The following is a 56295-nucleotide window of genomic DNA, read 5'->3' as shown; positions in this document are numbered from 1 at the left end:
ATCCCCCGGACCACGACCGCCGCCGCCATCATGTCGCGCCAATTTGTAATCGATCCGCCAGGCCCGTAGCTCACCATGTCGGGGCAGGCCTGCAGGATTAGCCCGAGCGGGAAGGACTTCATGCCCGCGCCATCACTGCCCGGTCGCCTTTGCGCCTCGGCCGTATTTCGATCGTCATGCTTTTTCTTCTCAGCCGGCGCCGCGGCATAAGGCTCAAGCGTCTCCGCCGAGTTTGCCCCCTGCTTTGTTTCTAAAGCTGGTTCAGATTCAAATTTAGAGTCGGGATTTGAATTATGTATGTGACGCTCACTTTGAGCGGGATTGCCGCTCGTCTTTTCAGCTTTAAGCAAGGTTTCCAGTCTGTTAGTGATGTCCTCACGCAGGGTTTGCATCTCTTCGAGCGTCGTTTTAATCCGCTCTGCGCTCGGCGTACGCGGTACACCGTCGACCAACGCCCTGAAATAGCTGAACGCAGCCTCCCAATCGCCCGCCAGGTCTTCTTCGATTGCGGTCTCAATCAGCTTCGCAACGTCGCGGCGGCAAAGGCTGAGCTGCTCGCGCAATCGCTGCACATGCAGCCGATCGGCCACCACCTCGGCGGCCAGGCGCTCGATCTCTTCGGCGCGCACGATTAGCGGTGCCAACGAAAAGCCGAATGCCTCTCCGACCTCGCCTTCCTTGACCCTGCGGGCGTAGCGTTTGCCGTTTGGACTGTCTTTGCGGACGATCAATCCGGCTTCGACCAGCACAGCCAGATGTCGGCGGATCGTCTGCTCGGCCATACCGTGCGAGCGCAGCGAAAGCTGATCGTTCGACGGAAAGACGACGAGGCCGTTTTCTTCCGACAGGACATTCTTCGGATAGAAACTCAGCAATGCATTCAGCACCGCAAGTGCGCGGTCCGTCACGCCAAGCAGGGGCTTGGCAGCGCATAGTGCCCTATAGATTTTCCACTTATCGACCGATTGATCAGCCTGAAGCTCGCTCACCGCCTTCTGGCTGGCAAGCATGCCAAGCGTCATCGGACGCTGCCCAAAGGGCGTCGTCACACTTCCTGTTTCCATCACCTTCACCTTGCTGAAGGCAAAAGAAATCCACCCACCAAACTGGTGCCGACTCTTGACAGCGATTCCCGGAAATGCGATTCTCTAGCTGCTAACCTATGAGAAGGGCTTCCGTGACGGCAACGTTCGGGAGCTTTTTTCTTTTGCGGCGTTATCCTTTGCTACTGTGTCGTGTCGACTGCACGAATTCGCTGTGAAGCGCCTCCATGCGATCATTCAAGAAATCCACGAAACTGGCCGGAACGGCCTTTGTGAAGCTGAGCTTGGGGCCTGTCTTCGCGTAGCTGACTGTCGCTAGAAGAAAGCCATTTGCTCGTATTTCCGTCACGGCAGACTGCGCAGCCGCAGGCGCCGCTTCGGCCTTGAGCGCGCCAAGAGCGATCGCAAAACGATCTTTCTCGGCAGCGGCTTTATCGTGACCCAGCGATTGCTTGACGCGCGCTGCACCGTCCTGGCGCCTGGCGAAGGCGTCGGCAAAGTCGATCCACCGGCGACGGCCGATCTCCGGCGAGGAGCCGATCGCAAAGAGAACATCCCGAGGGATCGCGGTTGCAATCCGTAGCATCTCCGACACATGCGACTTCCCCGTCGCAAGCGATGCGCAGATGACGTCGCGTCGATATCCGGCCTGCTCCTGCGATAGCGCGAATGCACACTTCTCGATGAACGACAGGTCATTGCGGTTTGCGTTCTCTTCGCCCTGGAAGACGATTGCCTCTTCATCGCTGAGTTCCCGCACGATGGCGCGGAACTTCAGGCCAAGCGCCTTGGCCGCCGCCAATCGCCGCCGCCCGAACACGATCTGGTATGGTAGCCCATCACCTTTGTGCGGCCTGATCAGGCCAGGAACGATCTGTCCGCGCTCCTTGATGGATGCCGCAATCTCGTCGATGGCCGCATCGTCATAAGCACCGTCGAAGCGATCCGGGATCGTGGAGGGTGCCACCTCATCGGGATCGACCTCGACGATATGGTCGCCGTCCTTGAGAAGCCTGTCGAGGACCTCGCCTTTTTCCTGGATCTGCCTGACGCCCGCCGCGACCTTGAGAAGGTGCGGAGACGTCGTCGGCTTGGCGACTGGCGCTGCAGTCGGCTGCTCAAGTTGACCGAGCACATTGGCAAACATGCCACGAGAATCTTTCCGGCTCATTCGCGCCCCCATGCTGCCCAAAGCAACTTCTCGATCTCGGCATTGGCCGCGTTGATCGATTCCATCGCGCGGTCATAGGTTTTCGGCGCCGAGAAGCGTGAGCGCTGCACCTCATAGAGGCTCTGCTTCCAGGTCAGGGCGTCGGCGACGGCGGTTGACTTCGCGACCATGTTCAACAGCAGGTCTTCGCCGAAGACCTGTCGCATCAGGGCCGTCATATTGGCCTGCGGATGATCGTTGGCCTCGAACTTCGTGACGAGAAACTTCGCGAAATCCCACTGCGCCGAGGTCCCCATCTCGCTCAAAATCTGCATGTAGGACGAGGCTAGCTCGAGAAATTTGCCTGTCGAATCGACATCGAGCATATGGGCTGGAACCGGTATGACAACACCGGTGGCAGCCGTCAGTGACGAGAGGGTAAGGAAGTTCAGCGACGGCGCCGAATCCATCAAGATGACGTCATAGTCACCGGCAACCTGCTCGAGCGCCTGCGAGACCCGCAGCAGGAAGCTGGTGCCGCCGTTCTTTCGCATCTCAAGGGCGACCGCCGTTTCAAACTCCGTCAGGTCGAGACCCGCACAGATGACATCGAAACCGGCAATATGCGTGTTGTGGACCAGCGATTTCGTCGGCTTCGGGTCCGAAAAGCGAATGGCGGCATAAAGTGTTTCATCTTCACGGGGATCGAAATCAGGAAGCGCGCCATGCAGGCTGGTAAGCGACGCCTGCGGATCGAGATCGACCGCCAACACCCGGTAGCCCTTGAGCGCCAGGTAGTGGCCAAGGTGGATGGTCGTGGATGTCTTGCTGGAACCGCCCTTGAAGTTTGTAACCGCAATGATCTGGCATTCTTCAGCCTCGACACGACGTGGGTTCATCCACTTCTTGCGCCCCTTTTCGGCCAGCATCAGGCGCAGCTCGAGGATCTGCTCCAACGTGTACATGCGACGGCCATTTGACGTGGTCTCGGGCGACGGACCCTTGTCCTTCAGAACGATCTGCCTGATATAGGCTTCCGACACATCCAGGAGCGCTGCGACCTCCGACGAGGAGAATTTGCGCATCTCGCGGCGCGCATCGGGTGGATATTGCGCCATCGAAAGGTTTTGCAGTGCGAGCTCCAATTTGGTGGAAAAGCTCTGCATGAAGTCGAGGCTGCTTAAGTGCCGATTCACGATTCTTTCCTCAGTTCGTTTCAATAGCCTAAGCGCCGATACGATTGATGAATGGTTAATGCAGTCGTTGTTTCGCCCCGCGGCGATAATTCGCTCTTTTTGCGTAGTTACAGAACTAGCTCGATTCGCGAGATTCGGCAAACCCCTCGAGGAGCCTTGTGCGGTCCATGTGCTGTGACGCGCGCGCCATGCTATCATGCGCGAGGCGCGTGCCGGTCGAATGCCAGCAGAGTTCAGATGGAACGAGACGTGGCGGTTAGGGAGAAGAGTTGTCCAAGGACACTTCCCTTGCGGTGACACGGGGTATTGCCGGATCAAGAAATGCAAAGGCTCGGGCGTTCTGCCGCTGCCTCGGGTTGCGGCAGCTCGTCGCCGACACACCGATACGGTGATCGTCCAAATGCTGGTAGAAGTCGGACTGCGATGGTGGCTAAATCAGGAACGGAAATCGCGACGCCGACTGGCCAGTGGGCCAAGGCGTCGCGATCACTATTGATATTTCGGCTGGCGATTCCATCGCCTATGCCATGCGCCGACAACCAGTGCCGCCGCGGGGCTCCTCATCCGAATGCTGCCGCACCGTGGCCTCGCTCTTAGCAACCTCAGGGCTGCTCTACGATCACGGTCACTGGCGGCGCGTCGCTTTCCACCGGCGCGCTTGCGTCGGGATCCGTCACTGACTCCTCTGTTGGAAGAGTATCGCGAATCTGATCGATCTTTCCGACGGCCGGGCCGACACCCAAGATGTCTTTTGCCTCTTCGAGAGCATCGTCCGTCACTTCGCCACCCTTGGTAAAGCTCGAAAGCGCGTCGCGCAGCGCTTCGTCGCTAAGAGCCGGGTCAGTCGGAATAGCGTCAGGCCCGTTTTCGGCTTCAAACTCGGCGTAGGCCATCACATAGGCCGAAACCGCCGCCATTCGAGGATCGTTGGAGTGCATGTAGGCGTGGTAGTTCCTGTTCAGCGAACTCATGCTGGCAAAAGAGGCTTCAGGGGCTTTTGCTTTGGTCGTCGTCGCGACCTTGCTTTTCGTTGTCGGTGCGGACTTCTTCTCGTGCGTGAACAACGACTTCAACGTTGGACGATCGCTACTGCTGTTGCTGTTCTTGCTTTTTCCGTGCGAACCGGCGGTGTCAGACTTCCCGTGGCTGGAACTGCCACCAGCGTGGTTTCCGCCGTTGCCGTTGCCGTTGCCGTTGCCGCCCCCATTGCCATTTCCGTTGCCACCTCCGGAATTGCCGTTACCGTTCCCACCCTTCGCATAGGCGACGCCCGACAAGCCCAATGCTGCGCCCCCGACAGGCGCAACCGCAATTGTCAGCGCAATAATGCTGCGTCCAAGAATCGTGGAAATGCTCATATCAACCTCCGGATTTAATACTGCTTTGCAGTACATTGTTCGTATGGCCGGAAAGCATGGTTGCAAGCGGCGGGCTTGAAGCCAGCTTTCCGGCCTGGCGCGGACACACCGCGTTCCAATTCACATCGACGATAGCCTGCGTCGGGCGCCAGTTCCACGCAGGTCAGACCATTGCTCCTCCAGTTAGGACCTAGGTCTGACCTGTCACAGACCAAAGGTCCAAATTCCCGTCCCTGTGACGCGATATTGTTTGACCCATTATCGGAACGAGGTAATTCTGCGGTTCGATGAACTGACGTGCCGCCGCAACTCTGGGCGGCCGATCCCGAGACATCTTGTGCGGCCCCATGAACTCATAAAACGATGGAATTCACAATCGCTGGCCAGGCAGTTCCTACTTACGGGAGGCGCTGTGTCGCTGGTCGCGATGGTGTTGGTCGGCGCATTCGTAAGCAGCCTGATCGAAGAGGCGGTGACCCGAAATTCAGCGGCGTCGACTGCCCTTTACGTCGACAGCGTGATCGCACCGTTGCTGCCTGACATGCTCACGGCAGAGGAGCTCGATGATACGGTCTCTCGCGCGCTCGACGAGACCCTCGAGCAGGGCGCGCTTGGAAACCGCCTGAAGTCGTTCAGGCTGTGGCGCGCAGATGGCACCGTTCTTTATTCGAACGACAAGCGCATGCAAGGCAAGCGCTTCAAATTGAGCGACGACCTCAAGACGGCTTTCTCCGGCAAGATGGTCGCGCAGTTCAATCGCCTGGACGACGGGGAGGACGAAGGCGAGCGGGAAAGTGGCAAGCCTTTGCTTGAGATCTACAATCCCGTTCTGCAACCATGGTCAGGGCAGGTCGTCGCCGTCTCCGAATTCTATGAAATAGCCAACGATTTCCAGCGGAGCCTCAATCAGGCGCGCTTGCACAGCTGGATGGCGGTCGCGGCCTTCACGCTTGCGTTTTTTATCGTGTTGTCGGCCCTCATTTTGAGAGGAAGCAGGACCATCGAAGATCAGCGGCAGGCACTGAGGCGCCGCATTGACGAGCTTTCGGCGCTCCTGTCGCAGAACCAGACGTTGCGAGCGCGGGTCCACCGCGCGTCTCAGCGCGCCACGGCGCTTAACGAGAGCCATTTGCGACGCATTGGCGCCGATCTTCACGACGGGCCGGCACAACTCGTCGCATTCGCCTCGTTGCGACTGGACAGCAATGCGCTGGTCGATCCGGCCACACCTGCATCACTGCGCGAGCGTGAAATCGCAGCCATCAAGGCAAGCCTCGACGAGGCCATGAATGAGATCAGGACGATCTGCAGCGGGCTTGTGTTGCCGCAGATCGAGGCCGCGAGCCTGCCAGAGATATTGGAGCGCAGCGTTCGTGCGCATGAGCAACGAACCGGATCACGCGTTCACTTGAAGATGGCTAACGTGCCCGAGCACCTTTCGCCCTCGGCAAAGATCTGTATATACCGTTTCGTGCAGGAAGGGCTGAATAACAGCTATCGTCACGGCGGCGGTGTAGAACAACGCGTGGTGCAACGCTTGGAGGGTGACCGCATCAGTATCGAGGTTTCAGACGGTGGATCCGGGTTCGATCCCAATGCCGTAGGCCCCACCAGCCTTGGCCTTGCCGGTCTCAGAGAGCGGATTGAAAGCCTTGGCGGCACCTTCCAGCTGCAATCGTCCGCCCAAGGTACCCTTGTCAGCATGTCGCTCAGTAGCGAGGAGATCCCACAAACATGACAGCGCGAATTCGCGTCGCAGTGATCGATGACCACCCGTTGTTCAGGGAGGGGGTAACCCGAAGCCTGTCGGAGATCGACGGATTTGAAATCGTCGCGGAGGGAAGCACGAAGGATGATGCGATAAAGGTGGCGCAGAATCTGCAGCCGGACGTGCTGCTTATGGACATTTCCATGCCTGGCGGCGGCTTGAACGCGATCGCTCCGATCCTCCAAACCGAACCGTCACAGAAGATTGTCATGCTCACCGTTTCTGAGTCCAGCGACGATGTCACGGCCGCATTGAACAGCGGAGCAAAGGGGTATGTGTTGAAAGGCGTCGGCTCCAGGGCACTTGCCGAAATCATCCGGAGCGTGGCTGCAGGCGAGAGCTATGTCGCCCCGACGCTGTCAGCACGGCTGCTTTCCAGTCGTTCTTCGCCTGCTCCGAAGAAATTTTCCGCCATTGCCGCACTGACCACGCGTGAACAACAGGTCCTGCAGCTCGTCGCATCCGGCATGAGCAACAAGCATGTCGCCAGGAAGCTCGATCTTCACGAAAAGACGATCAAGCATCACATGACGCAGATCATGGCGAAGCTCGGTGTCGCCAACCGAACGGAAGCGGCAATTGCGCTTCGCGATGCCATCGATGGGCGCGACAATCAATGAATGAAGGATTCGAGGCGGACTTCATCTGCAGAGGTCGCGCGCCGATTGACGATCGTGCGCCCCCTCGCGTCTCTCATGATGTAGCGGCCTTTCCTGATGGCTTCGCTCATGCCGTCGCCGTGGCGAACCTCTATTGCCGAGCTGTCCGTATCACCGACATAAGCCCTCGAGCCATTTCCCGTGGTGGTGCCGCGGTTGGAACTGCCGCCGCTGTTTCCATTGCCGTTACCACCGCTATTGCCGTTTCCCCCGCTATTGCCATTGCCGCTGCCGCCGCTATTTCCACTGCCGCCGCTATTGCCATTGCCACCGCTATTTCCATTGCCGTTGCCGCCACCATTGCCGTTGCCGCCACCATTGCCGTTGCCGCCACCATTGCCGTTGCCGCCCTTGTCGGCCTCAGCGGTCTGGAGCTTGAGCGTCAGCGAAGTGCCAGAGACCACGACCTTGTAGGGCATCGCTGCCAGCAACAGACCAAGTGACATACGGCACAGGGTCGCAACGAACCTTCGACGTGCGGGCATCATCATTCCTCTGAATTCCACGGTCCTTCCCGATCGTGATCTGGGCAATCATCGCTACCCGATTTGTCCGACGCTGGAATGCACATAGAAAAACCACCCGGCGTAGCATATGGAACTGCCGCGCCACCTTCTCGAATTTGCTCACGTGTCCACCGGACCGTCAATTCGCAATCGCTGCTTTCAGACCTTTCCTTGATAGCCGCAGGACGTTCGTCCAGCCAGCCTTGGGACCAAGGTCCGAGGATTTCACCAAAGTGCTTGAGAAGCGACGTGCTCAGACGGGCACCGAAGTCGAGTATTTCACGCGCTTCAAGGCGAAATGCGACGACGATGTCGCCACGGCGTGGTGTGTCAGTATCCCTTGCATGAGTAGCCGCTCGTAGTCCTCGACATCGGTGACGGCCACACGCAGTAGATAGTCCCAATCACCAGACATCGAATAGCATTCGAGTACCTCCTCGTGACTTTCCACGAAACGTTCGAAATCACCTCTGGCGACCGGGTCGTGCGTCTTCATTCGCACCTGGCAAAATACGGTCAGACCGCGACCTACCGCCTCAGGGCGCACGAGGCGGACCGTCGGCCCAAGCATGCCGGCCGCCTCCAGCGCCTTGATGCGGCGCCAGCAAGACGCGCTCGACGCCCCGACCCGCTCGGCAAGCGCGGCATGGCTGAGATCCCCCTCGCTTTGGAGCAATCGGAGAATCTTTCGGTCTACATTGTCGATTTCGGGCACTTTCATCGGAATCTCTCGTTTCGCGATACGTGCGTTTCTCATGATCTGACGCTTCCGTCGAAACCGTGCAGCCAGCACTGGCTTTGCGCACCATTCCATTCAGACAGTAGCGCGGTTTATCTCATATGAAATGGCGGAATGGGAAAGCGAAGCCAGAGCACTCGTCGCTTGTCAGTCAGGGAGCTCTCGTGCCCTACTGCCCTCAGTCGCAAACCGGTGCACCGAAGGAACCGATATCAGATCGGCGTCCTGAACAGGGTAAAATAACCCCATGCCGCGACGAACAGTGCAAGAATGGCTGCCGCAATCGCGAGCTTGCGAAGACCTGGTCGAGGCGGCCGCGGGGGCTTCGGACGCCGGAATTGAATGACATTATCGTTCATCTGCTGTTTCTCCCTCGTGCCGCATCATACGCTGTTTCGGGCGAGCCATAGCAGATGTCAAAAAGAAAAAGACGCTCAACCCTTTCGGGGAGCGTCTTTTCTTTCCCGGACAGCGAACGCGACATGTCCCGGAGGGCACGCCAGCAGGCTATCGATACAGGTGATGTGCGTTAGATGGCACCGTTCTTGCCAACGATCAAGTCGGTAAGGACGACTTTTTGCATCGCCGCTCGGTCGGCCTGCTTGGCAGTGGGTAGATCTGATCGCTCGTCAGGTCGCGGCCGCAAACAGACGGGATCGGGTCAGGAAGCGCTTCTCTCGGCCGTTGTCGAGCGAGAACATGCCGCCACGACCGCGCACGACGTCGATGATCAGTTGCGTGTGCTTCCAGGCCTCGAACTGTGTGGCGCTGATATAGACAGGGACGCCTGCGATCTCCCCGAGCTTGACGTCGTGATCTGCGACAACGAAGTCCCCCGCCGGATAGCACATCGGCGACGAACCGTCGCAACAGCCCCCCGATTGATGAAAGAGGATATCGGGATGATCTCGCCTGATCTCCTCAATCAACGCGATCGCACTGTCTGTCGCTGTGACGCGTGGCTGGTCATTGATCGTCGCTTTCATCATCTCTCTCCTGAAAGCGGCTCGCCCTGTCATGAGAGCGAGCCGGCAAACAGACCTCTCAGAAGAAACCGAGGGCCTTCGGGCTGTAGCTCACGAGCATGTTTTTCGTCTGCTGATAATGGTCGAGCATCATCTTGTGGGTTTCGCGACCGATGCCCGACTGCTTATAGCCGCCAAAAGCGGCATGCGCCGGATAAGCGTGGTAGCAATTCGTCCATACCCGACCGGCCTGAATCTCACGGCCGAAGCGGTAGCAACGGTTGGCGTCGCGGCTCCAGACGCCGGCGCCGAGGCCGTACAGCGTGTCGTTGGCGATTTCGAGGGCTTCCTTTTCATCCTTGAAGGTGGTTACGGCCACGACGGGTCCGAAGATTTCCTCCTGGAAGACGCGCATCTTGTTGTGTCCTTTGAAGATCGTCGGCTTGACGTAATAGCCGCTGGCGAGGTCGCCGCCGAGATCGCTGCGCGAGCCGCCGGTCAGCACGGCAGCACCTTCCTGCTTGCCAATGTCGAGATAAGCGAGGATCTTTTCCAACTGTTCGCTGGAAGCCTGGGCACCGATCATCGTCGCCGTGTCGAGGGGGTTTCCCTGCTTGATGGCTTCGACGCGCCTGACGGCCTTTTCCATAAAGCGATCGTAGATCGATTCCTGGATGAGCGCGCGGCTGGGGCACGTGCACACCTCGCCCTGGTTCAGCGCGAACATTGCAAAACCTTCCAGCGACTTGTCGAGGAAGTCGTCGTCTTGCGCCATGACGTCGGCAAAGAAGATGTTTGGCGATTTGCCACCGAGCTCGAGGGTCACCGGAATGAGGTTCTGGCTGGCGTATTGCATGATCAGGCGGCCGGTCGTCGTCTCACCGGTAAAGGCGATCTTGGCGATGCGCGGGCTGGAGGCGAGCGGTTTGCCTGCTTCAAGGCCAAAGCCGTTGACAATATTGAGGACGCCAGGCGGCAGCAGATCACCGACGAGTTCTGCCCAGACGAGAAGCGAGGCCGGCGTTTGCTCGGCGGGCTTGATGACGACGCAGTTGCCTGCGGCGAGCGCCGGAGCGAGCTTCCAGGCAGCCATCAGGATCGGGAAGTTCCAGGGAATGATCTGGCCGACGACACCGAGCGGCTCATGGAAATGATAGGCGACCGTGTCGTGGTCGATCTCTCCGATCGAACCTTCCTGGGCACGAATGCAGGAGGCGAAGTATCGGAAGTGGTCGATCGCCAACGGGATGTCGGCGGCCATCGTCTCGCGTATCGGCTTGCCATTGTCCCATGTTTCGGCTTGCGCCAGGAGTTCAAGCTTATCCTCCATGCGCTGAGCAATCCTCATAAGAATGTTGGCCCGTCCGGCAACCGAAGTCCTGCCCCATTTCTCCCTGGCAGCGTGTGCAGCGTCGAGTGCGGCATTGATATCCAGTTCACTGGAGCGTGCCACCTCGCACAGCTTGCCGCCGGTAACGGGCGTGATGTTGTCGAAGTAACGCCCCTCGATCGGCTCGCGCCATTCTCCGCCGATGAAGTTGCCGTATTTCGTCTTGAATGGCGTCTTGATGATTTTCTGATGCAGCATGTGATCCTCCCTTGAAAAGGTCCGGGTTCGGGAGCGAACCGGTGAGAGGAAATCTGCGCGCGTTTTGCAGCGGCAGAAAGCTGCCCTTAAGAGTACCGCAGCGCACACTGTCGCAACTCTGCGACAAAGAGGCGTCAAGGCAGTCAGTGTAGATTGAGTCGCTTCATCTTCCTATGCAGCGTTGCCCGGCTGATACCGAGCGCAACGGCAGCTTGTGAGACGTTTCCACTAGAGCGGGAAAGGGCACGCAGCAAGGCTGCCCGTTCTGCATCGACGAGATCCTCGTTTGCCGAAATGCTCTGCTCCTGAAGCGCATCGGCGGCAGGCAGGCCCGCCGCAATGCGGCTATCGTCCAGCTTTAGGGCCAGACGCGCGGCGCGGGTAGCGCCGAGAACGAGGTCATGTCGATCGACAGCAAGGAGCGCTGCGGTCGGATTGCTCGCGGCAGGCACCATGAGGAAGCGGGCCCCGGCAAAGGCGCTTCTGAACAGATTGATTTCAATGCGCAGGGCGGCGTCACGGGCCATCTGGCCAAGGATCCCGAGTGTGACCTCGTTCACGTCGTCGCGACACGTCGATATGTCGAGTGCGGCGGCCAGCTGGCCGCGGTGGTCGCGGATTGGCGCCGTTGTGCAGCTCAAGGTGATGTTCGAGCAGAAGAAATGTTGATCCCGCAGGATCGTGACAGAACGCCCGTCAGCGATGGCGGTGCCGATGCCATTCGTACCAATGCTGGCTTCGGTCCAGACGGAACCTGTCCAGAGACCCAATTCATGAAAATGCTTGTCATCGCCTGCCACACCGCGGCGTTCGAGCGCAACGCCATTGCTGTCGGTCAAGATTAAGCAACAGCCGCTCTTGCCCACCGTCGCACATAGACGATCAAGTTCGGACAAAGCGTCAGCGATGAGGTTTTCGGAGGCTTGCCGAGCGCTCTTTAACTCCTCGCCGGAAAGGCGAAGTGGCACCCGTATCTGCTCCGGGGCAAGCCTATGCATGGCAATGCATCGCCGCCAGGACGCAACGATGGATGAGTTTGCGACAGCGGAATCCCGTTGAGTGCACGTATAGACGTGCTCTGCATGCGCAGTGAGTTCACCCATTGGCTCCTCCAACCAATTGTAGGGCCACCTTGGCGCAAAGCCATGGCTTTGGCAATTCTCGCGCTGCCGGTAGAGCCATCCGCGACGAGCATTGTGATGAGCCAAGTGTCGCAATATTGCGACACTTGGCTCATCACCCACTCGCTGAGACCCGCGGAGCGCCGTCGAACTCAATTTGGTGCCCGAGCAGATGCCATCGGTTCTTGCTGCGATGGGGAAATTGGGGATAGATTTACCTGTTGCGCGTGATTGATCGCGACTGCAGCAGTTGTTTGGGAAGTTGCTTGCTTGAAAACACCACGGCGCCATTCGATCTCAGGCGTAGCCAGGCAGCGGCTCCGATACGATGATCGACCCGGAATCAGTCCGGTTGATATCGCCGAGCATAATTCCCGCACGACCCTTAGGCTCCTTCGGCGCCGCGGCCCACTGACGCGTCGGGAGCTTTCCAAGGAACTGGGCCTGACCGAACCTGCCATCACCGGAATCGTCCGTCGCCTTGCGGTTGCCGGCCTTGTCAGCGAACGCAAGCGCTCCACCACAGGGCATTACACAGCCGCGGAATTTGGCTTGCGTGGCGAAGCCGCCTGTTCTCTCGGCGTGCGGATCGGCAAGCGTGATGGCGAAATCATCCTGATGGACTTTGCTGGCGAGATCGTTCGCCGGCAATCTTTCGAGACGCATGATGATCTCATCGCCACGGCCGCCGATTTCCGCCGAACGGCCGGTCTCGGCACGCTGGTGGGCTGCGGTGTCGCAACCTCGCCTGGCCCCTTCATGGATCGCCATCAGATAAAAAGCGCCCTCACGAGACAGAGCCAAGAGCCTGTCTTCTTGGATGACACGGAGGCCGCGATCGAAGCCGAGCGCGCGCTGGGGACTGGCGACCGGGAAGGTGGGCTGGTCATGATCCTCATCGATTGCTCGGTGCGTGCCGGTCTGCTGATTGGGGGCAGGGTCTTCCGAGGCATCCATGGCCGCGCCGGACAGATCGGCGAAATGCGCTCAGGCGTCGACGGGGCAAGTCTCGACGAGGTGGCGACGCTCAAATCCCTGGAACGCTGTCTCGCTTCAGGCCCGGCCGACAGGGATCGTTGGGTCGCGACCGCGGCCCGTCATCTGCATGAGGCGGTGCTTGCTGTTTCGGGCTTTATAGCCCCCGGTGCCATCCTCATCGGCGGCTCCTTGCCCGAGGACGTCCTGGATGCCGTGGTCGAGCGCATGTCGCGGGAGCGTGACGACAAGATCCGCGACCTTGTCATTGCACCCTGGATTCAACAGGTCAGACGCGCGACGCTTCCCTGGGGGGGTGTCACAGTCGGCGCCGCCTTGCGACCGCTGGACGCAATCACATTGCCGGACACGCGAGAATAGCACCGGACAACTGACGCAGTCGCTACGCAGGCACCAAGTCCGGCGCCTGCAAAGGATGTCCCCCAAGCGGGTTGCGAACCCGCTGCTCCGGTTCCGCGGACGGAAGCCCGAGCCGGTGGGCAAGGGGAATTGCGGCGGCGCCAAGCGCTGCGGCGTCCTCTGATCCTGCCGCCCGGTGTAGCGACGGGGCCTGGGCACCGAGACGGGCAATTTCCTCATGCACATAAAGGAGAAGTTCGTCGATCAGGCGAACAGGAAAGCGGCCACCGATAAGCACCCCTTCGGGATCGACGATCATGCCTATGTTGACCACCGCCTGCGCAATCTTAATGCTGACCTTGCGCAACCATGCACTGACAAGCTTGCGGCCCGTCTCGTCGAGCTCCAGAAGGTCGGATGGCGCCGTCGCCGTGACCCCGTTTTGCTGCAGATGGTCGAGCAGGATGAAGAGCGAGAACATCTCGCCGAGCGGTTGGGTGCTGCCGGCATAGGGACCCTCATCAAAAACAACAGGCAGCCAGCCGATCTCGCCGCCGATACCACTTGCCCCCTTGTGCCGGACGCCGTCGATCACCAGACTGCCGCCGAGGCAAGCATTTGCGAGAATGTAGAAGAAGCTGTCGATCTCGGTGCCAAGACCATATTCGATCTCGCCGAGCGCGGCGGCATTGGCATCGTTGTCGATAAAGACCGGATGATCGGACAGAGCCTCCAAAGCACCGCGAACGTCATAGCCATTCCAACGACGGTACTCTGGCGGGAAGCCGATCACCGGCACTTCGCCCAGCCAATCGGGAATGGCGAGGCCGATACCTGCGAGCCGGGTTTCCTGAATGATCTTGCGACGACGAAACGACGAGAGCGCGTCGCCCATGAGCGCGACAAAATCGTCCGGCAACAGAAAGCGCCGCTCATGGTGGATGCGCCCACGGACAGTGCCGACGCCGTCCACGGCAACGATCGTCAGGTGATCGCGATCGACGTTCGCACCGATTGAGAAGACGCCTTCTGGATCGATCTCCAGTTCGATGGCAGGCTGCCCCCTCAAACCGCGTCGACGCCGTGCCTCCATGACGAGGCCCTCGTCGAGCAGGCGCTCGACAATGCGCGTCACCGCCTGTTTGGTGAGCCTCGATTGCGCGGCAAGTTCCGTGCGCGAGATCGGGCCGCCGCGCTGGATCGAAGAAAGGATCATGGCGCGGTTCGCGGCCGCAGCCTGCTCCGTGTTCGAGCCCGACACCAACACCAACACCTTCCGCCTCCCTCCAGCACACCCAAGCTTGCGCAAGACTATGTGATTGGATCGAATAGGAAAAGGGACCAACGCCAGCCCGTTCCGCCATTGCGCTGTTCAAGCTCTTGCAATCCGCCAGCTCTTGACCTCGAAGGGCATCAATCCTGTCGCCGGCGTGTCGGCCATCGGTTCTTCCAGGATACTGACCGATCCTTGGTTGCGCCAATTGGATGGGAGCTTCAGATCGAATGATCCGCGGCGACCGGCCGGTTCGTAGACGCGCACGATCAGTCCGTCGCCGTCTTCCACAGGTTTTATAGCCGAGAGTGCCGCATCGATCCCCGTCACCCCAAGTGGTTGCCAGTTGCCGATCGCGCGTCCTGCCACGGGTAGTGCCAAGAGGGGCTGGTTCAGGTCTTCGGCTTCCTCCCGGACCCCGCCGTCGTACCACGTGCCGTCGTGCGGCATCAGCGCATAGGTGAACGCTTGCACCCCCTCATCAGCAAGCGGATCGGGATAGATTGGCGAACGAAGGAGCGAAAGACCAAGGACATTGCCTCGAATGCTGTGTCCATACTTGGCGTCGTTGAGTATGGCCACGCCGAAGCCCGGTTCCGAAAGGTCGGCAAACCGGTGGGCCGGCGCCTCGAACATCGCCGCGTCCCACGGGGTATTGGAGTGCGTCGGCCGCTCGACCACGCCATAGGCGCATTCGCAGGTTGCGCGCGCATTGCGAACGGCCACCCCCGTCTGCGACCGCAGGAAGGCACGACGGTCATGCCAATCGAGCTCGGTTTCGATATCCAGCCGCCGTGCGTTGGCGCCAAGCGACAGCACTTGCGTGATGCGCGAATGCCGCCATGTTCTGACAATCTTGATCGCCACGCGGTTCGGTCCGTTGTCAATCACCTCGAGGCGGTCGAGTGCGGTGATCTCTTCGCCGCGCGCGGCGTAGTCCTCCTCGACATCCCACGCATCCCAATTGCGAGGTTTGTCTGCCGGATAGACGAACAGACGGTTGCCACCGTCCTGCAAGGCTTCGCGGGCAGTCGGCTTGTGGACAATGCTCGCGATCGAGCCATTCTTGGCCAATGTTACCTTAAGGACGGCATTTTCGAGATGCTCGCGGCTGACGGAAAGGCCAGGCGCAGGCTCGAGCGCTTCCGCACCGATGACGGCAATGGCGAGCGGCGCGATCACTGTTTCGGATGAGATGATGGTCCCGTCGTGAAGCATGAGCCGCACCGGCCGTGCCGACAGGGATGGATTGACAACGAGCAGGTTGTTTCCGGTGCCCGCCGGCAACTGCTTGGCGATTGCCTCCATCGCCTTGGCCTGGGCTGCCTTGCCCTTGGCGACAACCGCTTCGAGTTCGTCGGCGGCATCGACGTAGACCTCCGCGATCGACGAACCCGGCAGAATATCGTGGAACTCGTTCTTCAGGACGACGCGCCACTCCGGCTCCATCGATTTGGACTGGGCCGCACCCAACAGGTGGGCCAGCCCAAACAAGGTCTCGGCGGTAATGAGACTGCGCTCCGCCTTGCGGTGCAGTCGCTTTACCACGCTCTGGCTGGTCAAGGTCGCGCGATGCAGCTCGAGATAGATCTCTCCGCGCCAAGTTGCCAAGTCCTTCTTGGTTGCACTTTCATGCGCGCCCTTGAAGAAGTCGTCGACCGTCGTCCACCGCGCCTTCGGCAGGGTGGGAAATGCCCGCAGCTGCTCCTCGCGTACGATCATCTCGGGTGTGACGCCGCCACCGCCGTCGCCGTAACCGACCGCAAGCAGGGTGGTGTCGTGCTTGTCCTTGTCCTTGAAATTCCGCCAGGTCGGAACAAAGCAATCCGGTCGCACGAAGCCATTATAGCCATGCATCGGATTGTCGAACGTATGGGCAAGAACCCGACTCCCATCAAGGCCCTCCCACCAGAAGAGATCGGAAGGGAACTTGTTCGTTTCCGACCAGTTGACCTTGATCGTGAAGAAGCTGTTCATGCCACCCTGGCGCAACAGCTGCGGAAGGGCGCCGGAAAAGCCGAAGCAGTCAGGCAACCAGCAAACGCTGTGACGAACACCGAATGTCTTCTCGAAATAGCGCTGTCCATAGAGAATCTGCCGGCTGAGGCTTTCGCCGGTCGGCATGTTCGTATCGGGCTCTACCCACATGCCGCCCACTGTCTCCCACTGGCCTTCTTTGGCGCGCTCGATAATCCGCTCCAAAAGTGCCGGATCGTCCTCCGCGATCTGCGCGTAAAAATGCGCGGTCGATTGGTTGAAACGAAAATCGGATGACTGCTCCATCAGGGACAGCGCTGTATGGAATGTTCGGCGCATCTTTCGCCGCGTTTCGCCATAGGGCCAGAGCCAGGCAAGATCGATATGCGCATGACCCGTCAACGCGATCTCGCCCTGCGGCGGGAACCGTTCACGCAGTTGCATCAGTTGCGCAAGCAGCGTCTCATAGGCGGATACCACGCTGGCGCGCTCGGCCTGATTGAGCCCTTCCGGCGCCGCCGCCAATGGCGGCAGCTGCCAGATCTTCTGCTGCATTGGCGAAGGCGCCGTGCGTGCCACATAGGCAGCGGTCGCCGAGGGCCATTCCAGGCCGCGCATCGCATCCTCGGCGATATCAAGCAGATGCGCAACAACGTCGTGCTGGTCGAGAATATCGACAGCCTCGCAGATCTGGCGCAGAAGCAGCCAGAGATTGTCGACCGCCGTGTCCAGCCAGATCAGCGCCGCGCGCTCCAGCTTCGGAGCGCGTACCGGCTCGCCGAACGGCAGGCGTGCCACCGTCTCCGACAATATTTTGATATCGCGGGAGGGGAGGAGAAATTCGCGGTGATAGGGATCGAGACCGAGCCTCTTTTCATTGCCCGCCTCATCGGTGATCGTGATCAGGCTTTCTCCGCCAAGATCGAGCAAAAGGCGGGCATCTTGCAGCGGCCAATGGTCGGGAAGTCTGGCGGTCGCGGCAAAATGAACGGTACCGTCGCTGTGCGGCCAGGGCGCCCCGATGGCAATTGGCTCTGCGCCAAAGGTCCAGCCATCGACCTGGGCCGTTTCGCGCGAGCGCCAATGTTCGAGTTCCGCAGCACGGATACGGATGCGTTCAAGACGTTGCAGCAGCGTAAGCGTCATAATGATAATCCTGCGATTTGAAACAAGGATCAGCCCTTGACGGCACCTGCCGTCATTGCGCCGAGGATGAGGCGTTGGAGAGAAAGAAAGGCAACGATTGCGGGAACGACCGATACGAGGCAGGCGGCCGCCAGAAGCTGAATGGAGGAATCATTCTGCGTCCCGGCATATTGAAAGATTCCGACACCAATCGGCATCAGCGATTCCTTGCTGATCAGAAGGAACGGCACGAGGAACTGCGACCAACCCGCGATCACTGTGATGATGAAGGCCGATGCGATACCGGGTGTCGATAGCGGCAGTATGATGCGCCAGAAGACCGCGAAATGGCTGCATCCGTCGATCAGCGCCGCCTCGTCGAGGCTGCGGGGGATGCCGTCGATGAAACCCTTCAGGATCCAGGTCACCATCGACACAGCAAGCGCGATGTAGACCATGGTTGCCCCGAAGTGGCTGTCCGTCAGACCGATTGCGGCCATGTAGCGATAGAGCGGGACCATGATCACGAGTGGCGAGATCATCTGGAAGGCGAGCAGGACCATCATCCATGGGCCTTTCCCACGGATCGGGAAGCGCGAAAATGCATAGGCAGCCGGCAACGCCACGACAAGGCAACCAATGGCGCTTGATGTCGACAGGATCAAAGCGTTCCAGAGATATCCGACAAACTTGTCGGACGACAGAATGGTCGTGAAGTTATCCAGCGTCGGGGCTTTCGGAATGAACCGGCTGACGCCCAGAAACACCTCCTTTCGCGTCCTGAGCGCGAGCGAAAGCAGCCATAGCAGCGGCCAGGCGAAAAACAGGAAGGTGACGGCCAGAAACACGTAGCTGAAGAGATCGCCCAGCCGATCCTGACGTGAGGTTCTCATACCGGCTCTCCCCGTGGCAGGAAGCGCGCATAGACAAGCGCAAGACCAAGACTGATTAAAAGCATCAGAATCGACAACACAGCGCCGGCCGCGAGATCATAATTGCGGAACACGACATTGAATGTGTAGAGCGAAAGCACCTCGGTTGCCCGTCCAGGTCCGCCGCCGGTCAGCGAGATGATGGCATCGAACGTATTCAGCGTTTGGATGGTGATCAGGATCATGTTGACCAGGATCGCAGTGCGTAGCTGCGGCAAGGTGATGTAGATCATGCGTTGCCAGGCATTGGCGCCGTCGATCTCGGCCGCCTCGTAAAGTTCGGGATCGATCGCTTTAACAGCGGCATACATGACGACCATCGAAAAGGCTGTGCCGCGCCAGACGTTGGAAATGACGACGGACCACATGACCATATCGGGATCGGAAAGCCACTGTACCGGCGCAGCCCCCACCATTCGCAGCAGACTATTCAGCCCGCCAAACGGCGCTTCGTTGAACAGCATCTTCCAGATGATGCCGCCGGCAATGCCAGGAACGACCCATGCGACAAGCGCCGTTGTTCGCACGATGGTGGATCCAAAACAGATCACGATCCTCGCTGCGCACAACCACCTGAGCGATGAAGAAGCCGAGCACCTGTTGTGCAACGACGCTGGACGCCGTGAATACGAAGGTCACCCAAAGGATCTGGACGAGCTCGGGCCTCGACAGTGTGTGGATGATGGTCTGCAGCGTGTATTGCTCATCGGCGCCGACGAGCGAGACATTGGTGAATGCAAAGCGGAACACGTCGATCAGAGGATAGAGGTAGAAGATGCCGAGCACCAGAATGAGCGGAACGAGCCAGGGCAGGGGCGATGGATTGCGCCGGCGCGCGTTACCCACGCCGAGCCGTTGGGGACGCTCGCCCGCAATGGAAGCATTCATCATCGGTCAGTCCGGTCCATTGTCCTAGAAGGATGGCGTCCAGTCATGACCGGTGGCGCAGATGAGGGGCTCTGCGCCACCGATCGCTCGCTCAGCTTCGCTTGAAGGCGCTGAGCGAAGCGCTGAAAGCCTCGTCCACGGCGGCTTCGGTCGCCTGTGTGCCTGTCAACACCTTGCCCATCATGATCTGGATCTGGTTCGAGATCTCGGGATAGACCGGCGCCCCGGGCCTTGCCTGACCAACCTTGAGGGCGGCAGCAAATGTCTTGTTTGCCTCGCTCGAAAACACCTCGTACTTGTCATAGAGGTCAGCGCGTGTGGGCAGTTGCTCCTGCAGCGCATTGGCCGGCCCCATATAGATCTCGCGGGCAAGGTCAGCGCAGACCTTGATCTTGGCCGGGTCTTTGCTGAACGCGGCGACGGTCCAGCCACCCGTACCGGTCGAGCGCTGATCCGCCGTCGGTCCGGGAAGCGGAGAGAAACTCCACTTCGCGAACTCTTCCGGATCGAGAGCCGTCTTCAACTGGGCATATTGCCAGTTGCCGCCGACGAAAAGTGCCGTCGTGCCCGCCGCCGCGGCAGCATTGAAGTCGTCGTAGCTGCCAAGCGTCGCGACCCGCTTCGGCGCCGCTCCCGATTCAACCAGATCGCGATAGTAGTTGACAGCCTTGATGAACTTCTCGCGGTTTTCGCCTTCGCCGAAGATTGGCTTACCCTGGTCGTCGACCAGCCTGCCGCCCTGTGCCCAGAAATTCGCCAGCCAGTCAAAGGTCGTTCCTTCGTAGCGGCTACCATTGAACAGAATGCCTTCCATGCCCTGTTTGACCGATGATAATCCCGCCTTCTTCAGGTCATCCCATGTCTGGGGAGCATCCGGAACGATTTCCTTATTGCGATAGAGGACACGCAGATCCGTCGACCACCACCACGCGTAGATGTTGCCATCGGCGCCAGTTATGCCGTCACGGATAAACGGAAACAGTTGAGCGATCTCATCCTTGCTGAAATAGGGCGAGAAGGATTGAAGCACGCCGGCCTTCTTAAACAGCGGCAGAACGAAGGAGTCGACCGCTGCACAGTCCGGAGCCTGACCCGACTTGGCCTGTTCGAGCATGCGCGCCTGTTCCTGCCCGATGTCGCCGGACATCATCTGCAGCTCGATTTGCCAATCGGGACGCTTGGCAATGAAGTCGTTGAACAGTTTGCCATAGCCTTGCGCATAAGCCGGTTCGTTGTTGCGCGGGCCATCCGTGGTCATGCGGAAAACCATCTTGTTTGGCGCATCGGGTTTGCCGACGATGTCACCTGTGATGGTGTCTTGAGCCATACTGAGCTGCGGCAGCGTGAAAATCGTGCTGGCAGCAAGCGCAAGCGTGATTGCCTTGTTCCTCACCCTATGTCCTCCCTGGTCAGGATCCGGTCCGAGCCCTTTGCCTCCACACATCGAGCATCCAGATCCGACGATTAGATTAAGTCACTTTCTTTTGGTGTCAAGGAGAGCCCGTTGGTATCATTCCCGCTCCCGACGCTCATCGCCTTCAACGTCGGCGTGCAGATGCGACTACACAAAGCAAAAAACCCCGTCGTTTCAGCGAAGACATTCGCGCAAAGCGCGTGTCACGATGAAGTCACAACACGGCCCGTCAGGCCTGTGCTTTAACGTCGTGGGGTAGAATGAACAGGAAGGCGTCCACAAAGCGCGTCATACGCGACTGTGGCGACAGTGAATAAATGCCGATCATTTATAGACGCATGACCCGGGACGAGGCGCTACAGAGCGCCGATATCATCGTACAGGCCTACGCCAAGCAGCCCTGGCACGAAGAATGGTCCACCCAGAACGCAATCTTTCGCATAGACGAATTGACGACGACGCCGATGTGCCTGGCTGTCGCAGCGTTCGACAAAGAGCGGCCGATTGGCTTCGCCTTCGGCCTCCCACACACGTCTGTGATGGGTCGCGGGATTCACGTTGCGGAAATAGCGATAAGGCCGCAGCATCAGCGCTCCGGAATCGGTTCGCGCCTATTGAATCGATTGGAGGAGGAAGCGCGCATCATGGGCTACGTGCACGTGTGGCTCGTCTCTCGCAGCACCGGCGGCGTTGCGGAATACTACAAGAGCAATGACTATCAGCAGTCCGAGAAGCTCTGTGTCTACTCGAAAAAACTGACATAGGCCGGCGCACGCGCCGCCGGCCCCCGCCTGTGCGGGTCATGTCAGTTCAAGCATGGCGCCCTGTTGGAAAACAACACATCCGCCAGTCCCTCATGCGGACCGTCACCAATTGCACGCAGAACCTCGTTAAGCGCCAGGCCGAGACAGTGCATTGCGCCCACCAGATCAACATCTTCGGCCGCATATTTTGCGTAACTAATCATGCGCGCCAATGCGACGAGTTCATCCAAGTCGTCGGAAGATCGCTCACTGCTACCCAGGTCGATCAGTCTGTCTGTCGATGCTCCACTCATCTCTGTTCTCCCTCGAACAGGCGAGAGAATATTCAGCACACGCGCAAAAGGCCCGTGAAAAACACGTGACACACGTTATTGTTGCATTCCGTGCCGCAATCTCCAAATTATTGCTTTTGCGACAAGACAAAGGTCTCGTTGAATTGCCACGCTCGTTCGCTCGGGGATGGGGGGTGATCGTCTGCCAAAAGAACCGCATCAAGAACGGCGAGAGCGTCGGCCCGCTTCTGATCGACCTCGTTCGATCGCAGCAGCGACAACAACGACTGCTTATCTGCCGAAACATCCGCACTTGCCACGATCGCGCTCCAGGTCCGCATCTTGAAGAACAAATTTCCCGCAGCTATTTCGAGCTCCACGCGATGCTCATGCCTGAGCATCTGGCGGTTCTCCAACGCATCGAGTGTCGCCCTGACATTGACCAATGGAACGGTCAACGCCTTATATGCTAACTCGATCGGTCCATGCAGCAGCGCTACATCTGCGTCGTCGACAGTCGCCCCCGTCGCATACTCGCCGTAGATGCGGCCAACGCCGACCATACCGAAAATCCCACATTCGGCAGCACGTAGCGCGCCCATGCTCGCACCCCCGAACACGCGGACCTGTCGCGAAAGTGCATAGAGAATTTCCTTGTGCCAGACGGGCGCTGTATATTCGAAGCCGCCATCGATGATACCGATCACCCGCGCACCCTTTTGTACGGCCGCCAGCACGTCGCCTTGAACGGCAGGCGGGCATATGGTGACCTCATCACCGACGAGAACGGCTGCATCAGAAAGGCTCGGCCCGACAAACACGACTTTCATGAAAACACCGCCTTTGCGATCGCGCGGGCGCCAAAGCGACGCGCCCGAGCGCCCTCGGGATTTTCGAGCCCGGGAATGAAGACTTTGACGACATGGAACGGAAGAGCACCATCGGTGAGCGGCAGCGCGATGACTGGCGCGATTTCTCGCTCGCGCAAAGCATTGAAGACCTCATCGAGGTGCGGTCCGACGCCGTGCCGCTGTGAGGCCGCAATAGTGCTGCAAACGACCGGCATGGCATCAAGGGCGCGCACGGTCTCGGCGGGCGCAGGCCTTTGAAACACGTCCTGCGATAAGTCGTCGCGTGCGCCACTGATGTAGGTGATCCTCGATTGAACCGCCTCGGTCATTGCCCGAACCGCCGCCCGAACAGGCGACTGGTGCGCGCCGCTGCCGCCTGTCACTTCAACAAAGCGGATGTTGCCGTCGCGTCGCTTCGAGGGCCCGACTACGGCGGTGACACAGGGAACGGCAATGTCACTCGTCATATCAAACAGGCGCATGGCCAGCCCCGCCGTCTCAATCTTTGACACGAGTTTATCGACCAGTGGATCATCGAAGCTCACTGGATCGATACAACGCGCGAACCGATCCGCTTCGCTTGCGATCTGCCAAAGGCAATATGCATCGCGCTCGATACGCTCGAGTACCCCGTGCAAAATGGCCTCCTGTGGGGTATTGCCGGAGGCGAGGCCATCGGACGACATCCAGAAGCGGTTGCGGCGCGTTCGATCCAGAAGCGCCGCGTCGAGGGGAACATAAATCTCCCGATCAGTCAGGAGATCCTTGCCGAGCGCCCAGTCAACCGGTTCGTCCAGCCGAATATCGCTCTCGTGACGGCCGATCAGGCAGGCAAGCGTATCAAAAGCAAAACCCGCCGCCCGCAGATCATGAGCCGAGGTGCGGAACGTTGGAATGGCTGGCCTGTTGGCAACGACGCGCTCCAACGCTTCCATGACGGCCGAAGCCTTAGCGTCGTCATCCGTCAAACCCTTACCCTGGGCGATCGCAACCGAACGCCCGTTTGGGACATAAGCACACCACACCGGGATGCCGATGTTGTCCAGACCGGTGTGGCGGGCGATACGGGTTATGCCGAAATCCGCAAGAAATGGTGCGGTTCGAACGAGGGTTTCGGATGGTGAAACCGTGCGGTCAGAATAGGCGGCACGTCTACGCGCGGTCAGCGTGCGCTCTCAGCTTTCGACGTGACCGGAGAACGCCGCTTTCGCGGTCGAGACCGCCACCGCGAAGTCCACCTTCTTGACGACGGTGGCGCCCGCCTTTCGCAGCTCGGCAACCTTCGCCAGTTCACCGGCTGCGGCATCGAGTTGCTTGACGGTGCCTGCATCGAGGTCCGCAATCCAAAGCGTCGCGTCCCCTGCAATACCAAACACAACTGCCCTTGACATGATGTTCCCTTTCGTTGGTGTTAAAATCCAGCTTTCAAAAGCCCCTCTCTGTAGAGATCTTTCTGCCATTGCTCCTTGAAGGGCACGACCGAGAGCCATTTTTCCACATCGAAGACGGGGTTCAGAGTTTCCGCACGCTGCCGATAGAACTGCGCACGCCTGCGGTCGCCAATCATTGCACAACTCGCAGCAGCAATGCGGTGGGCCGGCGCCTTGTCCTTCATGGCTTCCACATAGGCGATGGCGTCGTCGTACTGCTCGAGAAAGTAGCTTGCGCCGGCAGCACACCAAAGATAGCTGTCCGGCGATAAGGGATTGAGCGAGATCGCCTTCAGGATCTTTGTCAGCGCCTCCTTCGGACGGGAGGCATGCACCAGCGTGTCGGCGTGGCTATAGATCACGTCGGCAAAATGCGGGCTCAGTTCCTCCGCGTGGCAAAGCGCTGCCACGCTCTCGTCAACGTCGCCGAGATAGAGCTTTGTCACGCCGAGTTCCCGGTAGCCGCTGGCGAAACCATCGTCGCGCTCTATTGCCTTCAACGCATTCTGCTCAGCAAGGCCCAACAGTTCCTCATTGCCCTGGGCAGTCACCAGCCACTCGCTGGTATAGGTCCGTGCCAGGCCTGTAAAAGCCGGCGAAAAGTCGTGATTGTATTTCAACGCCTCCTTGAACGCTGCTCTGGCCCTGCGAATGTGGGGCAGCGTCAGCTTGCCCATCAGGCTCGCACCAACGAGATAGGCATGATAGCACTGCGGGTTGGCCTCCAGGCTCAGCCGAGCTTGCTCGTTCCTGGCAAGTTCATCCGCGACAGACGATGACAGGTGCTGGGCAATGAGCCGCCGCTGGGTCGGCAGCGTTGCAGCGGTCATGGGAAAGCGGGTCGCCCAGATGATTTCATCGGTCGGAAAATAGACAAGCTGAGCATACAGACCTTCGCCTGAAAGTCTCGTATCAAGGAGATAGGAGATAGAGTGACGAGCGATAACGGCGGCTTTGTCGGAGTCGCGGCGAATTTGCTCGGCGGTATGGGGTGCAACAATGGAAATGTTCCTGAGCGCGCATAGCTCGATCGTCACATCCTCGATCAGCGCACTGGCAAGCGAGAGCCCGACCACGCTGCCCTGTGATGTCGGAGGAAGCAAAACCAGTCGCGGCAGGCTCGACGCGGGCCGGGGTTCGGGCTCCGGGCGGTTTGCATTCCGCACCTCCGCCGGCACCGCATAATTCCGCGTTTGCCTGTCGCTTGGCGCCAGCACGTCCGGGCCAGCAACGCCAGGCAGCCCGCGAAGGATCGCCCGGAGCGGCTCGTCGCTCGGCTCCTGCTCCAGCAACTGCAAGGCAGCGCCGGAGACGGTTCGGTAGTCGTCGGTGCCCTGTGCAGACGGCGCCGCCTCCAAGAGCATCTGCCGCAACTTGACCCTGTGGCCGCGCTGCTCGCGCGCGATCCAGCTGTCGATCGCCTTGCTTGCTGAGCGAACATTGCCGGCGAAATCACGCTGAAGTAGGTCGCTGCTGGCTCTCAGCCTGTCCATCGGCGGCATTGCCTCGTCGAATATCTCAACATCGATGGAAAGGAGGCGCGCCTGCAACTCGATCGACACCGCAGTAATCTTAAGTGGCGCGGCCTCACTGTCATCGATCTGGCGAATACGGGAGATGAGCTTACGCAGATTAAGGCCGGCCTGATCGGGCTCGGCATCCGACCATAGGAACGCAGCGACCTCTTGGCGGGTGAGGGCGTGCCCCTTGCATGTGAAGAGATAGGCCATCGTCAACAGCGCCTTGGCAGGATAGCCGACCGCATTGCCCGCCTCATCCGTCAGACGCAGTTCGCCAAATGTTTGGAGACGCAGCACCGGCTATCCTCTTGTTTCGTCCGCCCGTTCCCAGCTCTCATGCTCATCCGTGACCGATTGCGTGGAGCCAAGGCTCCTTGCAAGTGCAATCAGCTTTCGACGAATATTCGGATCTTCGATCGCGATGAAGGCACGCGTCAGCGCCAGACCCTCCTTCGAAGCGATGAAATGCGCGACTTCATCGGTATCGGCGCTCAAACGCAGGCCCGCCGTGTGCGCCTTCTCTTCATCGAAAAAGAAGCCAACGGGCACGCCAAGGACTTCTGCAATGCGCTGCAGCCGGCTTGCTCCGATGCGGTTGACACCCTTTTCGTATTTTTGCAGCTGTTGGAACGTAATCCCTAAGGATTCCGAAAGGCTAACCTGGCTCAGGCCAAGTAGCTTTCGCCTTAACCTGACACGCTCACCCACATAGGCATCAATAGCGTTTGGAGTTTTGGCCTGCATGGCGTCCCCCGTTTCCTCGTGTCAGACTGGCATTATGCTGAGATCTATAAAAAATACAACCAAGAGTAAATTTATTCAAGGAGCTAATTGCTGGCGGCGGCGACATTTTGCTGTGGCGTTGCGATTTTACCCCATGCGGAGGAAATTTAGCCAAGTCCGATGCATTGAGGCAGCAAATATTGCCGACCTTGAGCGGTATATATTTCGACTGCTCTATTCATGGTAGTGTTACGTCGATTTCACAGGCTGTTCCAGATTTTTGCGACTATAGTCCAGGCACGGTTAAGTTGAAGCTTTGGTGCCGTCTTTACGGAGGCTACAGGCGGCTTTTTAGCTGGAATCGCGATAGTGGGGCATCGTTCAATAACATCACGAATGTCGCGACCTTCACTTGCTTAACCAATATCAACATTCAACGCACATCAAGAACGTGTGCCGCATCGACCGGGGGTAAGGGCCATGGAATTACGTCCTATAGTCATCAACCACGCCGACAGGCTTTCTGCCTGCCGTGAGAAGATAGAGGAAGCCGTATACCAGATCATTCAAGGCGAAAAACTGGTCGGCTTCTCGTCGACCGAAATCGCAATGGCGATCGCGGATATCGCCGACGACTACATTCTCGCGGCCTCCAAGAAGCGCGCGGCGACGCACTAATCCACGCTGTGTGTGCGGCCGACTGCCCAAGAGGCGATCAACTGCGCCCCACCCGCGACAGGGCGAGACGCAGAGGCTCATCCGAAACATAGATCAGGCCTCCGTAAGGGTGGGCCATATCGTTGATGATGAAGACCGCACCTCCGACGGACAGAGCGCAGACGACAATGACCGATATCACCGTGCCGTTATAGGGCGACAAAAGGCCGAACGTGCGAAAGATCACGATCAGCCAGAATGTCAGCACCACCAGGAAGGCGGTTGGTCGTCCTTCGCTTCCCGTATCGAGAACCAGCCAATGTGCCTCGGCGATGGGCGCTGCTGACCTCCAGCGCGCGCGTCTTGAGCAGGCGTTGTCCATCATCCTTTTCGGGCGCCAGCACCCTCAAGAGCTTCTGGACGGCTTCGACGCTGAGATCGTCCGGCGTTCCCATCCCGAGAGCCTCGCCGGCTGCGCCTCCTCCAAGCCTGGGCGACATGAGCCTCAACATGTTCGCCACGCGGTTTGAGCCGCGACCTTCCGTTAGCGATGCATCTGTCCGTGGAGACAAGAAGGGGTCCGAGGTGGCTTCGAAAAAGATACCGGAGCCTCTCCTCCACGAGGTGAGGCTCCGCTTCGCAGTATGCTTACTGCTGTGTCGTGCCGCCGGTCGAAGGGTTGGCCGGGGCAGGTGTTGCCGGCTCACTGGACGGCGCCACAGGGGCTACCGGCGGCTTCATCGGCTGAGATTCAGTCGTTGAAGCGGTCGGGTTGGGATCGGTGCCCGGCCGGTCAAACCATTCTGTGATAGCAAACGCTGCGACAAGGATCACGGCGATCGCGGCAATCCATCCGATCCAACTGCTTGAGCTGCGGCGCAGCGGTGGCGTGCGCAGGTCGTGATCGGTCGTGGGATTGCGGTTCGGATCATTCGGGTCGTAGGTCATGTCGTTTCTCCTCTCTGCAGGAAGAGAAATGAATTGTGCCCAAGTTTGTTCCAAATGCGTGGGCAATTGCCCTTCCAGAGGTCAACCGCGCCACCTGTAGCCCGCGATATTGAGACGACTTACGGGCTGCGGCCGCGATCCACTGTTACGTCGGCTTCGCACCCAGGGCAACGAGAATGCCGCGAAGCTCGGCCAGACCGCGCAGTCGACCGATTGCCGGATAGCCCGGCGTCACGGTCTTGTCGAGGTCATCGAGCATGCGATGGCCGTGGTCAGAGCGGAACACGATTGTTTCGTTTGCCCGACGCCCGCGGTCTTCTGCGACGAGCTCCTTCAGGACTGCAACCATGTCGACGTCGCCCTCCAGGTGGGCACTCTCGTGGAAGCTGCGTCCGTCGGCCTCGCGTTTTGTTGCGCGCAGATGGGCGAAATGGATTCTCGATGCGAAGCGGCGGGCCATCGCCGGCAGGTCGTTGTCGGCACGCACTCCGAGGCTGCCGGTGCAGTAGCACATGCCATTCGCCTTTGAGGGAACGGCATTGAACAGCGCGGCATAGTCTTCGGCGGTCGAAGCGATCCGCGGCAGACCAAAGAGCGAGCGCGGCGGATCATCCGGGTGCAGCGTCAGCTTGACGCCGCGCGCTTCGGCTACAAGCGTCACTGCTTGAAGAAATTCGATAAGATGCTGGCGCAGCTTGGCGGCATCGATACCGGTATAGGCTGCGAGCTTTTCACGGAACTGCGGGATCGTCAGCGGTTCGGTCGTGGAGCCGGGCAGGGCGGATGTGATGATCCGAGTGATCTCTGCAATCTCGGCTTCGCTCATCGCCTCGAACATGTCGCGCGCACGCGCCTTGTCCTCAGGGGAGTATTGCTGCTCGGCACCGGCGCGTTGGAGCACGAAGAGATCGAAGACGGCGAATTTCTCATGATCGAAACGCATGGCCGTCGCGCCGGTATCGATGACATAATCGAGTTCGGTGCGCGTCCAGTCGACGACGGGCATGAAGTTGTAGCAGACAATTGGAATCCCGCAGGCTGCAACAGCTTCAAGGCTGGCGATCCAGGCCTCGATATCTGCCTTGGCTCGTCCACCGTTGCGCTTGACGGCATCTGGAATCGGGATGCTCTCGACAACCGACCATGTCAGGCGCGAGCGTCCGGGCGGCGTCGTTTCGATCATCGCCTGGCGCTCGCGCACTTCCCCTTCAGTCCAGGCACGGCCGATTGGTACCTGGTGCAGGGACGAGACGACATTGGTCGCACCGGTCTGGCGTACTTCATCGAGCGTTACCGGTGCCTCCGGCCCAAACCATCTCCAACCCTGGCGCATGTATTTCCTCCTTGGGATCTTGTCGTTGCCTGCTGACAGGCTCAGCAGAAATAATCGGGATACCGGACGCGAAGCTCGTCGACGTCGGGAATGACGGCGCTCAAGTGGTGCATCATGGCCGCACGCGCCGCTTCCACGTCGTGGGCAGCGACTGCGTCACGAATGAGCCCGTGTTCGTGCACGACATTGTCCATGCGGCCAAGAACCGGCAGCGTCAGTCGTCGGGCGCGGTCGATTTGCACCTTGACCGTCTTGAGGATCGTCCAGATGCCGGGATAGCCGGCAATCTCGGCGACGGCCTCGTGGAAGGCCTCGTCCTCGTCGTGAAAAGCGGACGTATCGCCGAGCGCGGCAAGCGATCTCTGTCGTGAAATGATGGAATTCAGGCGATCGATATCGCCTGCCGTGGCAACTTCGGCGGCGCGTTCGACGGTCGTGCCTTCAAGCGACTTGCGCACGACCACCGCCTCCGGGATCGCAGAGACCGGCACCCGCGACACGACCGTGCCGGACTGCGGGTAGATATCGACAAGCCCGCCCTCTGACAATCGAAGCAGCGCCTCACGCACTGGAGTGCGCGAGACATTGAACTCTTCGGCAATCCGCTTTTCCTGCAACAGCATGCCGGGTGGCATTCGCAGAGCAAGTATATCCGCGTAGAGCCGATCGAAGATGGCGCCGGCATTCGTCACACGGCGAAGCTTCGTCGGCCTCTCGGCCCCGAAAGGCAAGGCCGTTTGAACGGAAACAACTGCTGCCTGCATAAGGAGCCCTGACATTGACTTGATCGTGCATACTAGTATATCAATTTATTGCGACTGCCAAGGCGCACCGAGGAGGACGGTGTTTTTGGCAACTCTTTCAATAGGTTTCACACATTTGACGACAAGGTTCCGGTCCCTGCAACGACCGGCACGAGGACGCATTGGAGCGCATTTGCGGCGTCCGACAACAGGAGGAGAAACAGGATGAAAGTCACCCGCAGAACATTCGTCGGCACCGCAGCGGGCGCTGCTGTTGCAACCATGCTGCCGCTGAGGGCGTTTGCGCAGGCCAAGAAACCGGCAAGCCCCGTCACCATCACGATTGCAGATGTCGCCGGCAACCTGGCGCTGACGCAGGGCATGTTCGAGGCCTACGCCTCGGAAAAGGCGGACTGGGTTTCCAGCTTCGCCTTCACAAAGGCACCGGCACCAGAACTGCCTGGCAAGATCAAGGCGCAGCAGGCGGCCGGCAAAGTCGATATCGATCTCGTCCTGACGGGAACGGACGCGCTTTCGGCGGGCCTTGATCAGGGACTTTGGATCGATCTGAAGGCACACAAGTCGGAGCTGCCCAACCTCGAGCAGATCCTGCAGCCGCAGGCCTTCAAGATGCAGTCCCTTGCCAAGGATCAGGGCGTCGTCATCACCTATTATCCCTCAGGCCCACTCATCGAATATATGCCTGACAAGGTACCCACGCCGCCGAAATCGGCGCAAGAACTGCTTGAATGGGCGAAGGCAAACAAGAACCGCTTCATCTATGCTCGGCCGGCCAATTCGGGCCCTGGCCGCACCTTCCTCATGGGCTTGCCATACCTGCTTGGCGACAGTGATCCTCGCGATCCCGCCAAGGGCTGGGCAAAAACGTGGGACTATCTCGCCGCACTTGGCGAGCACATTGAGTATTATCCGACGGGCACTGGCCAGGTGATGAAGGAGCTTGGCGAGGGGACGCGCGACATCGTCGTATCGACGACCGGCTGGGACATCAATCCGCGGGCACTCGGCATTGTTCCAGCCGAGGCGAAGGTGCAAAAGCTCGACGGCTTCCATTGGGTCACGGACGCCCACTACGCGGTCGTCCCGAAAGGCGTCTCGGACGAGAAGATCGGCGTGCTGATCGACGTGCTTAACTACATCCTGCAGCCCAAACAGCAGGCGATCGCCTACGATGCCGGCTATTTCTATCCGGGTCCGGCCGTGAAGGACGTCACCCTCGAGATGGCGCCGCAGGAAAGCCAGGACACGATCAAGGAGTTCGGCCGTCCCGAATATGCCGACTGGATTGCCAACAATCCGCTGGAGGTTCCGCTGGAGCCGAAACAACTGGTCGAAGCCTTCCGCATCTGGGACGAGAAGATCGGCGCCAAGAAGGGCTGATCAAAAGAAGCAGCCGGCCCGGAGCCGCGTCTCGGGTCGGCCACCTCATTTTGCAGATGGAGATTGATTTGACTTCGGTTTCGAATGCCGCCGCATCGACGCGTAAGAACGCGCGCCTGGAACTCGATGGGATTCGTCGCGTCTTCGGAGCGTTCAACGCTTTGACCGGCATTGATCTTGCGATCGAACCCGGAGAGTTCGTGGCGTTGCTTGGTCCGTCCGGCTGCGGAAAGTCGACTGCATTGAACTGCATCGCCGGTTTGCTCGCACTGACCAGTGGCGAAATCCGGCTTGGCGGCACGCGTATCGACCAGCTCGAACCCGAGCGCCGCGGCTTTGGCATGGTCTTCCAAAGCTACGCCCTGTTTCCACATATGAGCGTGCGCAAGAACGTCGGATTCGGCCTTGCCATGCAGGGCATAAAGGGACCAGAGGCCGATAAGCGCATCCGTGATGCCCTGGCGCTCGTGCGCCTCGACAGCCAGGCCGACAAGTTGCCTGGTCAGCTGTCCGGTGGCCAGCAGCAGCGCGTGGCGATCGCTCGTGCCATCGTCATTCGTCCGCCAATCGTGCTGATGGACGAGCCGCTCTCAAATCTCGATGCGAAACTGCGGCTCGAGATGCGCGCCGAAATTCGCGGCATCCACGATCAGATCGGTTCCACCACCATCTATGTGACGCATGATCAGGACGAGGCGCTGTCGCTTGCAGACCGCATCGTCGTCATGAGCCAGGGCCATATAGAACAGATCGGATCGCCTCAGGATCTCTACCAGCGCCCTGTGAACGTCGAAGTTGCCGACTTCATGGGCTTCAGGACGCGTGTTGAAGGCCGCATTACGCGTGTGACGAGCGCAGAGGCCGAAATCGAGGTCGCCGGCGCCCGCCTCGTTGGCACGATGCGTTCGCCGCTCAGCGTCGGCGATGCAGCCATCCTGTCGGTCCGCCCGGAAGATCTGGTCGCGTCGAACGGCGAGGGGATCGCTGCCACCGTCAGCAGCATGGAATATCGCGGGCGAGCATTTTTTGGCATGGCGCGGGCAGGGAACGGCTCTGAACTCTATTTCCGCGCAGATGAGCCGTTGGCGCGGGGAGCATCGACCAGGCTGCACCCGATTGCCGGACGGGCACTGGTCTTCAAAGGACCCGGCCGATGAGCGGCCCTTCGCTGCGAACCCGGCTCGCTGGGCGCGGTCTCGATGGCACGACGCTTTTGTTACTGCCGGGGCTGATCTTCATGATCGCGATGTTCGTCTACCCATTCCTTTACGGTGTGGCCGATTCACTCACGCCGAAAGAGGGCACATGGTATGCCAATTACGCGAAGTTCTTCAGCGATCCCTTCCAATATCAGACGATCGCCGCAACGATGTGGCTGGCACTGCCTGTAACGGTGATCAACCTCGCCTTTGCCGTACCCGTTGCCTTGCGCGTGCGCCTGATGCGCAGGCAGCGGCTGCTAACCACCATTCTCGTGCTACCCATTACCCTCGGCACGGTCTTCGTGGCAGACGGCCTTTTGACCTTTCTCGGGCCGCGCGGCTGGTTCAATCATGCCCTCTTGATGCTCGGCGTCCTCGACGCACCGGTGAAGCTGACGAATAACTACTGGGGTGTCTTCGCCTCGTTGCTGATCACCGGTTTTCCCTTCGCCTTCCTGTTGACGCTGTCTTACGTTACCGGCATCGATCCCGCGATCGAGCAGGCGGCGGCGACACTGGGTGCGGGACCACGACAGCGCTTCTTCAGGGTCTTCCTGCCGCTGTTGGTTCCGGGGCTCGCTGTCACCTTCTGCCTGGCATTCGTGCAGGCCTTTGCGGTGTTTCCCTCCGCCGTTCTTCTAGGGGCGCCGGCCGGCCCGACGCGCGTCATCTCGATTGCAGCCTATCAGGCAGCCTTCGAGCAATATGATCATTCGCTCGGTTCGACCATCGCGCTCATCATGGGCGGCGTGGAACTGGTTGTCGTACTTGCCGTTCTGGCCACCCGCTCACTCTTCTACCGCGGCCCCGCCGGCGGCACGAAAGGCTAGTCATGATCCGAGATCAGGGCCTCGCTTCAAAGATCTGGCGCTTCGCCATTTGGGGGCTGGCCATCCTCTTTGTCCTCAATCTGCTCGCCGTTATCGCCGCTGTCATGGTCAACTCCTTTGCGACGCGCTGGCTTGGGACATGGCTGCCGGCAGGTTGGACGACACGCTGGTATTTCAGCGCCTGGAAGGAATTCCAGCTCTCCAGCGTTGTCCTTGTCACCTTCGAGATCGTCTTTACTGTCGTCATCATCTCTGGGATCTTGGGCATCACGACCGCATATGCGCTGGCGCGGCGCGACTTTCCCGGCAAGCGTCTGGTCATCTTGCTGTTCTTGCTGCCGCTGTTGATCCCTCCCTTGACCTACGGCATTCCGCTGGCAACCGTCCTCTATCAGCTTGGACTCGGCGGCACGTTTTGGGGCGTCGTGCTGATCAACGTCGTCCCGTCGCTGCCCTTCGTTGTTTTGGTGATGATCCCGTTCATCGAGCAGATCGACCCTCGCATCGAAGCGGCCGCACGCGTATTCGGCGCGGGAACAACGAGCCTGTTCCTGCGAATTCTGCTGCCCCTGCTTTTGCCGGGAATGCTGGCTGCGTTGCTGCTGGTGCTGGTGCGAACCATCGCGATGTTCGAGCTGACCTTCCTGATTGCCGGGCCGACGACGCAAACACTGGTGGTGTCGCTCTATTACGCCGTCTTTGCATCAGGAGTGCGTGCAGGCCAGTCGATCGATGCCATGGCGGTGGTCTACATGGTCACGACATTGTTCTGGCTGGTTCTCGCCTTGCAGTTCGTCAACCCGACGCAGATCGTCGCAAGGGCAAAACAGCAAAGCACCCACTAGTACCGCGCCACAGAGATTATGACGGGTTGGGTTATCGTAGAATGGGCAAGTCTTCTGGTGGGATGAGAAGTTGGATGCTGCGTGCTGCGCCTGGCACGCGGGATATAAATCCTGCCTTCTCGAGGGTCAGCACCATCTGGTGAACAGACGGAGCCGTAACGGCGAAGTGGCGACGCATGTCGGCTTCGGCCGGAGGCTGTTTGAAGATGCGGCTGTAGGCGTAGATGAAGGCCAGGTACTGGCCTTGGACTTGCGTAAGGCCATGTCTTGCCGTTGCGGCTTGCGGGTCAAGTGAGGGACTCATTTTCGGATTCATCTGCGTCTCCGCGCTGAAGGAGGTGTCGATGACTATAAAGTTTCACGTAGAGCTTAGCCAATCGGAACGTGATCAACTGGCCGTTTTGTTGAGCGGGGGACGCCATGCGTCGCGCAAGATCAAGCGCGCCCAGATCCTGGTGGCGGCGGACGAAGGCTTCAGCGACGAGGTGATCGCGGCAACCTTGAACGTCAGCGGATCGACGATTTACCGGACCAAGCGCCGGTTTGTGGAAGCCAATCTGGAAGGCGCGCTCAGTGAAGAACCGCGCCCGGGTGTTGAGCGCAAGCTATCGAGCAAGGAGGAGGCGCTGTTGGTGGCGACCGCCTGCTCAAAGCCGCCGCCCGGGCGAGCCCGCTGGACCCTGGAGCTTCTGGCCGATGAGATGGTCCGACTCACCGATCATGACGAGTTGTCCTCGGAGACCGTACGTCGCCGGCTGGCTGAGAATCATCTCAAACCTTGGCGCAAAGACATGTGGTGCATCCCAAAGCTCGATGGGGAATACGTCGCGCGCATGGAGGATGTTCTCGACCTCTACGCAGAGACGCCTGATCCACAAAGGCCCGTGGTCTGCTTCGACGAGAGCCCGACCCAACTCATCGGCGAAGTGCGCGAGCCCATTGCGGCCAAGCCTGGCCAGCTTGAACGCTACGACTGCGAGTATCGCCGAAACGGCACGGTCAATCTGTTTGTCTTCATGGACGCCCACCAGCCCTGGCGCAGGGTGAAGGTCACCGATCGGCGAACCAACCAAGACTTCGCCCAGTGCATGCGCGAACTGGTCGACGTCGATTATCCCGACGCCCCGATCATCCGCGTGGTGATGGACAACCTCTCCACCCATTCCGCCGGGGCGCTTTACGACGCATTTCCAGCCCCGGAGGCTCGAAGGGTGCTGAAGCGACTGGAGTTCCACCACACGCCCAAGCACGCCAGTTGGCTCAACATGGTCGAGATCGAGATCGGTGTCCTGCGCAGCCAATGCCTCGACCGTCGTATCGACAATAAAGACACCATAATCGCCGAAGTCGCAGCCTGGGAGCAGCAACGCAACGCTAATGGCGCAAAGATCCAATGGATGTTCACAACCGAAAAAGCCCGCCAAAAGCTCCGCAAAGCTTACCCCGTCAAAGAGTCATAATCTCTGTGGCGCGGCACTAGTGTAAGTCTCGAGGGAATAGACCGCCTCTCATAACGAGGCGGTCAGTTAGCGGCTGCCCCTATCAGCAGCGCGCCTCATAGGTGCGTCCATATCGATCACGATAGACACAGTAGCCGCGCCGTTCGGTCGAGCGTCCAATCAGCGCCCCGGCGACACCACCTGCCACGGCACCGACCGCTGCGCCTCCCCAGCTATTGCTGACGGCACCGCCAATGATAGCGCCCGTGCCCGCACCGATTGCGGTTCCTTTCTCGGTGGCTGTGCACGATGCCAATGCCCCCATAAATGCAGCCACAAGGACAATTTTTCTCATCCGCCACTCCTATGATTATATTTTTGCATTGCGGTCTAGGAACTAAATTCAATGCTATAAGGTTCCAACGGCGGACTTAAGTCTGACGTTGCCATTCTCCCACCACAGCACAACCGCAGTCGTCACGGGTACGGGTGCGGCGGCGAGTTCACCATCTCTCGGCAGCGGTCGGGTCGGCCATAGGGGATCGAGTACCCCTATTCACGCCCCATCTTCGAAGGCTATATCGGTGGGACGCAAAACACAGATTGGATCCGCCATGACCGATACCGTCCTCGATCGCTTTCTTCGCTATGTCGTCATTGACACCCAATCGGATGCGGCATCGTCGACGCAGCCGTCGACCGTGAAACAGAAGGACTTGGGCCGCTTGCTGGTCGACGAGTTGTTGACGATCGGCCTGTCCGACGCTCACTTGGACGAGCATGGCTATGTCTACGCGACCATTCCCTCGAATTCAGACAAGACCGTTCCGGTCATTTGCTTCTGCTCGCATATGGATACGGCACCCGATTTCACGGGGACGAACGTCAAACCACGAATCGTGCGCGACTACCGCGGCGGCGACATTCAGCTTGCCGGTGACAAGAAGCAGGTCATTCGCGTCAGCGAGAATCCGGCGCTCAACGACCAGATCGGCCACGACATCGTCACGACCGACGGGACGACACTGCTCGGCGCCGACGACAAGGCGGGCATCGCCGAGATCATGACGGCGGCTGAGATCCTCATGGACAACCCCGACATCAAGCATGGAACGATTAAGCTGCTCTTCACGCCCGACGAGGAGATCGGTCGCGGCGTCGACAAGGTCGATCTGACAAAGCTCGGCGCGCAGTTTGCCTACACGATGGACGGTGAAAGCGCCGGACACATCGAAGACGAGACGTTCTCGGCAGACGGCGTCGAGATTGCCATCGAAGGCGTTGCGATCCATCCGGGCTTTGCCAAGGGAAAGATGGAGAATGCCATCAAGATCGCCGGCGCAATTATTGATCGGTTACCCAAGAATGTCGCACCGGAAACGACCGAAGGTCGAGAAGGTTTCATCCATCCGACCGGTTTGGCCGGCTCCATGGAAAAGGCCGCTATCAGCCTCATTGTCCGAGACTTCGAGGACGCTGGGCTGACTGACAAGGAAAGTAGGCTCGAAGCGCTGGTGCAGGAGGTGATGGCCGACTATCCCGGATCTTCCTACACCTTCACCGTCAAGCCGCAGTATCGCAACATGAAGATTGTCCTTGATCGGCATCCGCAGGTCGCGGAAAACGCCATTGAAGCCATTCGCCGCGCCGGCATGTCGCCTGTGCGCGGCAGTATCCGAGGCGGAACGGACGGCTCGCGCCTTTCCTTCATGGGCCTGCCATGCCCGAACATCTTCGCCGGCGGCCACGCCTTCCACTCGCCGCGTGAATGGATCAGCAGGCAGGACATGGACAAGGCCGTCGCCACGCTCGTCAAACTCGCAAAGGTGTGGGAAGAGCGTGCTTAGCGCAGCGGACCGCTAGTGCCGCACCCAATGCTCTTCGCCAATGGCACGCGCTCTTTCGGTGCGTGCTCATTGAGCTCCTGCAACAGAGCGTCGACAATACGCAGAGTTCCCCCACCCGGCGAAATGAGGCGCATCGCTCCGAAGGTTTCCAGGCTGAATTTCATCTGATCGGCGAAGCCCAGCATGTCAGTTTAGGCGAAGGTTTCGCCAGGTTTCGTTTGCTCGCCGGCAACGTCACGCCCTTCCTGCGCATGCGCCATGGCTTTGACCAAAGCGACAATCTTTTCACGAAGCTGCGTGTCGGTGATTTTCAGGAAGGCGCGATTGAGCGCGAGACCTTCCTTCGAATGCAGGAATTCGGCAACCGGGTCGGCCGCGACCGAAGTCTCAAGCCCGGCCAAGCTCAAGGGCTCGGACGCATCCTGCTGAAAGAAGAAACTCGGAGACGTGCTCAGCACATCGGCGATCCGTTGCAGTCGGCTGGCACCGATCCGGTTAAGACCTTTCTCGTATTTCTGCACCTGCTGGAATGTCACGCCTATCTGATCGGCCAGTTTTTCCTGACTAAGTCCTAGGAGTTGCCTTCGCATCCTCACACGAGAACCGACAAACGTATCGATGGCATTTGGCGTCTTTGCATTCATCATAAATGTTCCATGTACCGGACTAGCGTCATGTTCATCCGCTCGACCACATACCCGGTATCGCACCCCTTTGGCGAGTGTGTATTAGCCGCGGGCCAAATTCAATCGGCTAATTGCATAACATTGTATGATAAACGAATGTGACTAGCCATCTGAGAGCTTGGCGATCGCAACAAGTCGATGTTGCAGGGTGAATCGTCGATCGGCAGGCGAGCTTCGTCCGTTTCACCGGCCGCGCTGTTCAGCGGTTGAAGCGAATCGGCCGGATTTCCCTGTGAACGATCTTCAGCGACTTGTCCGGTTGTATCATGTAGGTCTCATCGACCTGTCGGCCCCACTCGTCGATGAAATTGTGCGGGAAGGTCGATCCCGGCGGCGACTTCGTCAGTCTTGTACGCGGCTGGCCGCTATAGGTGATGCTGCCGGCGATCGGATCGAGACCCGGCGAGGAAAAGTCCTTCGTGGTGCACCCGACAAGAGCGAGCACGCAAATCAAGGCAAGGGCTTTGTTCATGGCACCCTCAACGATTCCGCTTCATTCCTGAAGCATATATCCGATCGATTGCGCCGGAACAGGCAGACAACCCGCCCGGCGCAAGATTTCAGCACCCGCGCCGGTCGCCCGAAAGCCTAAAGGAGATCCCGCTTTGCAAGGTTTGCCATCAGGGCGGTGATACCAAATGTCCAGGAAGAGCACTCGGTTGAAAGCCGCACGGTATTGACGAGCGAGCCGAGGCCCATCGACGAAATTTCGACGACGTCACCGATTTTGTGGGTGAAGCCCTGGTTCGGCGCATCACGATCCTGCGTCGGCGCAAACAGCGTTCCCAAGAACAGCATGAAGCCATCCGGGTACTGATGGTGGGCGCCGCAGGTCTGCTTGACGAGGTCGGAAGGATCGCGGCTGATCTTCGACATCGAACTCTTTCCGTGAAGGACAAATCCGTCGGCTCCGGTGACCTTGAGGTCGAGCTCTGCTCTGCGCACCTCATCGAGGCCGTAGCTCTCGTCGAATAGCCGAATGAACGGGCCGATTGAGCAGGAGGCGTTGTTATCCTTGGCCTTGCCTAGCAGGAGCGCCGAGCGGCCCTCCACGTCGCGCAGATTGACGTCGTTGCCAAGTGTTGCCCCCTTGATCTCCCCGCCGCTGTTGACGGCAAGTACGATCTCGGGTTCCGGATTGTTCCAGGTCGAGATTGGATGCAGCCCGACATCGGCGCCCCAGCCGACAGAGGCAAGGACCGGTGACTTCGTGAAAACCTCGGCGTCAGGTCCGATGCCGACCTCGAGATATTGAGACCACATGCCTTCGTCGATCAGCGCCTGCTTGACCTTGGCGGCTTCAGCCGAACCTGCCTTCAGATTGTTGAGGCTACCACCGATCAGCGTACTGACGCGCTCGCGGATCGCGGCGGCGCGATCGGGATTTCCAGCCGCCTTCTCCTCGATGACGCGCTCGATCATCGACTGCGCGAACGTTACGCCGCAAGCCTTGATGGCCTGAAGGTCGGCAGGAGCAAGCAGATGAACCAGCGACGGGTCAGGTGTTCCGATGCCAACGGCAGCGATCTCGTCCAATGTGGTGAGCACAGGACCACCCGCGGCGCGGACGAAGGCGGCGGGATCGGCCTGTTCCAGGAGCGCACTCAGCGTCGGCGCAGCTTTGGAGGTGATGTCGACCAACTGGCCATCCCGAACGACCACGATGCTCGGGCCTTGAACACCGGGGTTCCAGGCACGACCGACTAACAAGCCGCCGGCGGCGGCAGAATCCAGAAGAGCATAAGACATCGACATGTTCCGTCACACGAGCGATGGACGCGCTCAAGATCAAAACGAACCGGCCGCCCTCCAACCCAGCGGCGCGCCGAAATCGACCACAATTGATGCCGGTGGGCAAGGTCAAAACCAACGAATCTCGACCTCGTCTCCAAATTGAGAATGGGCGCGATGCCGAGATGGTATCGCGCCCATTGTACTCAATCGGACTGTGTTCGGCGACGCGATCTGCTGGCCGCGCCCGGAGGATTTAGTGGTTGTCGCGCGGAATGCCCTTGGTCTGGGCGATACGCTGGTACTTGACGGCAGGCTCAAGCACGGCGCCGGTTTCCATCTGGCCGACATAGGTACGCTGGATTTCCTGCCAGGGTGTCTGGCTCTCCGGATAGACATAACCGCCGGCTGCCTCGAGCGCCTTGCGCCGTTCGGCAAGCTCCTCGTCGCTGATGAGGATATCGGCGGACCCCTTCTTGAGGTCGATGCGTACCTGGTCGCCGGTCTTCAGCAGAGCAAGCCCACCGCCAGCGGCCGCTTCGGGCGACGCGTTGAGGATGGAGGGCGAGCCAGACGTGCCGGACTGACGCCCGTCACCGATGCAGGGCAGCGAGCTGATGCCCTGCTTCAAGAGATAATCCGGCGCACGCATGTTGACCACCTCGGCGGCACCCGGATAGCCGATCGGCCCGGCACCGCGCATGAAAAGGACCGTCGACGCATCGATCGCCAGCGACGGATCGTCGATGCGGTGATGGTAATCTTCCGGTCCGTCGAAGACGACCGCGCGGCCAACGAAGGCTTCCGGATCGTTCGGATTGGACAGGTAACGTTGCCGGAACTCAGGCGAGATCACGCTCGTCTTCATGATCGCCGACGAGAAGAGATTGCCGCGCAGGACCAGGAAGCCGGCGCGCTCCTTCAGCGGGCGCTCGAACGGACGAATGACCTTGTCGTCCTCGATCGTCGCCGTGGTGTAGTTCTCGCCGACCGTCTTGCCGTTCACGGTCATCGCGCTCGTGTTGATCAGATTGTGCTTGATCAACTCGCCCATGACGGCCGGAACGCCGCCGGCGTGGTAGTAGTCCTCGCCGAGATACTCACCGGCCGGCTGCAGGTTGACGAGAAGCGGGATTTCCTCGCCGTAGGTCTGCCAGTCATCGACCGTCAGTTCGACGCCGACATGGCGGGCAAGTGCGTTGAGATGGATCGGGGCATTGGTTGAGCCACCGATCGCGGAGTTGAGCCTGATGGCGTTGATGAAGGCGTCCCTGGTCAGAATGTCGGAAGGCTTGAGGTCCTCGCGAACCATTTCGACGATCCGCAAGCCGGTCTCATAGGAGATTTCCTGACGGTCACGGTAGGGAGCCGGAATTGCCGCGCCGCCCGGCAGCTGCATCCCGAGCCCTTCGGCAAGTGAATTCATCGTGGTCGCCGTGCCCATGGTGTTGCAGTAGCCGGTCGAGGGCGCGGAGGAGGCAACGAGCTTGACGAAGCCCTGATAGTCGATTTCGCCACGCGCCATCATTTCGCGAGCTTTCCAGACGATCGTACCGGAGCCTGTGCGCTCGCCGCGGAACCAGCCGTTCAGCATCGGGCCAACCGACAGTGCGATCGCTGGAATGTTCACGGTCGCGGCGGCCATGAGACAGGCCGGCGTCGTCTTGTCGCAACCAATCGTCAGGACCACGCCATCCAGCGGATAGCCGTAGAGGATCTCGACGAGGCCGAGATAAGAGAGGTTGCGGTCGAGACCTGCGGTCGGACGCTTTCCAGTTTCCTGGATCGGATGCACCGGGAATTCGATGGCGATACCGCCTGCATCACGAATACCTTCGCGAACGCGCTTTGCGAGCTCGATGTGGTGACGATTGCACGGCGACAGGTCGGAGCCAGTCTGAGCGATGCCGATGATCGGCCTTCCCGACTGCAGCTCTTCCTGGCTCAGACCGAAGTTCATGTAACGCTCCAGGTAGAGCGCGGTCATGTCAGGGTTTGCGAGATTGTCGAACCAGGCCTTGGAGCGAAGCTGGCGCGATCCGTCCTGCTCTTGAACTGCGTTCTGATGCGGGGAGGGAGTTTTCTCAACCACGATGAATTTCCTTGCTTTGACGCCGCTGTTGTCATGCACTTAGCTGATCGATACAGGAATGTATAATCAGTCTTTCGCATTTTGATATGCAAATATCTTATATCGAGTGAGGCAATCGTGGGATTGGACGGTTTCAGACTGCGGCACTTGAAGATGCTCGTGGCGCTCAGCGAGCACGGAAAACTCGGCGTGGTTGCCGAAATGTTTGGAATCTCGCAACCGGCCCTGTCGAGAACCCTCAATGAGCTGGAGCAAATGTCTGGGCACCAGCTTTTCGACCGTCACAACCGTGGCCTTGTCCCGACACCTCAGGGCGAAGTGATCGTTCGCCACGCCAAGATGCTGATCTCCGAAGCACAACGCGCCGAATACGAAATGGTGGTCGCCGCTGCCGGGCAGGGCGGCAGCGTGGCATTCGGCACGATCATGACGCCCGCGGCCGATTATGTCGCCCCCGCCCTGAAGCGCATCTTCGAGACCCACCCGACGATCGACATCAGCATCGCCGTTGGCAGCAGCGATGTGCTGCTCGAGGATGTGCTGAACAGAAGGCTCGACTTTGCTGTCTGCCGCATTCCAAGTGGCATGAACCCACTCTGGTTCGACTATCTACCGGTCGGTCAGGAGACGCTGCGTGTCATCGTAGCAGTCGATCACCCGCTCTCGGGCAAGCCTGTCGTCACCGAGGATGACCTCAGGCACCAGAGCTGGGTGCTCCAGCCGCATGGCTCGTTCCTTCGCCAGGTCATCGATGACTTCATCCGCCGCCATGGCATCGTGCCGGCAAGCGTCGTTTCGACTTCCGATGCGCTTTTGACCATGTTGCTGATGATGCAGAGCCAGCGGCTCGGCATCTTTGCCGAGCCCGTGGCAGCCCTTCTCGAGCGGCATGGTCTCGTCAAGGCGCTGCAGATAGAGGGAGACATCTCCGTCCCAGGTTTCGGCCTCGTCAAACTCAAGGAACGCGAACTATCTGCCTCCGCCGAGCTTGTCTATACTGTGTTTGCCACGACGCGAAACCCTTGAGGCAGCGCGGCTGCCAATAGCCTAAGGCGCATATTGCGTGACCATGCGGGCATCGCGGCGGAAATCGGAAGGCGACATGCCCGCGATATGGCGGAACGACTTGTTGAAGGCGCTGATCGAGCCGAAGCCGCTATCCATCGCGACCTGCAAAACGTTCGCCTCGTCGTTCATCAACATCGCTTGCGCGCGCGACAGGCGCAGGAGATTGACATATTTGCTGAGCGTCATGCCGGTCGTCTTCTTGAACAGGTTCATCGCATATTTCGGATGAAGGTCGGCGGCGCGAGCTATATCGACCGAATCGATTTCCTGCAGGAAGTTGACGGCGATGAAGTCACACATGCGGGCGACGCTGCGCGATGACTGCGGATAGAATTGCTCTATGTCATCGGCATCCGTCGGCCCGAGCGTCGGCAGCAGCGAATAGGGTTCAAGTGCGATTCGCTCCACGCGCAAAAGCATCTCGTCGAGAGCGTGTTGAGCCTTGGCCGGATCACCGGATTTGGCGTAGCGCACCCAGCGCGGAAAATTCTCCTTGTCGGCCGCATCGGTTGCCGAGGTGAACAGGATCTCGCCCTTCATCAGCCGGCTGGAAATGTTGATCGGCAGGCGCATACGGAAGAAGTAGACCAGTGGAAGGTGCCCGCCGGCATAGATCGCATCCTCGGAGCAATCATCCATCTGGTGCGGCTGGCCGCCCCAGAACAGGCACATGTCGCCCGCCTTCATCGAGATCTGATGGCCGTTCATGCGGTAGTGCACGCTGCCCTGCATGATATAGTTGACCTCGACCTGCACGTGCCAGTGCGGCATCAGCATCACCGGTGGATGGTTGTGAAACATCTGCAGGGCAGTCGGCAACCCTTCGATACTGCTCGCTCCCGGCTGGTAGACAGCCCGCCTTCCGATCTTACTTTCCGCCAAGTCCATGTTCCCTTTTTAGGAGACAGCGGCTCCCTTCCAGATAGTCTAGCCGCGTTCGCTAAGGGACGGCAATTGAAAAGGGAGGATTTTCAATGCGCTTCAAACTTATCGGTGCGACCGCAATGGTTGCGCTGCTTGCTTCGGGTTCTGCATTCGCGCAGCAGTCGGGCAATCTCACCATCTGGAGCTGGAACATCGCCGCATCGGCGCTGAAGTCCACGCTCGAAGGGTTCAACAAGCAGTACCCGGATATCAAGGTCACAGTCGAAGACCTCGGCAACCAGCAGGTCTTCGACAAGATGCTGGCGGCCTGCGCTGCCGGCGGCGAAGGACTGCCTGACATCGTCAGCGTCGAGAACTTCGAGGCGGAAATCTTCTGGAGCCGCTTTCCCGACTGCTTCGCCAACCTGAAGGATCTGGGCTATACGGCAGAAATCCAGGCAAAATTCCCGGACTTCAAGCGCACCGAGCTTGAGGTGGGCGATGTCGCTTACGCCATGCCTTGGGATTCCGGCCCGGTCGCCGTTTTCTACCGCCGCGACTTTTATGAAAAGGCAGGCGTCGATCCGTCGAGCATCAAGACCTGGGACGACTTCATTGCGGCCGGCAAGAAGATCTCCGCGGCCAATCCCGGTGTCGTCATGGCGCAAGCCGACTTTAACGGCGACAGCGAATGGTTCCGCATGATTTCCAACGAGCAGGGCTGCGGCTACTTCTCGACGGACGGCCAGACGATCACCATCAATCAGCCGGCCTGCGTTGCGACGCTCGAAAAGGTCAAGCAGATGAAGGACGCCGGCACGCTGACGGCAGCCATCTGGGACGAGAAGATCCAGGCCAATACGGCAGGCAAGGCGGCAAGCCAGATGTATGGCGGCTGGTATGAAGGCACGATTCGGTCCGGCTCGCCCGATCTTGCCGGCAAGTGGGGCGTCTACATGATGCCAAGCCTGACTGCAGATGGGCCGCATGCGGCAAACCTCGGCGGTTCGTCGCTTGCAATCGCCGCCAATTCCGAGAACAAGGAAGCAGCCTGGACCTACATCAACTATGCACTCGGCACCAACGAGGGCCAGGTGACGATGCTGAAGTCCTTCGGCCTCGTTCCGTCGCTGCTGACGGCAGTCCAGGACCCGTTTGTCAACGAGCCACTGCCCTATTGGCACGACCAGAAGGTCTGGGCCGACATCCTTTCGACCCTGCCGAAGATTGTTCCAAGCCGCGGCACGGCGTTCCAGACGGACGCTGATTCGATCTACAGGGCGGCGCAGACGAAGTACTTTGCCGGCGGCTACCCCGACGCCAAGGCCGCGCTCGACGATGCCGCAAACCAGATCGCCACGGCGACAGGCCTTCCCATTGCGAAATGAGTAACGATGCCGGGCGCCGCTTGGCGCCCGGCCTCCATCCAAAGGGATGGCTCGTCTCGTCTGTGAGGAGAATAGAATGCCGATCCGGAACCGGAACGCCTACGCTTTTCTTGCGCCCTATCTCTTGGTCTTTGCCACGTTTTGGATATGGCCGATCATCAGTTCGTTTCTGATCTCGTTTCAGAACACACGTGTTAATCCATGGAAATTCAGCTTCTCAGTAAACTGGGGCCGCCTGGTTGGCGATCCAGCCTTCTACAACGCGCTCTACAACGCGCTCTACAACACGCTGATCATCCTGGTCATTCAGGTTCCGGTCATGATCACGATCGCCACCGTGATGGCTGTACTTCTGAATTCGCCGCTTCTCAAAGCGCGGCCTCTCTTTCGCTTTGCTTTTTTCGCGCCCGTCGTCGTCGGCGAAGTCGCCTATGCGGCCGTCTTCCGCCTGATGTTCAGCTTCGACTTCGGGATCGTCAACAAGCTGGTCAGCCTCGTTGGTCTTCCAGCCGTCTCGTGGTTCGACAATGCCAATGCTGCTATGGCCCTTGTGATCATAGCGGTGACCTGGCGCTGGGCGGGATATAACGCGATCATCATTCTCGCCGGCCTGCAATCGATTCCTGACGACGTCTACGAGGCGGCAACGCTCGATCGCGTCAGCAAGTCACAGCAGTTCTTCCACATCACCCTGCCACTTCTAAAACCGATCATCCTGTTTTGCGTCATCCTGTCGGTCATTGGCACGATGCAGCTCTTCACCGAACCATTCCTCATCACCAATCGCGGCGGGCCGGGAGGTGGAACGGAAACGCTTGGCCTTCTGCTTTATCGCGAGGGCTTCCGCTCGCTCAATTTCGGCTATGCCTCGGCAGTCGCCTACACGATGGCGGCGCTGGCGGTGGCAATCTCGCTGTTCAACCTCTGGATCGGAAGGGAGCCCAAATGAGATCGAAATCTCAATCGCTACTGCTGCGGCAGATTGCTCTTCACGCCGTCCTGACGCCGCTGGCCATCATCTGGCTGTTTCCGCTGTGGATGATGCTCGTCTTCTCGACAATGTCGGATTTCGGCATATTCAGCCCCGAAATCGTCCTCTGGCCGTCTACGAATTTCATCGAGAACTTCAAGAACCTGCAGGCCGACACAAATTTCATACGTGCGATGTCGATCTCGATCGGCGTTGCCGTGATCTACACGATCCTGTCGGTGCTTCTAACCTCGATGGCCGGCTGGGCACTTGCGCGCTACCGCTTCGTCGGGCGGTCGGTCGTGATCGGCATCATTCTTGGTACGATTACACTGCCCTTTGCCGTCGTCGTCATCCCGCAGTTCATCATGGTGGCGCGCGAATTCAAGCTGGCCAACACCTGGATCGCGTTGATCGTGCCTCCGCTTTTCAATTCGCTTGGCGTGCTCTTCATGCGTCAGGCCTTCTCGATGATGCCTGGGGAACTCTTCGATGCCGCGCGCGTCGAGGGCGTCAAGGAATGGCAGATTTTCCTTCGTATCGCCCTGCCACTCGCAAGGCCAACAATGGCGGCACTTGCGATCATCCTCTTCCTGCACTCCTGGAACAACTACCTCTGGCCGCTGCTCATCAACTCCAAGCCGGGGATGATGACGGCACCGGTGGCGCTTGGCACGCTAATCGGGCTCACCAAGGTATCGTGGGGCGGCATCATGGCCGGTGCCATGATGCTGACGGCGCCGATCCTGGTCGTCTTCGTGTTCCTGCAGCGCCACTTCATCGCCGGCATCGCGGCCGGCGCAGTCAAATAATCGGGGAATGCCTGATGTCCGAACTTTCGTTGAAAAATGTCGTCAAGCGCTTTGGCGCGCTGGAAATCGTCCATGGCGCAAATCTTGAGGTAGAGGACGGCGAGTTTGTCGTCTTCGTCGGCCCGTCCGGCTGTGGCAAATCGACATTGCTGCGCATGATCGCTGGCCTTGAGGATATCTCGGGCGGCGAGATCAACATCGGCGGCAAGGTCGTCAACGACGTGGAACCGGCCGACCGCGGCATTGCCATGGTCTTCCAATCCTACGCACTCTACCCGCACATGACGGTCGAGGAAAACCTGAGCTTCGGGCTGCGCATGAACGGCAACCCGAAGCAGGACACCGAAAAGCGCGTCAAGCACGCGGCCAACATCCTGCAGATCAATGAGCTGATGCAGCGGCGGCCGAAACAACTTTCGGGCGGCCAGCGTCAGCGCGTCGCCATCGGCCGCGCCATCGTGCGCGAACCACAGGTCTTCCTGTTCGACGAGCCGTTGTCGAACCTGGATGCGGAATTGCGCGTTCAGATGCGCGTCGAGATCTCGCGGCTCCACAAGCAACTCGGCACGACGATGATCTATGTCACCCACGATCAGACGGAAGCGATGACGCTGGCCGACAAGATCGTCGTCCTGCGTGCCGGCAACATTGAGCAGGTCGGCGCGCCGCTCGACCTCTACGACGATCCCGCCAACCAGTTCGTCGCCGGCTTCGTCGGCTCGCCAAAGATGAATTTCCTGAAGGCCGAGGTTCTTGAAGAGGACGGTGCACGCACAACGGTTGCGCTTGCAGGCGACAAGAATATCCGCCTCACCATGCCGGTGAGGGGGCCGATCGTGCCTGGCGCGCAGGTGACGCTCGGCATCCGGCCGGAGCATTTCGTCGACGCCGGGCAGGGTGAGACTGACCTCACGGTCACGATCGACGTCGCGGAGCATCTTGGCAACACAAGCTACATCTACGCGACAACGGCAGCGGGCGAACAACTCATCATCGAGCGCCCGGAATCGCGCGCGGCCGGCAACCGAGACACGCTGACCGTCGGCCTGAGCGCCAACCGCACCTTTCTGTTCGACAGCGACGGCAATCGGCTGCGCTGACGGCAAACTTCATCCCAAGACGTATGCAATGAAGAGGAACTCCTTATGAGCACAGACCAACCGATCCGTTGGGGCGTTATCGGCCCGGGCACGATTGCCCGCACCTTTGCGGACGGCATCGCGCATTCGCGCACCGGAAAACTCGTTGCCATTGCCACCCGCAACCCGGAAAAGCCGGGGCTTGGCGAGAACTTCCCCGGCGCCCGCATCGTCAAAGGGTATGATGCACTGCTGGCGGATGCAGAGATCGACGCAATCTATATCGCAACGCCTCATACCGGCCACGCCGAATGGGCGATCAAGGCCATCCGCGCCGGCAAGCACGTTCTTGTTGAAAAGCCGATTGCGCTTTCCGCGTTTGACGCTGACGCCATCTATCATGAAGCCAGGAAGGCCGGCGTCTTTGCCGGCGAGGCCTTCATGTATCGCGTTCACCCGCAGACGGCCAAGATCGTCGAACTGGTCAAAAGCGGTGTCATCGGGACGGTGCGCATCATCCGTTCGAGCTTCGGCTTCAACATGGGCACGTTCCGGCCCGACCATCGCCTCTTCGCCACCGAGACGGCGGGCGGCGGTATCCTCGATGTTGGCGGCTATCCGGTCTCCATGGCGCGGTTGATCGCGGGTGCTGCCGAGGGCAAGCCGTTTCTTGATCCGGAAAAGGTCGCCGGCGTCGGTCACCTCGGTCAATCAGGGGTCGATGAATGGGCCTCTGCCGTGCTGAAGTTTTCGAACAGCATCATTGCCGAGGTGTCCTGCTCGATCATGGCGCAGCAGGACAATACACTGCGCATCATCGGTTCGGAGGGACGCATCGAGGTCAAGGACTTCTGGTTTGCCTCTGGCCACCAGGGTGGCGTCGGCAGGATCGAGATCATCAAGGGCAACGAGCAACAGACGGTCGAGGTCAAGGAAGATCGCTGGCTCTATTCCTTCGAGGTGGATGCGGCCGGCGATGCGATCCGCGCGGGCGAAAAGGAATTCCGCCACCCCGGCATGGGATGGGCCGATTCCGTCGGAAACCTGCGCGTTCTCGATCAGTGGCGCGCGTCGATCGGACTGGAATATGGGGTCGAGAAGGCCGACAAGCGAACCGCAAACGTCGCAGCCGGCCTCGTGCGACGCGGCAATAGCATTCCGCAGCGGCAGATCCCCGGCATTTCCAAGCCTGCCTCGGTCGTCACCCTCGGCTTCGAATTCTTCCCGAACTTCGCGGCGGCATCGCTGACCCTCGACGCGTTCTACGAGGCCGGCGGCAATGTCTTCGACACCGCCTTCGTCTATGGTGGCGGCAAGACCGAGAGCATCTTCGGCGACTGGCACACCAGCCGAAAGGTGCCGCGCGAGGAGATCGTGCTGATCGGCAAGGGCGCGCATTCGCCGCTTTGCTATCCGGATGTGATCGCCAAGCAGCTCGACCAGTCGCTGAACCGGCTGAAGACCGACTATGTCGACATCTACTTCATGCACCGCGACAACACCGACGTTCCCGTCGGCGAGTTCGTCGATGCCATGGACGCAGAGGTCAGACGCGGTCGAATCCGCGGCATCTTCGGCGGGTCGAACTGGACGCGCGAGCGCATGGAGCAAGCCGCGGCCTACGCCGCCAAGAACGGCAAGACGGCGCCGGCTGCCCTTTCCAACAACTTCTCGCTTGCCGAAATGCTCGACCCGATCTGGGCCGGATGCGTAGCAGCCTCCGACGATGAGTGGAAGACGTGGTTGAATGCCAAGCAGATCCCGAACTTCGCCTGGTCGAGCCAGGGCCGCGGCTTCTTTACCGACCGTGCCGGACGCGACAAGCAGGACGACGAGGAGATTGTGCGCTGCTGGTATTCCGACCGTAACTTCCAACGCCGCGACCGCGCAATCGAGCTCGCCAGCAAGCTCGCTCGCAGCCCGATCCACGTCGCGCTCGCCTACGTGATCGCCCAGCCATTCCCGGTCATTCCGCTGATCGGGCCACGCACGATTGCCGAGCTCGAAGACAGCCTCTCGGCGCTCGACATCACGCTGCCCCCCGAACAGGTGGAGTGGCTGGAAGCCTGAGGCGATAGCAACCTGGGCCCGGGGCTTGCGACGAGCCAGTCCCGGGCGGGCGCCTTCACCGGCGCGGCAGAAAAGAGCAAGGAAAGCTGGAGCGTGGCGCTTTCGAGGCGTATAGTGAAACGCTTTAGGTCGGACCAGCGGCCTTACCCTTATCGCCAAGAGGGAGCAAACCATGCAACGGTTGGCATTGATCACGGCGTCGATGACGCTCGTGGCCTTCAGCGTTTGGGCTCAAGAGCCTGTCGTCGGCACCTGGAAGACACAAGTCGGCACTACCGCGGCAATCGACGAATGCGCGCAAGGTTACTGCATTACCATGAAAACGGGCAATAATGCGGGCAAGCGCATCGGCTCTTTTCAGGGAAGCAACGGCAACTTCACGGGAACCATCATCGAGCCGGAGAGCAGGAAGACCTTTAGGGGTGTGCTGACACTCACGGGTGACACGGTGCACATGCGCGGCTGCACGATGAAGGTGATCTGTGTCTCGCTGATCTGGACGCGCTTGTGACAGCCGAACGGAAATGGGCCGGCTGTTGTTCGCGCGGCTAATTGCGGCGCTTCAGGCCTTCGATAACCTGTCGATATTCCTCCGCGATGGAGATTGCCGCTTTTACGACCACCGGATTGACCGATTTGCGATCAACGGCGTCCGAGCAGGCTTCGAACACGCCGCGCAGCTCGCGTTCGATCAAGGAAAGCTCCGGATAGTGCTTTACCAGAACCTGCGGAAGCAATTTTGCCTTTGCTTTCAGCGACTTGGAGTGGACGAGGATGTCCGAATCTGTCGTGGTAACATCGAGAATGGCTGCTTCGAGCTGTCCGGTGGCGCTGACGATATCGATATCCAAGGCCATCATTTTCCCTCCAAACAAAGGAACCTGTGAAGAATACCATGCATTCCTCGTGCCAAACTGTTGAACGCCGGTTCGCGCTCGCCTGTGAAGGCCGTCGTCGATCGCGTTGATGGTGTCGATGTGGGATCCAGCAGGTGATTCCGGCGTGGTCGAAGATTCCGCCAACCGTGGTTCGGGCATGATTTCTAGTTGAGACTTGTTGCGAACACATTTCCGCTATCCGGTAGCAATTGCCACCAGCGTAGGGGAGAGCGACGGCGGCTTCGCGGCGCGAAGTTGCCGTTTGCTGCCGTCCTGGGAACATCACCAAAGCCACCAAGATAAGACCTCCGTTGTGTCTGTCCACGAAGTGGGCATCGCAGGATCAAGCCGTACTCGCTGGTCTGTGTTGATCCGTTCTAGTCCGAAATCGATCACCGTCGAATTTCGGCCGAGTCAGACTTTTAGACGCTGGCCTCCGCAAATCGCTGTTGGCGATGACTCTTTTCACCTCGTTGGAACGTCGTTGTTGCGACCGTCGTCGAGCGGTCGAATCCGACCAAAATGAGGACTGAGAGATGGATCTGGAAGGAAAGCGAATCGTGGTTGTCGGCGGGAGCCGCGGCTTGGGGAGGGGGCTCGCCGAAGCATTTGTGGTTCGCGCGGCCGAAGTCACCGTGGTAGCCCGAAACGCGGCTGCCGTGCAGGGGCCAGGCGAGCAATCGACCGTCACCGCCATATCGGCTGATGCAACCGATGTCGACGCGGCATGGCGGATCATGGAGCAGACGCGACCAGATCTCGTCATCATGAATGCTGGTGTGGAACCGCCCATGGAACGGATCGACCGGATTGGCTGGGAGGCATTCACGACCAACTGGAATGTGGACGTCAAGGCCGCGCTGCACTGGATACAGGCTGCTCTGACGTTGCCGATGACGCCGGGCGGGCTTGTCGTCCTGGTCTCCAGCGGAGCCGCCGTGCAAGGGTCGCCGCTATCGGGCGGTTATGCGGGAGCCAAGCGCGCGCAGTGGTTCATTGCAAAATATGCCGAGGGCCTGTCGGCGGAACTCGGCCTGGGTCTGCGCTTCCGGGTCATCGTTCCACGGCAGATGTTCGCCGGTACCGGTGTGGGCGATACCGGCATCGCGGCCTATGCCGCGGCGGCGGGTCGGACATTCGCCGAACAGGCCGCCACCTGGCCAGACATGACGCCGTGGGCTTTTGGCGATATGGTCGCCGACCTGATCGGCAGGACGGGCCTCGCCGAGGCCGTGGTCTACGCGGTGCGTGGGGATACGGGTGTGACGGTCATCGAATGACACAAGACGCTGCTCTCGAAGACGAAGAGAGGAAAACTCTGCTCGTAGCCCTGGCCAGGGAAGCGGACGCGCTTCGCCCCGAACTGCACCGCTATGCTGCCCGTCTGGTGGGTTCGGTGATCGACGGCGAGGATGTGATTCAGGACGCGTTTGCCAGGGTATTTGCGACGGCTGGCTCGATCCCTCCGGGCACGCCGCTGCGACCCTGGCTATTTCGCATTGTCCACAATCGAGCCATAGATGCCTTGCGCCAGCGCAGTACGCTCCGATCGGAGCCCCTTGAGATGGCTTTCGATCTGGCCGATATCAGCGTCGTCGGTCCGGAGGACGCGCTGATCCAGCAGGACGCGGTGCGGGTCGCCCTGAGCCACTTTGCAGAATTGCCGGTGCCGCAACGCAGCGCGGTGATCCTCAAGGATGTGTTGGGAGAGTCACTTGCGGACATCGCAGCGCTGCTGGAACTGAGTGTCGATGCCGTCAAGGCCCATCTGTCGCGCGGTCGGGCGAGATTGCGCGCCATCTCCAACGTACGGTCCGAGATTCCGCCACCGCCGAGTCCCGAGGTCCTGAACTTTGCAGCGCTCTTCAACGCCCGAGACTGGGACGCTTTGCGTCGCATGCTGGCGCGGGATGTTCGGCTTCGTCAGGCGCGACGGCCGGAAATCTCTGGTGCCGCCGACGTCGGTCGATTTTTCACCTATTATGCCGAATATCCGCGGGTCAGGATCGAACCGGCTTGGCTGGAAGGCCGGGAGATATTGCTGGTATCAGCCGAACCGTCGGGCGGTCCTTCATATTTCATGCTGCTCGAATGGCTGGGGCAAAAGATAAGCCTGATCCGCGACCATCGCTATGCGACCTATGTCATGGACGGTGCGGACGTCATGCTGGCCGCATCGCGGTGACCGACATTGATTAAGACGCGCTTTCTCGAGGTCCAATTGCGGTCATTGGCTGTCTGCGCTTTCTAGGGGTCCGGCCCCACCCTTCGATAGGATTGCCTCGGTCGACGCTAACAGCCTGTTGGCATGTCATGCACCTAGACCCAAAGGGTCCGCTTCCCGCCAAGGGGTGGTCGGTCGGCTCAGACCGATCACTCGTATCTGATTGGCGAGAACGCGGAACAGTGGCGGGTCCATCTGGACCGCCTTCTTGCCGTGACCGAAATTGAAATATCGCGCAATACGGACGCCGTTTCAGTTACTTTGTTGAGAGGGTATGCGCAGTTATGGTATAGCCAAATGGATCGACGAAGGCGAAATAGCGTCCGAACGGATTGTCCCTCGGTGGGAAAGCTATCCGCACGTCGCGCTCGCACAGATGAGCGTGCAATTCGTCAGCGTCGTCGCAGCCAAACCAGATCGCGATGCCAACTGAGGCATGAGCGCTGAGACCGTCGCCAGATCGCCAGCAGCCACGCGTCCCAGCTCGACCGCTACCTCGTGGCTGCGGCGGTGTCGGGCGACGCTCATTTCGGCCGTTCTGCGGCTCAGGTGCCTGAACCAGCGGGACGCGCCATAAGGCGACCTTCATGGCGCTCCCTCAAAGCTGCCCTTCGCGCAACGGCTCGAGTCGGAACCTATAGCTGACCTCTGGCGAGCGGTTTGGAGACGTTGTCATTGCCAGCCGCCTACGCCACGTCCGCGATCCATTCGAGCGAGGCGCCATGCGGGTCGGTCCAAGCGACAGGGGAGCCGTTCACAGATAGGAGAAAGCGGCCTGGCGGCCGGCTTTTTCCGGCGCACGTGGCGATGCACGGGAATACGCGAGGGAACTCGTTCGATACCCAATAGGGAGAGAGACGCATCACCTGCTCAGCGAAAGCCTCTCTGTCTGCGGGGTCGGAAACATAGTCGAGGACGGCTGTGTGAAAGACGACGAGGGTAGCATCCTTTGGAGCTTCGCTGCAGAGCCGCACTAGGTCGCTGCCGCGCAGGTCGCCCTTCAGCACTCGGGGCTTGACCGTGGCAGCGATTTTTACGGCCGCCCGCAGATTGGCGAGCCGCGCCGTCTGCTCTGGCCAGACCAGCGTCTCAAGCCATGCGACTTGCGAGGGGTCCGAAGCATCGATCGGGCTCAGGTCCAGTCCTGCCCGCCAGACGACCTGCGGTGCGGCCGCAGGCATCGGCGTTGTCTCACTGGCGGAACATCGGAAGACAGGCGGCTCCGCGGCCATCGCGGGTGCGCGGATCGCCTTGCGCCCGTAATCGTAGCTGTAGAGGTCGGGCATGAGGCACAGGCCTGCGGAAGTCCCGACCTCCAGGAGGGCCAGCGGCTGCGGCAAGCGCGCCAGTACGGGGAGTAATGTGGCGCACCTTCCCGGCTCATTGGTTTGCGTCGAGCGCTCGAGCATTAGTGAGCGGATAGCGTCGGCATTAGCCTGAAGCACCTGGCGAAACTCGTTCCATCCTGTCGGCGTGCCGAACAGGTGACGCACCGCGGCGAGCAGAAGGTTCGGTTGCCGCTTCACGTCCGGGAGGGTCGACAGGAAGCCGAGTGTTTCCCGGTCCCCAGCGACCGCACGAGCCAACTCCTCGTATAGCGGCGACCGACCGTGAGCCTCCGTATCGGCGAAGCGAATATATCGGGCTGAGATTTCAGCCAAGCCCTCCTCGCCCATATCCGCTGATCTCCGATCCCGACGTCTCGTCACAGTACACGATCCACGGATCAGATTGGAGCCAGGCGCGGCGTTTTTACACAAGTTCGACCCATTCCGGTCGTCAAGACGGCGGGTGTTACGCTTTTGCGGCAGCCCAATGCCTCGTCACTTCCGGCTGCCCCTCGAAAGAGGCCTCGAAGGTTGGCGCGGCCAGTATGGCCTGCATGTGCAATGTCGCGCTTCCGGTATTACGAAAGCCATGCCAGCTGCCGGCCGGCACGATGACTGATTGTCCCGTCGATACTGTTTCTCGTTCATCATCCAACCACAGCTCGGCTTGGCCTTCCAGAACGGTCAAGACTTCCTCGACGGGATGGGTGTGAGTACGTGTGCCACTTCCTGGTGCGACCCACTGTTCGAATATGCAGAGCGTGGCTGCCTCGGTGACCGCAGAAACGCGCATTCTGGTCAACACGCCGGGACGCCACTCCTCTGTCGGCTGAAGGTTATGATCGATAATCTGCATGATTCCCTCTGTTGGCAGAGTAGCACGCCGCGTCCGCATGAAGCCGGCAACCGGTGGTTCATCAAGTTAGTAGAGCCGGTTACCCGTGTCGATGATCTTCCGCTTAGGGTCACGACTGCTGGTTCCGGCCCATGTCGGCTTCCCAGAAGAGAATTCGGCTCCGGAAGGTCTTGAAAGGGTCAGGTCACGACTATGCAAGCGGGGTGCCTCAAAAAACCGGCCGACCAATTAAATAACTATTTAGATACAAGTGTTTACTAAGCAATATCATTATCTTAAGAGGAATAACCGGGTATACAGCCATCCATCCAAGCTTGACAGCCTCCAGGTTTCGCTGTCTGTTCGACATCAGGAGATCGCCCAAAGACTCAAACGCGGGCGCGAGGAACTTCCGAGGAGGCATTGCT

Annotated in this window: 54 protein-coding genes and 3 pseudogenes (1 of these 57 cut by a window edge); 21 read left to right on the top strand and 36 right to left on the bottom strand. The window is 59.7% G+C overall.

Features of this window, described 5'->3' with window-relative positions:
- The 4 genes from repC to WGT02_RS29550 all read right to left on the bottom strand — a co-directional run.
- Positions 1-1064 carry the 5' portion of a plasmid replication protein RepC gene (repC, locus tag WGT02_RS29565; protein ID WP_208246673.1) on the bottom strand. The gene continues 226 nt to the left of window position 1, outside the view, so only the first 1064 of its 1290 coding nucleotides appear in the window; it begins with the start codon at positions 1062-1064; its stop codon lies beyond the left edge, outside the window.
- Positions 1065-1215: 151 nt separating this feature from the next.
- Positions 1216-2214, bottom strand: coding sequence for a plasmid partitioning protein RepB (repB, locus tag WGT02_RS29560; RefSeq protein WP_208246671.1), 999 nt, complete (start codon positions 2212-2214; stop codon positions 1216-1218).
- Positions 2211-3389, bottom strand: a complete 1179-nt coding sequence (gene repA / locus WGT02_RS29555; RefSeq protein WP_208246669.1) for a plasmid partitioning protein RepA — start codon at positions 3387-3389, stop codon at positions 2211-2213. The genes repB and repA overlap by 4 nt, the downstream gene beginning before the upstream one ends.
- A gap of 602 nt (positions 3390-3991) precedes the next feature.
- Positions 3992-4747 carry a hypothetical protein gene (locus WGT02_RS29550; RefSeq protein ID WP_208246667.1) on the bottom strand — a complete coding sequence of 252 codons (756 nt, stop codon included), beginning with the start codon at positions 4745-4747 and terminating at the stop codon, positions 3992-3994.
- 412 nt (positions 4748-5159) lie between these two features.
- Here WGT02_RS29550 and WGT02_RS29545 point away from each other — a divergent pair, with 412 nt between their 5' ends.
- Together WGT02_RS29545 and WGT02_RS29540 are read left to right on the top strand one after the other, a co-directional pair.
- Positions 5160-6485, top strand: a complete 1326-nt coding sequence (locus WGT02_RS29545; protein WP_225040041.1) for a sensor histidine kinase — start codon at positions 5160-5162, stop codon at positions 6483-6485.
- Entirely contained in the window at positions 6482-7135 is a 654-nt protein-coding gene (locus WGT02_RS29540; RefSeq protein WP_208246662.1) for a response regulator transcription factor, read from the top strand. The genes WGT02_RS29545 and WGT02_RS29540 overlap by 4 nt, the downstream gene beginning before the upstream one ends.
- Here the strand turns inward: WGT02_RS29540 and WGT02_RS29535 are convergent.
- From WGT02_RS29535 to WGT02_RS29510, 6 genes are all read right to left on the bottom strand, one after another.
- Positions 7129-7659, bottom strand: a complete 531-nt coding sequence (locus tag WGT02_RS29535; RefSeq protein ID WP_208247880.1) for a hypothetical protein — start codon at positions 7657-7659, stop codon at positions 7129-7131. The genes WGT02_RS29540 and WGT02_RS29535 overlap by 7 nt on opposite strands.
- Before the next feature lie 274 nt (positions 7660-7933).
- Positions 7934-8401 carry an Lrp/AsnC family transcriptional regulator gene (locus WGT02_RS29530; RefSeq protein ID WP_024315224.1) on the bottom strand — a complete coding sequence of 156 codons (468 nt, stop codon included), beginning with the start codon at positions 8399-8401 and terminating at the stop codon, positions 7934-7936.
- Positions 8402-8631: 230 nt separating this feature from the next.
- Complete coding sequence (locus tag WGT02_RS29525; RefSeq protein ID WP_167546233.1) at positions 8632-8778, bottom strand: hypothetical protein; 147 nt, start codon at positions 8776-8778, stop codon at positions 8632-8634.
- Between the two features lie 270 nt (positions 8779-9048).
- On the bottom strand, positions 9049-9405 hold the full coding sequence (locus tag WGT02_RS29520) for a DUF779 domain-containing protein (protein ID WP_208246660.1): 357 nt from the start codon (positions 9403-9405) through the stop codon (positions 9049-9051).
- Between the two features lie 58 nt (positions 9406-9463).
- Complete coding sequence (gene adh / locus WGT02_RS29515; RefSeq protein WP_208246658.1) at positions 9464-10972, bottom strand: aldehyde dehydrogenase; 1509 nt, start codon at positions 10970-10972, stop codon at positions 9464-9466.
- 143 nt (positions 10973-11115) lie between these two features.
- Complete coding sequence (locus WGT02_RS29510) at positions 11116-12075, bottom strand: helix-turn-helix domain-containing protein (RefSeq protein ID WP_208246656.1); 960 nt, start codon at positions 12073-12075, stop codon at positions 11116-11118.
- A 249-nt stretch (positions 12076-12324) separates the two neighbouring features.
- On the opposite strand from WGT02_RS29510, the pseudogene WGT02_RS29505 reads away from it, so the two are divergent.
- A pseudogene (locus WGT02_RS29505) lies at positions 12325-12546 on the top strand (hypothetical protein); the annotation flags it as partial.
- A 363-nt stretch (positions 12547-12909) separates the two neighbouring features.
- Entirely contained in the window at positions 12910-13449 is a 540-nt protein-coding gene (locus WGT02_RS29500) for a hypothetical protein (RefSeq protein WP_225040217.1), read from the top strand.
- A gap of 22 nt (positions 13450-13471) precedes the next feature.
- Here the strand turns inward: WGT02_RS29500 and WGT02_RS29495 are convergent, their stop codons facing one another.
- From WGT02_RS29495 to WGT02_RS29475, 5 genes and pseudogenes are all read right to left on the bottom strand, one after another.
- Positions 13472-14695: an ROK family transcriptional regulator gene (locus tag WGT02_RS29495; protein WP_024315219.1), complete on the bottom strand. Its 1224-nt coding sequence runs from the start codon at positions 14693-14695 to the stop codon at positions 13472-13474.
- Between the two features lie 105 nt (positions 14696-14800).
- Positions 14801-17824 (bottom strand): glycoside hydrolase family 38 C-terminal domain-containing protein, encoded by a 3024-nt coding sequence (locus tag WGT02_RS29490; RefSeq protein ID WP_208246654.1) that lies wholly within the window; start codon positions 17822-17824, stop codon positions 14801-14803.
- 29 nt (positions 17825-17853) lie between these two features.
- Entirely contained in the window at positions 17854-18696 is an 843-nt protein-coding gene (locus WGT02_RS29485) for a carbohydrate ABC transporter permease (protein ID WP_208246652.1), read from the bottom strand.
- A pseudogene (locus WGT02_RS29480) lies at positions 18693-19626 on the bottom strand (carbohydrate ABC transporter permease). Before WGT02_RS29480 ends, WGT02_RS29485 begins: the two are co-directional and overlap by 4 nt.
- An 88-nt stretch (positions 19627-19714) precedes the next feature.
- Positions 19715-21067 carry an extracellular solute-binding protein gene (locus WGT02_RS29475; protein WP_051166667.1) on the bottom strand — a complete coding sequence of 451 codons (1353 nt, stop codon included), beginning with the start codon at positions 21065-21067 and terminating at the stop codon, positions 19715-19717.
- A 287-nt stretch (positions 21068-21354) separates the two neighbouring features.
- Between WGT02_RS29475 and WGT02_RS29470 the strand changes: the two genes are divergently transcribed.
- Entirely contained in the window at positions 21355-21801 is a 447-nt protein-coding gene (locus tag WGT02_RS29470; RefSeq protein ID WP_024315214.1) for a GNAT family N-acetyltransferase, read from the top strand.
- A gap of 41 nt (positions 21802-21842) precedes the next feature.
- Here the strand turns inward: WGT02_RS29470 and WGT02_RS29465 are convergent, their stop codons facing one another.
- From WGT02_RS29465 to WGT02_RS29440, 6 genes are all read right to left on the bottom strand, one after another.
- Entirely contained in the window at positions 21843-22094 is a 252-nt protein-coding gene (locus WGT02_RS29465; protein ID WP_024315213.1) for a hypothetical protein, read from the bottom strand.
- A gap of 107 nt (positions 22095-22201) precedes the next feature.
- The gene (locus WGT02_RS29460) at positions 22202-22903 is read right to left on the bottom strand and encodes a TfuA-like protein (RefSeq protein ID WP_024315212.1); all 702 of its coding nucleotides are present in this window, start codon (positions 22901-22903) and stop codon (positions 22202-22204) included.
- Positions 22900-24090 (bottom strand): YcaO-like family protein, encoded by a 1191-nt coding sequence (locus tag WGT02_RS29455; RefSeq protein ID WP_208247878.1) that lies wholly within the window; start codon positions 24088-24090, stop codon positions 22900-22902. Before WGT02_RS29455 ends, WGT02_RS29460 begins: the two co-directional genes overlap by 4 nt.
- A gap of 9 nt (positions 24091-24099) precedes the next feature.
- Complete coding sequence (locus tag WGT02_RS29450) at positions 24100-24315, bottom strand: hypothetical protein (protein ID WP_024315210.1); 216 nt, start codon at positions 24313-24315, stop codon at positions 24100-24102.
- Positions 24316-24335: 20 nt separating this feature from the next.
- Positions 24336-26171: a peptide antibiotic resistance protein gene (locus tag WGT02_RS29445; protein ID WP_208246650.1), complete on the bottom strand. Its 1836-nt coding sequence runs from the start codon at positions 26169-26171 to the stop codon at positions 24336-24338.
- A gap of 3 nt (positions 26172-26174) precedes the next feature.
- Entirely contained in the window at positions 26175-26618 is a 444-nt protein-coding gene (locus tag WGT02_RS29440) for a helix-turn-helix domain-containing protein (RefSeq protein WP_208246648.1), read from the bottom strand.
- A gap of 459 nt (positions 26619-27077) precedes the next feature.
- Here WGT02_RS29440 and WGT02_RS29435 point away from each other — a divergent pair, with 459 nt between their 5' ends.
- Complete coding sequence (locus WGT02_RS29435; protein ID WP_037126369.1) at positions 27078-27275, top strand: hypothetical protein; 198 nt, start codon at positions 27078-27080, stop codon at positions 27273-27275.
- Between the two features lie 37 nt (positions 27276-27312).
- Here the strand turns inward: WGT02_RS29435 and WGT02_RS29430 are convergent, their stop codons facing one another.
- The 4 genes from WGT02_RS29430 to WGT02_RS29415 all read right to left on the bottom strand — a co-directional run bounded on the left by WGT02_RS29430 (position 27313) and on the right by WGT02_RS29415 (position 30299).
- Positions 27313-27639 carry a hypothetical protein gene (locus WGT02_RS29430; protein WP_339151222.1) on the bottom strand — a complete coding sequence of 109 codons (327 nt, stop codon included), beginning with the start codon at positions 27637-27639 and terminating at the stop codon, positions 27313-27315.
- A 263-nt stretch (positions 27640-27902) separates the two neighbouring features.
- Complete coding sequence (locus tag WGT02_RS29425) at positions 27903-28202, bottom strand: hypothetical protein (RefSeq protein ID WP_024315206.1); 300 nt, start codon at positions 28200-28202, stop codon at positions 27903-27905.
- Between the two features lie 145 nt (positions 28203-28347).
- Positions 28348-29535 (bottom strand): mannonate dehydratase, encoded by a 1188-nt coding sequence (gene uxuA, locus WGT02_RS29420; protein WP_208246645.1) that lies wholly within the window; start codon positions 29533-29535, stop codon positions 28348-28350.
- A gap of 41 nt (positions 29536-29576) precedes the next feature.
- Positions 29577-30299, bottom strand: coding sequence for a GntR family transcriptional regulator (locus WGT02_RS29415; RefSeq protein ID WP_024315204.1), 723 nt, complete (start codon positions 30297-30299; stop codon positions 29577-29579).
- Positions 30300-30503: 204 nt separating this feature from the next.
- On the opposite strand from WGT02_RS29415, the gene WGT02_RS29410 reads away from it, so the two are divergent.
- From WGT02_RS29410 to WGT02_RS29395, 4 genes are read left to right on the top strand one after another with little or no spacing between them, the layout of a single operon-like run.
- Entirely contained in the window at positions 30504-31679 is a 1176-nt protein-coding gene (locus WGT02_RS29410) for an extracellular solute-binding protein (RefSeq protein ID WP_024315203.1), read from the top strand.
- 56 nt (positions 31680-31735) lie between these two features.
- Positions 31736-32836, top strand: a complete 1101-nt coding sequence (locus tag WGT02_RS29405) for an ABC transporter ATP-binding protein (RefSeq protein ID WP_208246643.1) — start codon at positions 31736-31738, stop codon at positions 32834-32836.
- On the top strand, positions 32833-33711 hold the full coding sequence (locus WGT02_RS29400; protein WP_208246641.1) for an ABC transporter permease: 879 nt from the start codon (positions 32833-32835) through the stop codon (positions 33709-33711). The genes WGT02_RS29405 and WGT02_RS29400 overlap by 4 nt, the downstream gene beginning before the upstream one ends.
- 2 nt (positions 33712-33713) lie before the next feature.
- The gene (locus WGT02_RS29395; RefSeq protein ID WP_024315200.1) at positions 33714-34556 is read left to right on the top strand and encodes an ABC transporter permease; all 843 of its coding nucleotides are present in this window, start codon (positions 33714-33716) and stop codon (positions 34554-34556) included.
- 31 nt (positions 34557-34587) lie between these two features.
- Here WGT02_RS29395 and WGT02_RS29390 read toward each other — a convergent pair whose 3' ends face one another.
- Positions 34588-34872, bottom strand: coding sequence for a LexA family transcriptional regulator (locus WGT02_RS29390; RefSeq protein ID WP_225039569.1), 285 nt, complete (start codon positions 34870-34872; stop codon positions 34588-34590).
- A gap of 28 nt (positions 34873-34900) precedes the next feature.
- Here WGT02_RS29390 and WGT02_RS29385 point away from each other — a divergent pair, with 28 nt between their 5' ends.
- Complete coding sequence (locus WGT02_RS29385; RefSeq protein ID WP_208244984.1) at positions 34901-36016, top strand: IS630 family transposase; 1116 nt, start codon at positions 34901-34903, stop codon at positions 36014-36016.
- 82 nt (positions 36017-36098) lie between these two features.
- Here the strand turns inward: WGT02_RS29385 and WGT02_RS29380 are convergent, their stop codons facing one another.
- Positions 36099-36350, bottom strand: coding sequence for a YMGG-like glycine zipper-containing protein (locus WGT02_RS29380; RefSeq protein ID WP_024315199.1), 252 nt, complete (start codon positions 36348-36350; stop codon positions 36099-36101).
- 259 nt (positions 36351-36609) lie between these two features.
- On the opposite strand from WGT02_RS29380, the gene pepT reads away from it, so the two are divergent.
- Positions 36610-37842, top strand: coding sequence for a peptidase T (pepT, locus tag WGT02_RS29375; RefSeq protein ID WP_208246639.1), 1233 nt, complete (start codon positions 36610-36612; stop codon positions 37840-37842).
- A gap of 191 nt (positions 37843-38033) precedes the next feature.
- Here the strand turns inward: pepT and WGT02_RS29370 are convergent, their stop codons facing one another.
- The 4 genes from WGT02_RS29370 to WGT02_RS29355 all read right to left on the bottom strand — a co-directional run bounded on the left by WGT02_RS29370 (position 38034) and on the right by WGT02_RS29355 (position 42351).
- Positions 38034-38486 carry a helix-turn-helix domain-containing protein gene (locus tag WGT02_RS29370; protein WP_024315196.1) on the bottom strand — a complete coding sequence of 151 codons (453 nt, stop codon included), beginning with the start codon at positions 38484-38486 and terminating at the stop codon, positions 38034-38036.
- A 241-nt stretch (positions 38487-38727) separates the two neighbouring features.
- Complete coding sequence (locus WGT02_RS29365; RefSeq protein ID WP_024315195.1) at positions 38728-39000, bottom strand: hypothetical protein; 273 nt, start codon at positions 38998-39000, stop codon at positions 38728-38730.
- A gap of 116 nt (positions 39001-39116) precedes the next feature.
- On the bottom strand, positions 39117-40277 hold the full coding sequence (locus WGT02_RS29360) for a fumarylacetoacetate hydrolase family protein (protein ID WP_040681026.1): 1161 nt from the start codon (positions 40275-40277) through the stop codon (positions 39117-39119).
- Between the two features lie 238 nt (positions 40278-40515).
- Positions 40516-42351, bottom strand: coding sequence for an IlvD/Edd family dehydratase (locus tag WGT02_RS29355; protein ID WP_029710063.1), 1836 nt, complete (start codon positions 42349-42351; stop codon positions 40516-40518).
- A 117-nt stretch (positions 42352-42468) separates the two neighbouring features.
- Between WGT02_RS29355 and WGT02_RS29350 the strand changes: the two genes are divergently transcribed.
- On the top strand, positions 42469-43377 hold the full coding sequence (locus WGT02_RS29350; protein WP_208246637.1) for a LysR family transcriptional regulator: 909 nt from the start codon (positions 42469-42471) through the stop codon (positions 43375-43377).
- Positions 43378-43398: 21 nt separating this feature from the next.
- Here the strand turns inward: WGT02_RS29350 and WGT02_RS29345 are convergent, their stop codons facing one another.
- A complete protein-coding gene (locus WGT02_RS29345) occupies positions 43399-44307 on the bottom strand; it encodes a helix-turn-helix domain-containing protein (protein WP_024315192.1) in 909 nt (302 codons plus the stop codon).
- Between the two features lie 86 nt (positions 44308-44393).
- Between WGT02_RS29345 and WGT02_RS29340 the strand changes: the two genes are divergently transcribed.
- The 6 genes from WGT02_RS29340 to WGT02_RS29315 all read left to right on the top strand — a co-directional run bounded on the left by WGT02_RS29340 (position 44394) and on the right by WGT02_RS29315 (position 51113).
- On the top strand, positions 44394-45671 hold the full coding sequence (locus WGT02_RS29340; RefSeq protein ID WP_024315191.1) for an ABC transporter substrate-binding protein: 1278 nt from the start codon (positions 44394-44396) through the stop codon (positions 45669-45671).
- A 76-nt stretch (positions 45672-45747) separates the two neighbouring features.
- A complete protein-coding gene (locus tag WGT02_RS29335; protein WP_208246635.1) occupies positions 45748-46620 on the top strand; it encodes a carbohydrate ABC transporter permease in 873 nt (290 codons plus the stop codon).
- Positions 46617-47453, top strand: coding sequence for a carbohydrate ABC transporter permease (locus WGT02_RS29330; protein WP_024315189.1), 837 nt, complete (start codon positions 46617-46619; stop codon positions 47451-47453). The genes WGT02_RS29335 and WGT02_RS29330 overlap by 4 nt, the downstream gene beginning before the upstream one ends.
- Before the next feature lie 14 nt (positions 47454-47467).
- Positions 47468-48553, top strand: a complete 1086-nt coding sequence (locus WGT02_RS29325; protein WP_024315188.1) for an ABC transporter ATP-binding protein — start codon at positions 47468-47470, stop codon at positions 48551-48553.
- Between the two features lie 45 nt (positions 48554-48598).
- Positions 48599-50602: an aldo/keto reductase gene (locus tag WGT02_RS29320; RefSeq protein ID WP_208246633.1), complete on the top strand. Its 2004-nt coding sequence runs from the start codon at positions 48599-48601 to the stop codon at positions 50600-50602.
- Between the two features lie 172 nt (positions 50603-50774).
- On the top strand, positions 50775-51113 hold the full coding sequence (locus WGT02_RS29315) for a DUF2147 domain-containing protein (protein WP_024315186.1): 339 nt from the start codon (positions 50775-50777) through the stop codon (positions 51111-51113).
- 37 nt (positions 51114-51150) lie between these two features.
- On the opposite strand, the gene WGT02_RS29310 is transcribed toward WGT02_RS29315, so the two are convergent.
- Positions 51151-51462, bottom strand: coding sequence for a hypothetical protein (locus WGT02_RS29310; protein ID WP_208246630.1), 312 nt, complete (start codon positions 51460-51462; stop codon positions 51151-51153).
- Positions 51463-52016: 554 nt separating this feature from the next.
- On the opposite strand from WGT02_RS29310, the gene WGT02_RS29305 reads away from it, so the two are divergent.
- Complete coding sequence (locus WGT02_RS29305) at positions 52017-52760, top strand: SDR family NAD(P)-dependent oxidoreductase (protein ID WP_208246628.1); 744 nt, start codon at positions 52017-52019, stop codon at positions 52758-52760.
- Positions 52757-53665: an RNA polymerase sigma factor gene (locus tag WGT02_RS29300; protein WP_208246626.1), complete on the top strand. Its 909-nt coding sequence runs from the start codon at positions 52757-52759 to the stop codon at positions 53663-53665. The genes WGT02_RS29305 and WGT02_RS29300 overlap by 4 nt, the downstream gene beginning before the upstream one ends.
- Before the next feature lie 295 nt (positions 53666-53960).
- On the opposite strand, the pseudogene WGT02_RS29295 reads toward WGT02_RS29300, so the two are convergent.
- The 3 genes and pseudogenes from WGT02_RS29295 to WGT02_RS29285 form a co-directional block, all read right to left on the bottom strand.
- Positions 53961-54131, bottom strand: a pseudogene (locus tag WGT02_RS29295) (VOC family protein); the annotation flags it as partial.
- A 259-nt stretch (positions 54132-54390) separates the two neighbouring features.
- On the bottom strand, positions 54391-55365 hold the full coding sequence (locus WGT02_RS29290; RefSeq protein ID WP_225040049.1) for a DUF2332 domain-containing protein: 975 nt from the start codon (positions 55363-55365) through the stop codon (positions 54391-54393).
- Positions 55366-55498: 133 nt separating this feature from the next.
- Positions 55499-55888, bottom strand: coding sequence for a cupin domain-containing protein (locus tag WGT02_RS29285; protein ID WP_024314566.1), 390 nt, complete (start codon positions 55886-55888; stop codon positions 55499-55501).
- Between the last annotated feature and the right edge of the window lie 407 nt (positions 55889-56295).

The organism is Rhizobium sp. T1470 (assembly GCF_042140505.1).
Classification (GTDB): domain Bacteria; phylum Pseudomonadota; class Alphaproteobacteria; order Rhizobiales; family Rhizobiaceae; genus Rhizobium; species Rhizobium favelukesii.
This window is presented reverse-complemented; position numbering and strand designations above follow the sequence as displayed.

Excerpts from the sequence above, each read along its gene's own strand:
- repB (WP_208246671.1), bottom strand. The coding sequence starts at position 2,214 with ATGAGCCGGAAAGATTCTCGTGGCATGTTTGCCAATGTGCTCGGTCAA.
- WGT02_RS29550 (WP_208246667.1), bottom strand. The coding sequence starts at position 4,747 with ATGAGCATTTCCACGATTCTTGGACGCAGCATTATTGCGCTGACAATT.
- WGT02_RS29540 (WP_208246662.1), top strand. The coding sequence starts at position 6,482 with ATGACAGCGCGAATTCGCGTCGCAGTGATCGATGACCACCCGTTGTTC.
- WGT02_RS29535 (WP_208247880.1), bottom strand. The coding sequence starts at position 7,659 with ATGCCCGCACGTCGAAGGTTCGTTGCGACCCTGTGCCGTATGTCACTT.
- WGT02_RS29530 (WP_024315224.1), bottom strand. The coding sequence starts at position 8,401 with ATGAAAGTGCCCGAAATCGACAATGTAGACCGAAAGATTCTCCGATTG.
- WGT02_RS29525 (WP_167546233.1), bottom strand. The coding sequence starts at position 8,778 with ATGAACGATAATGTCATTCAATTCCGGCGTCCGAAGCCCCCGCGGCCG.
- WGT02_RS29520 (WP_208246660.1), bottom strand. The coding sequence starts at position 9,405 with ATGAAAGCGACGATCAATGACCAGCCACGCGTCACAGCGACAGACAGT.
- adh (WP_208246658.1), bottom strand. The coding sequence starts at position 10,972 with ATGCTGCATCAGAAAATCATCAAGACGCCATTCAAGACGAAATACGGC.
- WGT02_RS29510 (WP_208246656.1), bottom strand. The coding sequence starts at position 12,075 with ATGGGTGAACTCACTGCGCATGCAGAGCACGTCTATACGTGCACTCAA.
- WGT02_RS29490 (WP_208246654.1), bottom strand. The coding sequence starts at position 17,824 with ATGACGCTTACGCTGCTGCAACGTCTTGAACGCATCCGTATCCGTGCT.
- WGT02_RS29485 (WP_208246652.1), bottom strand. The coding sequence starts at position 18,696 with ATGAGAACCTCACGTCAGGATCGGCTGGGCGATCTCTTCAGCTACGTG.
- WGT02_RS29475 (WP_051166667.1), bottom strand. The coding sequence starts at position 21,067 with ATGTGTGGAGGCAAAGGGCTCGGACCGGATCCTGACCAGGGAGGACAT.
- WGT02_RS29470 (WP_024315214.1), top strand. The coding sequence starts at position 21,355 with ATGCCGATCATTTATAGACGCATGACCCGGGACGAGGCGCTACAGAGC.
- WGT02_RS29465 (WP_024315213.1), bottom strand. The coding sequence starts at position 22,094 with ATGAGTGGAGCATCGACAGACAGACTGATCGACCTGGGTAGCAGTGAG.
- WGT02_RS29460 (WP_024315212.1), bottom strand. The coding sequence starts at position 22,903 with ATGAAAGTCGTGTTTGTCGGGCCGAGCCTTTCTGATGCAGCCGTTCTC.
- WGT02_RS29450 (WP_024315210.1), bottom strand. The coding sequence starts at position 24,315 with ATGTCAAGGGCAGTTGTGTTTGGTATTGCAGGGGACGCGACGCTTTGG.
- WGT02_RS29440 (WP_208246648.1), bottom strand. The coding sequence starts at position 26,618 with ATGCAGGCCAAAACTCCAAACGCTATTGATGCCTATGTGGGTGAGCGT.
- WGT02_RS29435 (WP_037126369.1), top strand. The coding sequence starts at position 27,078 with ATGGAATTACGTCCTATAGTCATCAACCACGCCGACAGGCTTTCTGCC.
- WGT02_RS29430 (WP_339151222.1), bottom strand. The coding sequence starts at position 27,639 with ATGATGGACAACGCCTGCTCAAGACGCGCGCGCTGGAGGTCAGCAGCG.
- WGT02_RS29425 (WP_024315206.1), bottom strand. The coding sequence starts at position 28,202 with ATGACCTACGACCCGAATGATCCGAACCGCAATCCCACGACCGATCAC.
- uxuA (WP_208246645.1), bottom strand. The coding sequence starts at position 29,535 with ATGCGCCAGGGTTGGAGATGGTTTGGGCCGGAGGCACCGGTAACGCTC.
- WGT02_RS29415 (WP_024315204.1), bottom strand. The coding sequence starts at position 30,299 with ATGCAGGCAGCAGTTGTTTCCGTTCAAACGGCCTTGCCTTTCGGGGCC.
- WGT02_RS29410 (WP_024315203.1), top strand. The coding sequence starts at position 30,504 with ATGAAAGTCACCCGCAGAACATTCGTCGGCACCGCAGCGGGCGCTGCT.
- WGT02_RS29405 (WP_208246643.1), top strand. The coding sequence starts at position 31,736 with ATGGAGATTGATTTGACTTCGGTTTCGAATGCCGCCGCATCGACGCGT.
- WGT02_RS29400 (WP_208246641.1), top strand. The coding sequence starts at position 32,833 with ATGAGCGGCCCTTCGCTGCGAACCCGGCTCGCTGGGCGCGGTCTCGAT.
- WGT02_RS29395 (WP_024315200.1), top strand. The coding sequence starts at position 33,714 with ATGATCCGAGATCAGGGCCTCGCTTCAAAGATCTGGCGCTTCGCCATT.
- WGT02_RS29390 (WP_225039569.1), bottom strand. The coding sequence starts at position 34,872 with ATGAATCCGAAAATGAGTCCCTCACTTGACCCGCAAGCCGCAACGGCA.
- WGT02_RS29385 (WP_208244984.1), top strand. The coding sequence starts at position 34,901 with ATGACTATAAAGTTTCACGTAGAGCTTAGCCAATCGGAACGTGATCAA.
- WGT02_RS29380 (WP_024315199.1), bottom strand. The coding sequence starts at position 36,350 with ATGAGAAAAATTGTCCTTGTGGCTGCATTTATGGGGGCATTGGCATCG.
- pepT (WP_208246639.1), top strand. The coding sequence starts at position 36,610 with ATGACCGATACCGTCCTCGATCGCTTTCTTCGCTATGTCGTCATTGAC.
- WGT02_RS29370 (WP_024315196.1), bottom strand. The coding sequence starts at position 38,486 with ATGAATGCAAAGACGCCAAATGCCATCGATACGTTTGTCGGTTCTCGT.
- WGT02_RS29365 (WP_024315195.1), bottom strand. The coding sequence starts at position 39,000 with ATGAACAAAGCCCTTGCCTTGATTTGCGTGCTCGCTCTTGTCGGGTGC.
- WGT02_RS29360 (WP_040681026.1), bottom strand. The coding sequence starts at position 40,277 with ATGTCTTATGCTCTTCTGGATTCTGCCGCCGCCGGCGGCTTGTTAGTC.
- WGT02_RS29345 (WP_024315192.1), bottom strand. The coding sequence starts at position 44,307 with ATGGACTTGGCGGAAAGTAAGATCGGAAGGCGGGCTGTCTACCAGCCG.
- WGT02_RS29340 (WP_024315191.1), top strand. The coding sequence starts at position 44,394 with ATGCGCTTCAAACTTATCGGTGCGACCGCAATGGTTGCGCTGCTTGCT.
- WGT02_RS29335 (WP_208246635.1), top strand. The coding sequence starts at position 45,748 with ATGCCGATCCGGAACCGGAACGCCTACGCTTTTCTTGCGCCCTATCTC.
- WGT02_RS29330 (WP_024315189.1), top strand. The coding sequence starts at position 46,617 with ATGAGATCGAAATCTCAATCGCTACTGCTGCGGCAGATTGCTCTTCAC.
- WGT02_RS29325 (WP_024315188.1), top strand. The coding sequence starts at position 47,468 with ATGTCCGAACTTTCGTTGAAAAATGTCGTCAAGCGCTTTGGCGCGCTG.
- WGT02_RS29320 (WP_208246633.1), top strand. The coding sequence starts at position 48,599 with ATGAGCACAGACCAACCGATCCGTTGGGGCGTTATCGGCCCGGGCACG.
- WGT02_RS29315 (WP_024315186.1), top strand. The coding sequence starts at position 50,775 with ATGCAACGGTTGGCATTGATCACGGCGTCGATGACGCTCGTGGCCTTC.
- WGT02_RS29310 (WP_208246630.1), bottom strand. The coding sequence starts at position 51,462 with ATGATGGCCTTGGATATCGATATCGTCAGCGCCACCGGACAGCTCGAA.
- WGT02_RS29305 (WP_208246628.1), top strand. The coding sequence starts at position 52,017 with ATGGATCTGGAAGGAAAGCGAATCGTGGTTGTCGGCGGGAGCCGCGGC.
- WGT02_RS29300 (WP_208246626.1), top strand. The coding sequence starts at position 52,757 with ATGACACAAGACGCTGCTCTCGAAGACGAAGAGAGGAAAACTCTGCTC.
- WGT02_RS29285 (WP_024314566.1), bottom strand. The coding sequence starts at position 55,888 with ATGCAGATTATCGATCATAACCTTCAGCCGACAGAGGAGTGGCGTCCC.